54 protein-coding genes and 2 tRNA genes (1 of these 56 running past the window's edge) are annotated in these 57,671 nt (G+C 33.9%); 34 read left to right on the top strand and 22 right to left on the bottom strand.

Going from position 1 to position 57,671, the window contains the following annotated elements:
- The 3 genes from ACN0QX_RS08885 to dusB all read left to right on the top strand — a co-directional run.
- The coding region (locus tag ACN0QX_RS08885; RefSeq protein ID WP_417196433.1) for a PDZ domain-containing protein at positions 1-195 on the top strand (195 nt) is incomplete at its 5' end.
- Positions 196-203: 8 nt separating this feature from the next.
- A complete protein-coding gene (locus tag ACN0QX_RS08890) occupies positions 204-620 on the top strand; it encodes a DUF4345 domain-containing protein (protein ID WP_248396939.1) in 417 nt (138 codons plus the stop codon).
- Positions 621-642: 22 nt separating this feature from the next.
- Positions 643-1,638: a tRNA dihydrouridine synthase DusB gene (gene dusB, locus ACN0QX_RS08895; protein ID WP_417196435.1), complete on the top strand. Its 996-nt coding sequence runs from the start codon at positions 643-645 to the stop codon at positions 1,636-1,638.
- A gap of 360 nt (positions 1,639-1,998) precedes the next feature.
- On the opposite strand, the gene ACN0QX_RS08900 is transcribed toward dusB, so the two are convergent.
- Together ACN0QX_RS08900 and rbfA are read right to left on the bottom strand one after the other, a co-directional pair.
- Complete coding sequence (locus tag ACN0QX_RS08900) at positions 1,999-3,204, bottom strand: ABC transporter permease (protein WP_417196437.1); 1,206 nt, start codon at positions 3,202-3,204, stop codon at positions 1,999-2,001.
- Between the two features lie 67 nt (positions 3,205-3,271).
- Positions 3,272-3,667, bottom strand: coding sequence for a 30S ribosome-binding factor RbfA (rbfA, locus tag ACN0QX_RS08905; protein WP_417196439.1), 396 nt, complete (start codon positions 3,665-3,667; stop codon positions 3,272-3,274).
- A 95-nt stretch (positions 3,668-3,762) separates the two neighbouring features.
- Here rbfA and mce point away from each other — a divergent pair, with 95 nt between their 5' ends.
- The 4 genes from mce (at position 3,763) to ACN0QX_RS08925 (ending at position 5,672) form a co-directional block, all read left to right on the top strand.
- Positions 3,763-4,167, top strand: a complete 405-nt coding sequence (gene mce, locus ACN0QX_RS08910) for a methylmalonyl-CoA epimerase (protein ID WP_417196441.1) — start codon at positions 3,763-3,765, stop codon at positions 4,165-4,167.
- A gap of 84 nt (positions 4,168-4,251) precedes the next feature.
- Positions 4,252-4,328, top strand: a tRNA-Ile gene (locus ACN0QX_RS08915).
- Between the two features lie 170 nt (positions 4,329-4,498).
- Entirely contained in the window at positions 4,499-4,834 is a 336-nt protein-coding gene (locus ACN0QX_RS08920; protein ID WP_417196443.1) for a DUF6150 family protein, read from the top strand.
- A 61-nt stretch (positions 4,835-4,895) separates the two neighbouring features.
- On the top strand, positions 4,896-5,672 hold the full coding sequence (locus ACN0QX_RS08925; protein WP_248396990.1) for a patatin-like phospholipase family protein: 777 nt from the start codon (positions 4,896-4,898) through the stop codon (positions 5,670-5,672).
- 31 nt (positions 5,673-5,703) lie between these two features.
- Here the strand turns inward: ACN0QX_RS08925 and ACN0QX_RS08930 are convergent, their stop codons facing one another.
- The gene (locus ACN0QX_RS08930) at positions 5,704-5,850 is read right to left on the bottom strand and encodes a hypothetical protein (protein WP_417196446.1); all 147 of its coding nucleotides are present in this window, start codon (positions 5,848-5,850) and stop codon (positions 5,704-5,706) included.
- A gap of 193 nt (positions 5,851-6,043) precedes the next feature.
- On the opposite strand from ACN0QX_RS08930, the gene ACN0QX_RS08935 reads away from it, so the two are divergent.
- The 3 genes from ACN0QX_RS08935 (at position 6,044) to ACN0QX_RS08945 (ending at position 14,039) form a co-directional block, all read left to right on the top strand.
- Positions 6,044-11,158, top strand: coding sequence for a translocation/assembly module TamB domain-containing protein (locus ACN0QX_RS08935; protein WP_417196448.1), 5,115 nt, complete (start codon positions 6,044-6,046; stop codon positions 11,156-11,158).
- A 59-nt stretch (positions 11,159-11,217) separates the two neighbouring features.
- Positions 11,218-13,467, top strand: coding sequence for a BamA/TamA family outer membrane protein (locus tag ACN0QX_RS08940; protein ID WP_417196451.1), 2,250 nt, complete (start codon positions 11,218-11,220; stop codon positions 13,465-13,467).
- A gap of 380 nt (positions 13,468-13,847) precedes the next feature.
- The gene (locus tag ACN0QX_RS08945) at positions 13,848-14,039 is read left to right on the top strand and encodes a PID-CTERM protein-sorting domain-containing protein (RefSeq protein WP_248396998.1); all 192 of its coding nucleotides are present in this window, start codon (positions 13,848-13,850) and stop codon (positions 14,037-14,039) included.
- A gap of 5 nt (positions 14,040-14,044) precedes the next feature.
- Here the strand turns inward: ACN0QX_RS08945 and ACN0QX_RS08950 are convergent, their stop codons facing one another.
- Entirely contained in the window at positions 14,045-14,635 is a 591-nt protein-coding gene (locus ACN0QX_RS08950; RefSeq protein ID WP_417196455.1) for a riboflavin synthase, read from the bottom strand.
- Positions 14,636-14,695: 60 nt separating this feature from the next.
- Between ACN0QX_RS08950 and pdxA the strand changes: the two genes are divergently transcribed.
- From pdxA to ACN0QX_RS09000, 10 genes are all read left to right on the top strand, one after another.
- Complete coding sequence (gene pdxA, locus ACN0QX_RS08955; RefSeq protein WP_417196458.1) at positions 14,696-15,742, top strand: 4-hydroxythreonine-4-phosphate dehydrogenase PdxA; 1,047 nt, start codon at positions 14,696-14,698, stop codon at positions 15,740-15,742.
- Between the two features lie 72 nt (positions 15,743-15,814).
- Complete coding sequence (locus ACN0QX_RS08960) at positions 15,815-16,354, top strand: YceD family protein (protein WP_248397004.1); 540 nt, start codon at positions 15,815-15,817, stop codon at positions 16,352-16,354.
- A gap of 8 nt (positions 16,355-16,362) precedes the next feature.
- Positions 16,363-16,566, top strand: a complete 204-nt coding sequence (gene rpmF / locus ACN0QX_RS08965; protein ID WP_248397006.1) for a 50S ribosomal protein L32 — start codon at positions 16,363-16,365, stop codon at positions 16,564-16,566.
- A gap of 176 nt (positions 16,567-16,742) precedes the next feature.
- Positions 16,743-17,738 carry a beta-ketoacyl-ACP synthase III gene (locus ACN0QX_RS08970; RefSeq protein ID WP_248397008.1) on the top strand — a complete coding sequence of 332 codons (996 nt, stop codon included), beginning with the start codon at positions 16,743-16,745 and terminating at the stop codon, positions 17,736-17,738.
- Between the two features lie 41 nt (positions 17,739-17,779).
- Positions 17,780-18,262, top strand: coding sequence for an acetyl-CoA carboxylase biotin carboxyl carrier protein (gene accB / locus ACN0QX_RS08975; protein ID WP_248397010.1), 483 nt, complete (start codon positions 17,780-17,782; stop codon positions 18,260-18,262).
- A 91-nt stretch (positions 18,263-18,353) separates the two neighbouring features.
- Positions 18,354-19,706 carry an acetyl-CoA carboxylase biotin carboxylase subunit gene (gene accC, locus ACN0QX_RS08980; RefSeq protein ID WP_417196464.1) on the top strand — a complete coding sequence of 451 codons (1,353 nt, stop codon included), beginning with the start codon at positions 18,354-18,356 and terminating at the stop codon, positions 19,704-19,706.
- A gap of 500 nt (positions 19,707-20,206) precedes the next feature.
- Entirely contained in the window at positions 20,207-22,885 is a 2,679-nt protein-coding gene (locus ACN0QX_RS08985) for a reprolysin-like metallopeptidase (protein WP_417196467.1), read from the top strand.
- Positions 22,886-23,155: 270 nt separating this feature from the next.
- Entirely contained in the window at positions 23,156-24,271 is a 1,116-nt protein-coding gene (locus ACN0QX_RS08990) for an NAD(P)/FAD-dependent oxidoreductase (RefSeq protein ID WP_417196469.1), read from the top strand.
- Between the two features lies 1 nt (position 24,272).
- On the top strand, positions 24,273-24,974 hold the full coding sequence (mtgA, locus tag ACN0QX_RS08995) for a monofunctional biosynthetic peptidoglycan transglycosylase (RefSeq protein WP_417196471.1): 702 nt from the start codon (positions 24,273-24,275) through the stop codon (positions 24,972-24,974).
- Positions 24,961-25,422, top strand: a complete 462-nt coding sequence (locus ACN0QX_RS09000; protein ID WP_248397019.1) for a 3-oxoacyl-ACP synthase — start codon at positions 24,961-24,963, stop codon at positions 25,420-25,422. The genes mtgA and ACN0QX_RS09000 overlap by 14 nt, the downstream gene beginning before the upstream one ends.
- Here the strand turns inward: ACN0QX_RS09000 and ACN0QX_RS09005 are convergent.
- From ACN0QX_RS09005 to ACN0QX_RS09035, 7 genes are all read right to left on the bottom strand, one after another.
- Positions 25,415-26,326: an ABC transporter ATP-binding protein gene (locus ACN0QX_RS09005; protein WP_417196473.1), complete on the bottom strand. Its 912-nt coding sequence runs from the start codon at positions 26,324-26,326 to the stop codon at positions 25,415-25,417. The two genes, ACN0QX_RS09000 and ACN0QX_RS09005, sit on opposite strands and share 8 nt — an antisense overlap.
- A gap of 73 nt (positions 26,327-26,399) precedes the next feature.
- Positions 26,400-28,457 carry an FG-GAP-like repeat-containing protein gene (locus tag ACN0QX_RS09010; RefSeq protein ID WP_417196475.1) on the bottom strand — a complete coding sequence of 686 codons (2,058 nt, stop codon included), beginning with the start codon at positions 28,455-28,457 and terminating at the stop codon, positions 26,400-26,402.
- A 77-nt stretch (positions 28,458-28,534) separates the two neighbouring features.
- Positions 28,535-29,896 carry an Ig-like domain-containing protein gene (locus ACN0QX_RS09015; RefSeq protein WP_417196477.1) on the bottom strand — a complete coding sequence of 454 codons (1,362 nt, stop codon included), beginning with the start codon at positions 29,894-29,896 and terminating at the stop codon, positions 28,535-28,537.
- 91 nt (positions 29,897-29,987) lie between these two features.
- Positions 29,988-30,977 carry an aspartate-semialdehyde dehydrogenase gene (locus tag ACN0QX_RS09020; RefSeq protein WP_417196479.1) on the bottom strand — a complete coding sequence of 330 codons (990 nt, stop codon included), beginning with the start codon at positions 30,975-30,977 and terminating at the stop codon, positions 29,988-29,990.
- A gap of 125 nt (positions 30,978-31,102) precedes the next feature.
- Complete coding sequence (mscL, locus tag ACN0QX_RS09025; RefSeq protein ID WP_248397031.1) at positions 31,103-31,510, bottom strand: large conductance mechanosensitive channel protein MscL; 408 nt, start codon at positions 31,508-31,510, stop codon at positions 31,103-31,105.
- A gap of 74 nt (positions 31,511-31,584) precedes the next feature.
- On the bottom strand, positions 31,585-32,691 hold the full coding sequence (gene alr / locus ACN0QX_RS09030) for an alanine racemase (protein ID WP_248400679.1): 1,107 nt from the start codon (positions 32,689-32,691) through the stop codon (positions 31,585-31,587).
- On the bottom strand, positions 32,675-33,331 hold the full coding sequence (locus ACN0QX_RS09035; protein WP_376858401.1) for a thymidine kinase: 657 nt from the start codon (positions 33,329-33,331) through the stop codon (positions 32,675-32,677). Before ACN0QX_RS09035 ends, alr begins: the two co-directional genes overlap by 17 nt.
- Before the next feature lie 104 nt (positions 33,332-33,435).
- On the opposite strand from ACN0QX_RS09035, the gene ACN0QX_RS09040 reads away from it, so the two are divergent.
- From ACN0QX_RS09040 to ACN0QX_RS09060, 5 genes are all read left to right on the top strand, one after another.
- Positions 33,436-34,167 (top strand): hypothetical protein, encoded by a 732-nt coding sequence (locus ACN0QX_RS09040; RefSeq protein ID WP_248397035.1) that lies wholly within the window; start codon positions 33,436-33,438, stop codon positions 34,165-34,167.
- Positions 34,168-34,261: 94 nt separating this feature from the next.
- Entirely contained in the window at positions 34,262-34,930 is a 669-nt protein-coding gene (gene rsmI / locus ACN0QX_RS09045) for a 16S rRNA (cytidine(1402)-2'-O)-methyltransferase (RefSeq protein WP_417196482.1), read from the top strand.
- Between the two features lie 124 nt (positions 34,931-35,054).
- Positions 35,055-36,413: a dihydrolipoyl dehydrogenase family protein gene (locus ACN0QX_RS09050; RefSeq protein WP_417196484.1), complete on the top strand. Its 1,359-nt coding sequence runs from the start codon at positions 35,055-35,057 to the stop codon at positions 36,411-36,413.
- Positions 36,414-36,476: 63 nt separating this feature from the next.
- Positions 36,477-37,049 carry a uracil-DNA glycosylase family protein gene (locus tag ACN0QX_RS09055; protein WP_417196546.1) on the top strand — a complete coding sequence of 191 codons (573 nt, stop codon included), beginning with the start codon at positions 36,477-36,479 and terminating at the stop codon, positions 37,047-37,049.
- A 39-nt stretch (positions 37,050-37,088) separates the two neighbouring features.
- Positions 37,089-38,816, top strand: a complete 1,728-nt coding sequence (locus ACN0QX_RS09060; protein ID WP_417196486.1) for a M28 family peptidase — start codon at positions 37,089-37,091, stop codon at positions 38,814-38,816.
- 70 nt (positions 38,817-38,886) lie between these two features.
- Here ACN0QX_RS09060 and ACN0QX_RS09065 read toward each other — a convergent pair whose 3' ends face one another.
- Positions 38,887-39,477, bottom strand: coding sequence for a carboxymuconolactone decarboxylase family protein (locus tag ACN0QX_RS09065; RefSeq protein ID WP_248397044.1), 591 nt, complete (start codon positions 39,475-39,477; stop codon positions 38,887-38,889).
- A 121-nt stretch (positions 39,478-39,598) separates the two neighbouring features.
- Here ACN0QX_RS09065 and ACN0QX_RS09070 point away from each other — a divergent pair, with 121 nt between their 5' ends.
- The 4 genes from ACN0QX_RS09070 to ACN0QX_RS09085 all read left to right on the top strand — a co-directional run bounded on the left by ACN0QX_RS09070 (position 39,599) and on the right by ACN0QX_RS09085 (position 43,350).
- Positions 39,599-40,027, top strand: a complete 429-nt coding sequence (locus tag ACN0QX_RS09070) for an OsmC family protein (RefSeq protein ID WP_376858407.1) — start codon at positions 39,599-39,601, stop codon at positions 40,025-40,027.
- Between the two features lie 97 nt (positions 40,028-40,124).
- Entirely contained in the window at positions 40,125-41,816 is a 1,692-nt protein-coding gene (recJ, locus tag ACN0QX_RS09075; RefSeq protein ID WP_417196488.1) for a single-stranded-DNA-specific exonuclease RecJ, read from the top strand.
- Positions 41,817-41,837: 21 nt separating this feature from the next.
- Positions 41,838-42,932, top strand: coding sequence for an OmpA family protein (locus ACN0QX_RS09080; RefSeq protein ID WP_417196490.1), 1,095 nt, complete (start codon positions 41,838-41,840; stop codon positions 42,930-42,932).
- 58 nt (positions 42,933-42,990) lie between these two features.
- Positions 42,991-43,350, top strand: a complete 360-nt coding sequence (locus tag ACN0QX_RS09085) for a DUF6686 family protein (protein ID WP_417196492.1) — start codon at positions 42,991-42,993, stop codon at positions 43,348-43,350.
- 153 nt (positions 43,351-43,503) lie between these two features.
- Here ACN0QX_RS09085 and ACN0QX_RS09090 read toward each other — a convergent pair whose 3' ends face one another.
- Positions 43,504-44,115 carry a hypothetical protein gene (locus ACN0QX_RS09090; protein ID WP_417196494.1) on the bottom strand — a complete coding sequence of 204 codons (612 nt, stop codon included), beginning with the start codon at positions 44,113-44,115 and terminating at the stop codon, positions 43,504-43,506.
- A gap of 414 nt (positions 44,116-44,529) precedes the next feature.
- Between ACN0QX_RS09090 and ACN0QX_RS09095 the strand changes: the two genes are divergently transcribed.
- Positions 44,530-45,798, top strand: a complete 1,269-nt coding sequence (locus ACN0QX_RS09095; protein WP_417196497.1) for an MFS transporter — start codon at positions 44,530-44,532, stop codon at positions 45,796-45,798.
- Between the two features lie 7 nt (positions 45,799-45,805).
- Here the strand turns inward: ACN0QX_RS09095 and ACN0QX_RS09100 are convergent, their stop codons facing one another.
- The 3 genes from ACN0QX_RS09100 to ACN0QX_RS09110 form a co-directional block, all read right to left on the bottom strand.
- Complete coding sequence (locus ACN0QX_RS09100; protein WP_417196499.1) at positions 45,806-46,558, bottom strand: UDP-2,3-diacylglucosamine diphosphatase; 753 nt, start codon at positions 46,556-46,558, stop codon at positions 45,806-45,808.
- Positions 46,559-46,574: 16 nt separating this feature from the next.
- Positions 46,575-46,817, bottom strand: coding sequence for a hypothetical protein (locus tag ACN0QX_RS09105; protein ID WP_417196501.1), 243 nt, complete (start codon positions 46,815-46,817; stop codon positions 46,575-46,577).
- 62 nt (positions 46,818-46,879) lie between these two features.
- On the bottom strand, positions 46,880-47,329 hold the full coding sequence (locus tag ACN0QX_RS09110) for a 6-pyruvoyl trahydropterin synthase family protein (RefSeq protein ID WP_417196504.1): 450 nt from the start codon (positions 47,327-47,329) through the stop codon (positions 46,880-46,882).
- Between the two features lie 89 nt (positions 47,330-47,418).
- Between ACN0QX_RS09110 and ACN0QX_RS09115 the strand changes: the two genes are divergently transcribed.
- Positions 47,419-48,060 (top strand): 2OG-Fe(II) oxygenase, encoded by a 642-nt coding sequence (locus ACN0QX_RS09115; protein WP_417196506.1) that lies wholly within the window; start codon positions 47,419-47,421, stop codon positions 48,058-48,060.
- Positions 48,061-48,142: 82 nt separating this feature from the next.
- On the opposite strand, the gene ACN0QX_RS09120 is transcribed toward ACN0QX_RS09115, so the two are convergent.
- From ACN0QX_RS09120 to ACN0QX_RS09130, 3 genes are read right to left on the bottom strand one after another with little or no spacing between them, the layout of a single operon-like run.
- Positions 48,143-48,319 (bottom strand): hypothetical protein, encoded by a 177-nt coding sequence (locus ACN0QX_RS09120; protein WP_417196508.1) that lies wholly within the window; start codon positions 48,317-48,319, stop codon positions 48,143-48,145.
- Positions 48,320-48,344: 25 nt separating this feature from the next.
- Complete coding sequence (locus tag ACN0QX_RS09125; RefSeq protein ID WP_248397066.1) at positions 48,345-49,679, bottom strand: MATE family efflux transporter; 1,335 nt, start codon at positions 49,677-49,679, stop codon at positions 48,345-48,347.
- Entirely contained in the window at positions 49,676-50,176 is a 501-nt protein-coding gene (locus ACN0QX_RS09130) for a GNAT family N-acetyltransferase (protein WP_248397068.1), read from the bottom strand. The genes ACN0QX_RS09125 and ACN0QX_RS09130 overlap by 4 nt, the downstream gene beginning before the upstream one ends.
- A 56-nt stretch (positions 50,177-50,232) precedes the next feature.
- Between ACN0QX_RS09130 and ACN0QX_RS09135 the strand changes: the two genes are divergently transcribed.
- The 3 genes from ACN0QX_RS09135 to ACN0QX_RS09145 all read left to right on the top strand — a co-directional run bounded on the left by ACN0QX_RS09135 (position 50,233) and on the right by ACN0QX_RS09145 (position 53,726).
- Entirely contained in the window at positions 50,233-51,030 is a 798-nt protein-coding gene (locus tag ACN0QX_RS09135; RefSeq protein WP_376858416.1) for a universal stress protein, read from the top strand.
- Between the two features lie 88 nt (positions 51,031-51,118).
- A tRNA-Ala gene (locus ACN0QX_RS09140) sits at positions 51,119-51,192 on the top strand.
- Positions 51,193-51,368: 176 nt separating this feature from the next.
- Positions 51,369-53,726 carry a 7TM diverse intracellular signaling domain-containing protein gene (locus ACN0QX_RS09145; RefSeq protein ID WP_417196511.1) on the top strand — a complete coding sequence of 786 codons (2,358 nt, stop codon included), beginning with the start codon at positions 51,369-51,371 and terminating at the stop codon, positions 53,724-53,726.
- On the opposite strand, the gene ACN0QX_RS09150 is transcribed toward ACN0QX_RS09145, so the two are convergent.
- The 3 genes from ACN0QX_RS09150 to ACN0QX_RS09160 all read right to left on the bottom strand — a co-directional run.
- Positions 53,723-54,259: a hypothetical protein gene (locus tag ACN0QX_RS09150; RefSeq protein ID WP_417196513.1), complete on the bottom strand. Its 537-nt coding sequence runs from the start codon at positions 54,257-54,259 to the stop codon at positions 53,723-53,725. The two genes, ACN0QX_RS09145 and ACN0QX_RS09150, sit on opposite strands and share 4 nt — an antisense overlap.
- 97 nt (positions 54,260-54,356) lie before the next feature.
- Positions 54,357-55,211, bottom strand: coding sequence for an alpha/beta hydrolase family protein (locus ACN0QX_RS09155; protein ID WP_417196515.1), 855 nt, complete (start codon positions 55,209-55,211; stop codon positions 54,357-54,359).
- Positions 55,208-57,671: the 3' portion of a PD-(D/E)XK nuclease family protein gene (locus tag ACN0QX_RS09160; RefSeq protein WP_417196517.1), read on the bottom strand. The gene runs 296 nt beyond the window's last position; only the last 2,464 of its 2,760 coding nucleotides appear in the window; its start codon lies beyond the right edge, outside the window; its stop codon occupies positions 55,208-55,210. The genes ACN0QX_RS09155 and ACN0QX_RS09160 overlap by 4 nt, the downstream gene beginning before the upstream one ends.

The following is a 57,671-nucleotide window of genomic DNA, read 5'->3' on the forward strand; positions in this document are numbered from 1 at the left end:
GATGGTGTAAGCGAAGATAAACCAGCGCAAAAAGCCGGTTTACAAAAAGGGGATGTGGTCATTAAATTAGGCGATAGTACGGTAACAAACATGATGAGTTATATGCGTGCTTTATCAGTTTTTGATTCTGGCGATAGCACAAAAGTAACCGTAAAAAGAGATGGAAAACCATTAGAAGTGAATTTAAACTTTTAAGCTACTAGATGCAATTCAACAAACAGGAATTTATAGCAAAAATACACCTACTTATATCCGTGTCTATTGTTGTTCCTGTATCCATTATTTATGGATTTAACCCAGAATTGCAGTTTGATATTCATTTAAATACCATTGACGAGCATAATTTTTTTAAAGCCATTATGGGACTTTATTTAGGGTTTTCGGCCTTGTGGATTTTAGGCGTTTTTAAATCGGAGTATTTAAAAATAGCACTTGTTTCCAATTGTATTTTTATGTTGGGTTTAGGCTTTGGTCGTTTAATGAGTTATTTTTTAGATGGTATGCCAACATTTGGCTATCAATTTGGAACCATTGCCGAATTATTCCTCGGATGTTATGGCTTATGGGTTTTGAGAAATCATAACTGCAACAATTATATTGATAATTATAAAAAGGCGTAATTTTGCCTAAAATTATAAACACTTGGTAAAAATAGGTAACATAGAACTTCCAGACTTCCCACTGCTTTTAGCACCAATGGAAGATGTCAGCGATCCACCATTTCGCGCTTTATGCAAAGAGCAAGGTGCTGATGTGGTGTATACGGAATTTATTTCTAGTGAAGGCTTAATTCGTGATGCTGCAAAAAGTATCATGAAATTAGATATTTACGAAAAGGAACGTCCTGTTGGGATTCAAATATTTGGAGCCAATTTGGAAAGTATGTTGCAGACCATTGATATTGTTGAAAAATCCAATCCCGATATCATTGATATTAATTTTGGGTGTCCCGTGAAAAAAGTGGTGAGTAAAGGAGCAGGCGCTGGTATTTTAAAAGATGTTTGCCTCATGGAACAACTCACTGCCGAAATGGTGAAACGCACCAATTTACCTGTTACTGTAAAAACCCGTTTGGGTTGGGATCATGATTCCATTCGTATTTTAGAAGTTGCAGAACGCTTGCAAGATGTGGGTTGTGCTGCCATATCTATTCATGGCCGGACACGTGCACAAATGTATAAAGGTCATGCCGATTGGACGCCAATTGCTGCCGTGAAAAATAATCCGCGTATGCACATTCCTGTTTTTGGAAATGGTGATGTAGATACACCAGAACGTGCCATGGAAATGCGTGATGTTTATGGTTTAGATGGTTGTATGATAGGTCGTGCAACCATAGGAAACCCTTGGTTTTTTAAGCAGGTGAAGCACTTTTTTAATACAGGCGAACATTTGGCACCAATTTCATTGGAAGAACGTGTAGATGCCGCCAGACGTCATTTACAAATGGCTATTGACTGGAAAGGCGAAAAATTAGGTGTTTTTGAAACCAGACGTCATTATACCAACTATTTTAAAGGCATTCCAAATTTTAAAGAATACCGTATGAAAATGGTTACCAGTGATGATGCTCTGGATGTTTTCGCTGCTTTTGATGCCGTTTTAGATACGTTTTCAGGCTACGAATTTGCTCAATAACACAGTATTCTAAAGGTTCTGTTTAATAGTATTCTCATTCAGGATTCAAATGGTTAAAAATATATGAATTGTTTTAAGCTTCCTAAACATGGCCTATCGAAGGTTTATCGTAAAATTTGAATATGAAGGTGGCGTGAAATTTTAGGCTGTTTGAGCTAGCCTAATTTTTAAATTAATCAAGATTTTTCAAGCGAGTTCCTAAAATTTAGGCATCGAATGAAAAATTTAGATAAAGGTTCGTAAGCCTAGATTTTTTTGGTTCGTTTTTTCATCAATGGAAAAAATGAATATGTTAATTATTTAGTCCAAGATTGATTTGTAAAAACAATGCGAATCATGCCTTAATTCTTTTTAATAAAATCAATAACTAATCAAATTTTTAGTAATCCGAACGGAAGCGACTTTAGAAGCCAGAATACCCAAAACCGAAATAGTAATAAACACAATCAGAAAATTTTCCCATTTTAATCCCATAGGATAGGGTAGTGATGGTGTAATTTTAACCAAACCAAAACTGATTTGTGCTTGGACAATTAAATAGCCAACCAACAAACCAATTAAACCGCCTAGAACCGTCATTAAGGAACCTTGTAGAAAGAAAATTCGTCGAATATCCTTTACGGTTGCTCCCATATGATAAAGCGTGTGTAGCGTTTTCTTTTTGTCCAGAATCATCATGATAATGGTTCCTACCACATTAAATAAAGCAATAATTAGAATAAGTGTGAAGATGAGGTAAACAGCCAAATACTCTGTGTTTAGCATCTTATAAAGTGCATCATTTAACTGTTCGGTATTTTTTAAAATTACTTTCTCGCCTAAAGTAGTTGAAATAGCCTCGCGAGCATTGGCTTCGCTGACGCCTTCACGTATTTTAAATTCTAAAGCAGTAACTTGATTATCGTCAAAATTCAATAAATAACGTGCCATATCTATAGGCGCATAAATGTATTTATCATTGGTTGTTTCGTTAATATCAAAAATACCAACATTAATGGCTTTTACGGATGTGAAAGCTTGTTTGACATCGGTTACTTGGCCTTTACCTGGTTTTGGAATGTATAATTCAACCGATTTCCCATAATCCATAACACCAATATTAAGTCTATTGGCAATTCCCCAACCGGTTACTATTTGGTTTGATTTTTCAGAAAACCAACTCCCAAGTGGTACCACAGAATCGATTGCATTAACCGATTCAAAATTTTCATCAACGCCTTTTATATAAGCATTTGGGTAGTTCCGGTCTTCAAATGTGATAAAAACACGTTCTTCAACAATTTGAGAAAAGGATACAATATCCGGATGGTTTTGAAGTGTACTTAATTCTTCCGAAGAAATTTTAAAGGATTTTCCAACAGCCGCTTCTGCTTTTAAATCGGGATCTATTAAGGAGGTAAATTGGAGCGTAAAATCTTTAAGTCCGGCAAAGCCAGAAAGGACAATAAATAAAGATAACGCACCTAAAATGACACTGATTGCGGCAATTCCTGTTATAAAATTAATGGCATTGTTGCTGCTTTTAGAAAGCAAATACCGTTTCGCTATGTAGAGTGAAAAATTCATATATTACAGGATCTACAGGCGTTTTTCAATATAAGCTGGCTGTTTTTTGAAACTGATTTTAAACCGATTATGATTTTTTACGATTATCTAAAAGGTCCGGATTCTTAATAGGATTTTCTGTTCTTTTTAATGATTTTTCAATCCCATCAATATATTCTAATGAATCGTCTACAAAAAATTCTAATTGTGGCATGCGTCGTAATTGATGTCTAGTGCGTTGGGCTAATTCATGCTTTATAAGTGGTGCGTTAGAACGGATTCCAACTAATAATTCTTTAGCTTTAGCATTCGGGAAAATACTTAAATATACTTTAGCAACTGATAAATCTACAGTTACTTTAACCTTCGAAACCGAGATTAATACACCTCGCATACCACCTTCACTAGCAGCCTTTTGAAGGATTTCAACTAGGTCGCGCTGTAAAACCGATCCTATCTTTTTTTGTCTTTGACTTTCTTCCATAGTGCAAAAATACGCATATTTAAAGATTATTGTATTTTTGAAGATACTAAAATAGTTTTAATTAAAAGAGATTTCCGTTTTCGGGGAGAATTAATATGAATAAAATTGAACATATAGGTATTGCCGTTAAAAGTTTAGAAACATCAAATGACTTATTCGCTAAACTTTTTAATGCGCCTCATTATAAAATAGAAGAAGTAGCTAGCGAAGGTGTTAACACCTCATTTTTTCAAGTAGGTACTAATAAAATTGAACTTTTGGAAGCTACAAATCCAGATAGTCCAATAGCCAAATTTATTGAAAAACGTGGCGAAGGCATTCACCATATTGCATTTGATGTGGATGATATTGAAGCGGAAATTAAGCGACTGGAGGCAGAAGGTTTTACGGTATTAAACAGAACACCAAAAAAAGGAGCCGATAATAAATGGGTTGCTTTTTTACATCCAAAATCTACAAATGGCGTTTTGATTGAGTTGTGCCAAGATATAAAGGAATAAAAATACTTTGAGAGTATTAAAATATGTAGTAATATTGCACTCTCTTTGAAAAAAGAGAAACCAGAAGTTAGCCTTGCGCTAATGGGTCCTATAACTCAGCTGGTTAGAGTATCTGACTCATAATCAGAAAGTCCCTGGTTCGAGCCCAGGTGGGACCACCAATAAAATTAAGCCTTTCAAGGAATTGAGAGGCTTTTTTTGTTTTAAGATTCTTATATTTTCCAAATTTGAAATCTTCATTTTTATCAAATCTTTCTTCCACTTTTAATTAAGCAGTATAAAATGTCAACCAAATTTTCGTAAATTAAACCTGACTAAATTTAAGCACTTTATGAAAAACCTTATTTCTATACTACTCATTAGTTGCTTTGGATTCACGTGTGCTGCGCAAAAAATATTTTCGGTTCAATATGCCAATCAAGCAGATGTTAAAGTGTATGTTGTTGATTACGAAAATCAAGCGGATTTAAACGTTTATAAAGTAGAATATGCCAATCAAGCAGGGAAAAATGATGGTAAATGGTTTTTTACGGAATATGGAAATCAGGCAAAAAAGAAAGTATACTATGTAGATTATCAAAACCAAGCTGATCTCAAAATCTACTTTGTTGAATATGAAAATCAAGCTGGTTGGCGCAATAAAGCCAAACAGCATTTACTGTATTAATGGGCTGTTTTTATTTAGGATTATGTATTTTCGTTTAATTATTAATTCTCATTTGTAAGTAATGAAAAGAAAAAATACAATAGGACTTGTATTGTCTGGAGGTGGTTACAGAGGTATTGCGCATATTGGCGTATTGAAAGCCATGAAGGAATTAGGTATTAAACCCGATTACATTTCTGGAACAAGTGCTGGTGCCATTGTTGGATCCTTATATGCTGCTGGTCATTCTAGCGATAAAATTTTTGATTTTTTCTCCAATACAGAATTGTTTACATATCATAATTACACTTTAAAAAAACCTGGGTTAATTGATGGCTCTAAAATTGAAAACATTTTAAAAACCTATTTTAAAGAAGATAGTTTTGAAGCTTTAAAAACACCCATGTATATTGCTACAACTGATTTAGTTCACGCTAAAACACGCTACTTTAATTCAGGCCCAATTATAAAACCCATTATAGCATCATCTTCTGTTCCTGGTGTTTTTTCACCAGTGGTTTTTAATGATTTTCTTTTGTGCGATGGTGGTGTTACCAATAACTTTCCCGTGGAACCTTTATTAATTACATGTGATAAAATTATTGGTGTATTTTTAAATTCGCTTCTAGAAACTTCAAAAGATAAGCTAACTTCTACCAAGTCTGTTTTAGAAAGAGCGTACAAAATTACACGTGTTAATGCTTCTGAAAATAAATTTAAATCCTGTGATGTTTTCATTGCACCTAAAGAGTTAGGTAAGCATGAAATTTTCTCGAAAACACATGCCAAAGAAATTTTTGAAATGGGCTACCAAGAAGCAAAATTGCAGTTAACTGCATTTTATAAGAATTCTAAATAGTCTAGTTTTCTCTGATTTAAAAGATGTTTAATTAGGCTTCCTTCGATTTTGCCATTATAGCTTTCAAGCGTTCTTTGCGCAAGGCTTTTTCGGCTTTTTTCTTATCAATTTTTCTGTTGAGAAGTTTGGTGTGCTTGGCCTTATTTTTCGTGTTTTTCTGACCCTTCGGTTTTGGCATAATAGTGATTTTATAGATCGTGTGAAATTAAATAAATAGCCTACTAAATTTCACCAATGATAGATAAAATAGTGCTAAAAAGTATAATTTTAGTTAAATTTCCTTTAAACCGGATGTTTTACAGCTATTAATAATTGTTTTAAAGTACATTCACAAGTATTAAAATAATAAATTTGTAATTCAGATAAATTGCTTGAAGGAAACGGAAAATAAAGACATACAACAGCCTACACCTAAAAAAAAGAAAGGGTTTAGATTCTTAAAAATAATCGGACGGATTATTTTAGGGATTCTCTTGCTGTTATTTTTACTCATTCTGTTTATTCGGAGTCCTTGGGGACAAGATATTATTGTTACCAAAGCCGTTTCTTTTCTGTCTAGTAAAACTAAAACCAAAGTAGCCGTTGAAAAACTGTTTATCACCTTTGATGGCGATATACAATTAGACGGACTGTATCTGGAAGACACCAAAGGCGACACATTAATTTATTCAAAATCCTTGGAGGCTAATGTTCCATTATGGGCTTTAATTCAAGGCAATGGCATTGGTGTGGACGGTTTGGAATGGGAAGGTGTTCGCGCTAACATCACCCGAAAAGACACCATTCAAGGGTTTAATTTTCAGTTTATAATTGATGCTTTTGCAAGTGAAGAACCTACACCCGTTGAAGCAGACACGACCTCGGCACCATTAAATATTATTTTAGGAAATTTGAATTTCAAAAATTTTGATGTGGTTTATTACGATGCCGTTACAGGAATTGACAGTCGTTTTAAAATAGGAAAACTGGTGGCAGATATGGATAAAACCGATTTGGAAACCATGACGTTTAATGCTTCGGAATTAGACCTCGCCGATAGCAATATTAAATTTTACCAATTACCTGTTCCTCCAACGCCAGATACCGAACCAACCACATTACCGTTAATTACCGTTGATGAAATAACGCTGACTAATGTGTTTGCGGATTACCAAAGCAAAGCCGATAACCTGGCGTTAACCGCATCCATTAATGAGTTTTATGCTGAAGTGCCCAATATAGATTTAACTAATCAGCTTTTTGAAGTTGATGAGTTTCGACTAAAAAACTCAACCATCACGCTTAAAACAGAAACGGAAAATAATGTTGTTACGGAAAAAGTAGAAGAAGTTTCTAAAGAAATTGAAAACGAAATAATGGCATTTGAGTGGCCAGAATTACAACTCAAAATTGGAGAAATAGATTTAGAAAATAATAATTTCAGCTACTTTGTGAACAATGAAAAAGGCAAAAAAGGTGTTTTTAATTCCAATGCTATTGTATTAACGGAAATCAATTTTCAAGCAAACACAATTCTGCTAAAAGATAAAATGGCAGAATTAGATTTAGAAGAAGCATCTTTTAAAGAAATTTCAGGAATCGATTTAAAAAACGTGCAATTCAATCTCAATGCTTCGGATAAGAAACTAAATGTATCAGATTTAAAGATAGCTTTAAATAAAAATGACATACAAGGAAATTTACAGTTGGACTATCCATCTTTAGCCAATTTAATAAAAGTTCCAGAGCTGTCTAAAGTTGCTTTAAATTTGCCGGCATTTAAAATAGCACTTCAAGATGTATTTTTAATTCAACCCGACTTAAAATCCAATGAATATTTAAAAACCTTGAGCAAAAACCAAATTACTGGAACTATAAAAGCCAATGGTTATTTGTCCGACATTAACTTATCAAAAATGATAATTAATTGGAGTAATACAAAAATTTCAGCCAATGGAAGTATTCAAAACGTAACCAATCCTGATGCGCTAGCGTTTAATATTCCAGCTTTTTCCGCGGTTACAAAACGGTCTGATATTATAAAATTCGTAGAAGAAGATAGTTTAGGAATTAGTCTTCCAAAGGATGTGAAATTTGCAGGAAACGCCACCGGAAACCTCAATGATATTACTGCCGAGGCAAAATTAACTACCACACAAGGGATTGCTACCATTGAAGGTATGTATAAAAATGCTGAAACTTTGGAGTTCCATGCAGATTTGGCCGTGGAGGATTATAAGCTGAATGAATTACTTAAAAACGACCAATTGGGTGCTTTAAATTTAAAAATTGTAGCTCAAGGAAAAGGTGATAATATTAATAATCTAGATGCTAGTTTAGAAGCTACCGTTTCCAGTTTTAAATACAATAATTATGATGTAAACGATTTAAAATTAGTTGGCGACATTAAAAATGGTACTGGAAATATTACCTCTAATTATAAAGACAAAAACCTAAATGCTAATGTGTATGCTACCGTTGTTTTAGATTCCGTAGCACCAGAAGTCACAGCTGAAATAGATATTATTGGGGCCGATTTACAAGCCTTGGGTCTTATGGAACGAAACGTGAAAACAGGTATGAAAATTTATGCCGATTTTAAAGGGAATAGCAGCAGTTTTGATTTAGCAACCATTGTAGATAGAGGTGTTTTTGTATATGATGAAAAGAGTTATTTGTTAGGCGATTTGAATATGTTAGCCCACGTAAGAAAGGATACAACTTCAGTTTCTGTAAAGAATAAAATGGTCGATTTACTATTGGAATCCAATACCGATCCAGAAACCTGGACTAAATCTTTAAGGCATCATGTATTAAGTTATTTTTATCGTGATGAAGTTGTTTCGGATAGTATTGAAAATCCCGTGAATTTAAAACTTCGTGGAAAAATTAGCCAATCGCCTATTTTAAACGATGTATTTGTTGTAAACATTCAAGATTTGGATACCATTCATATTGCTGTAGATTTTAAAGAAGCTCAACGGAAACTTAAAGCAAATATATCCGCACCACATATTAATTATAGTGGCTATGAATTGGATAGTTTGGCGTTTTCTATGGATACAGATTTGGAGAAATTTAAGTTCAATTTGGGCTTTAATGAAATAGTTGCAGGTCCTTTAAATATTCAAAAAACGATCATTTCAGGAAATCAAACTAATAATGAACTATCCCTAGAGTTTACGGCCTTTCATGACGAGGAAATCATGGCACAAATTTTTAGTCAAATAACAGGAGACAGTGATGAACTTCGATTCCATGTCGAGCCAAATACGTTAATCTTAAATAAAATACCTTGGAATATTCCGGAAGCAAATGAAGTGCTTATTTACGATAAGAAATTAGTATTTAATGAATTTCGAGTTAGTAAAAACAACCAGTCCATAGAAATTACAGATAAGTTACCTAATAAATCTAAAGATCATATTGCTATAGATTTTAAGAATTTTAAATTAAGTGAATTTTTAAGCTATTTTAATCCAGATGATAAGATTGCTTCTGGCGACTTAAATGGTGATTTTATTTTAGAAGAACCTTTTGGAAACACTGGAATTGTTGCGGACTTAGATATCTCAAAATTACAATTTATGGATGTTAATTTAGGGACTTTTACCGTAGATGCACAATCCTTGAATAATGATAGTTATGATTTTAATGCCAAAATGAAAGGAGGCGAAATTGATTTAGACTTAAAAGGCGATTATATAGCGAGTCAATCGGGTGCGGAATTAAATCTTAATTTAGATATTAACCAGTTTAATATGGCGGCTTTAAATGGTTTCTCTCAAGGTGAAATAACCGAAACCGATGGGTATTTTTCTGGTAATTTTAAATTAAGTGGTACAACTAGAGAACCAAAATACACTGGGCAATTAGAATTTAACGATGCAGATTTTAAAGTAGCCATGTTCAATTCGGCTTTCACACTACAAAATGAAACCTTGAATATTGATAATTCTGGATTAACCATGACTAATTTTACCATTCAGGATGAAAACCAAAACACTTTTGAAATGTCTGGAAAAATTGGCACCGAAAATTTCATTAATCCAACTTTCGACTTGCAAGTCACGGCCAATGATTTTCAAGTTCTTAATGCTACAAAAGAAGACAATGATTTTCTATATGGAAATGCCAGTTTTGCTGGGAGTGCTAAAATAACTGGCGATTTACAAGTGCCCAAAATAGATATGGACATGACCATAAGTTCAGATACGGATGTTACTTATATTTTACCGTCAGCTACGGTAAATGTGGAAGAGCGTGATGGTGTTGTTGTGTTTGTAAATCGGGAAAATCCAGATGCTATTTTAACTAGAACAACAGAAAAAACAGCAACTATAAAAGGTTTGGATATTGCAGCACTTTTAAAAATAGGAAAAGAAGCAACCGTAACGATTATTTTGGATGAGCAAACAGGCGATAATTTTAAAGTATCTGGTGAAGGTGATTTTAATATGACCATGAACCCAAATGGGAATGTTAGACTTTCAGGTGTTTACGAAGTTTTATCTGGTCATTATGAATTAAATTTATATAAAATAGTAAACCGAAAATTCAATTTGGTTCCAGGTAGTCGTGTTACATGGTCTGGGGATCCTTTTGATGCAAAACTAGATGTTAAAGCAGTTTATCAAGTAGAAGCATCGGCTTCACCATTAATGGCTCCTGTTTATTCAGGAAGTGACCCGGCCGTTAAAGGGAAATTCAGACAAGTGTTGCCTTATTATGTGTTTTTAAATATTTCAGGACAGCTTATGGAACCTGAAATTGCCTTCAATTTGGATATGCCAGAGGAAGAACAAGGTGCAATTGGTGGACAGGTATATGGTAGAATTCAGCAATTAAATAATCAGGAGGATGAATTAAATCGTCAAGTTTTTTCACTTTTGGTGTTGAATCGTTTTTATCCAGATCCTGGTAGCGATGGCAGTTCTGGAGGCGTGGCTTCCATAGCACGAGATAATTTAAACGATGCCGTAGCAGATCAGCTTAATATGTTTTCCGATAAATTATTAGGAAATTCTGGTTTCGAACTCGATTTTGGACTAAATAGTTTTACGGACTACCAAGGCACATCACCGCAACAACGTACGCAATTAGATATTGCAGCACAGCAAAAACTATTTGATGATCGTTTAATTGTACGGGTTGGTAGCGAAGTAGATATTGAAGGAAGCAGTTCTACTGGCGAAGAAACACCAATAATTGGTAATGTAAGTATCGAGTATTTGCTAACTGAAAGTGGTCGTTATCGTTTAAAAGGTTTTAGTAGAAATGAATTTGAAAACGTAATTGATGGGCAAACCGTAGTGAGTGGAATAGCCTTAATTTTCACACAGGAATTTAATAAGTATAATGAACTTTGGGATGCCTTGTTTAAATCTGAAACAGAAAAAGAAAAGGCTGAAAAAGCGAAAAAAGAAGCTGAAAAGCAAGCTGCTAAAGAAAAAAGGAAGAAAAAAGAAGAAGCTACTAATAATAGCATTGAAGAAAAAAAGAACTAAAAGCGCGATAAATAAAATAGTATAAATTGAAACCGTACCAAACATTTAAACACATTTGTATGCTTATTTGGATAGGGAGTTTTTACTCTTGTAGCATAACTAAGCAGATTCCAGAAGATGAACGTTTGTACACAGGCGCTACGCTTACCATTGAGTCTGATAGTACTATTGTAAACGAATCAGGTTTGAAATCTGAATTAGAATCGGTTTTACGTCCGGAACCAAATTCCACCTTTTTGGGTATGCATCTTGGCTTGTATTACTATTATAAAAATCAGAAAGAAAAACCTGGATTTATTAATCGTTGGCTCTACAAACAGTTTGGTGAAGAACCCGTTTATCAATCGGATGTGGAAACCTATGAAATTGAAGACTTACTATTAAACCGATTAGAAAACAGAGGGTTTTTCTATAGTCGTGCAGCTTCAGCTTTTGAAGAAACTGAAAATAAAGCCTCATTAAATTATACGGTTACTGTTCCAAAACCATATAGAATGGCTAGCTACACAATGGATTCCATGCCTGTTAGCATTCATGAAACTATGGAGAAATTGGTGTCGGAATCGCAGTTTGAAAATGGTATGCGTTTCGATTTGAATAACATGAAATTAGAACGTCAGCGTATTGATAAGGCTCTTAAAAGCAAAGGCTATTTTAATTTTAATGATAATTTTTTAATTTTTGAAGCAGACACAAATCAATATTCTAATAAAAACTTCGACTTATTCTTAAAATTAAAAAACGAAGTGCCTAAAAAAAGTTTGATTCCATATAAAATTTCAAAAGTTAATGTGTATCCTAATTATGAAGTTTCAGATTCGGCTTCCATAACACCAACACGCTTTAATGAGAAAAATTTTATACAAAAGGAAAGGTTCTTTAAACCTAAATATTTAGATCCTTTTATAGTGTTAGATGAAGGGGAGTATTATAATCCTGACGATTCTCGTAACACCGCCAGAAGGCTTTCCACCATTGGTGCCTATAAATACGTAAATATTCAATATAAAGAATTGGATACTTTGGCCGATGATAATTTAGGACTTTTAGAGGCTAATATTTACTTATCGCCATTAAATAAGCGTGCACTTCGTGCAGAGCTTCAGGTTGTAACTAAATCTAATAGTTTTGCTGGTCCTGCCTTAACACTAACTTTAAGTAATAGAAATTTATTTGGAGGTGGTGAAACCTATAATATTACACCTAAAATAGGGTACGAAAAACAATTAGGAGGTGGTCAAGATTCTGGTAATAGTAGTTTAGAGTTAGGGTTGCACAACGAGCTTATTTTTCCCCGAGTCCTTTTTCCTATTAAAATTGATGATGATTTTTTTGAATATTCCATTCCTAAAACAAAAACCTCTTTAAGTATTGATTATTTAGATAGAAGCGATTTATATACCTTACTATCAGGAACAGCTTTATTTGGTTATTCATGGGATGCTAATAGGTATGTAACTCATGAAATTAATCCAATATCATTAAGTTATACAGAACTTTTAAATACCACCCCAGAATTTGAAGATATACTAGAAAATGATCCTTTTTTAAGACGCAGTTTTGAACAGCAGTTTATAGCTGGATTAACTTATAGTTTTACGTTTAATGAAATGCTTAACTCCCAATTAAAACATCAATTTTATTTTAATTTCACCTTTGATATTGCTGGAAATACTATTAGTTTATTTGGTAAAGATCAAGGAACGGAAAGCCCAAAAACATTTCTAGGCTTTGAATATGCACAATATGCTAAAGCAGATGTTGATTTTCATTATCATTTTAATTTAGGAAAAGAACGGGTAATTGCAGCTAGACTTTTTGGAGGTTATGGTTTTGCTTATGGAAATTCAGATGTCATTCCTTTTGTAAAACAGTATTATTCTGGTGGTCCATATAGTGTTCGTGCCTTTAATATTAGATCTTTAGGTCCAGGAACCTATAACCCAAATTTAGATACAACTGATGGCGATATTGTTTTCGATAAAACAGGAAATATAAGACTCGAAGCCAATGTAGAATACCGCTTTCCTATTGTATCATTTTTAAAAGGAGCCGTTTTTGCCGATGCTGGAAACATCTGGAACTCTAAAGAAAACCCTATTTATAATGGGAAAGATAAATTTGGAAGTGGATTTATTAGTGAGCTTGGAATGGGAGCAGGAATCGGACTGCGCGTGGATATACAAAGTTTTGTAATTCGTTTTGATTTGGCTGCACCTTTTCATGATCCAGCATTACCGAAAGGAGAACGTTTTAATTTTGATGTTGGTTCTCCTATATTAAATTTTGCTATTGGATATCCGTTTTAGAGATATTATAAATCTTACTATTGGGATATCGTACCATCAAACGATTATTGGTTTGTGTTAACTTACGAGGAATTTGGGCAAATCAAACAATTTAATTCTCATTTTTCATTAAAGCGCTAATTCTTTTCAAATAAAATAGTATATTCATTCGTTTATAATGACGTTCATGTTTTAATAACTAACGTGATAACAATTATTTAAAGGTTGTTGTCGATAAATTATTGAATTTATTTTTAAAAAAACATATATTTGATTTTTGTAGGGTAATTTAGAGATTGACTCCACAAGAATACACTTTATCGAAGTTTTTTGCACTTAATAGATGTTTTTTTAATCTATAAATTTTGTTAAGCCAGTTTTTTTTATACATTTACCGCTGAATGAAGTCACAAAACACAAAAATAGTTGCCTCAATCTTATTTTTATTAATAAGTTTTGTTTGTTTTTCACAAACGGTGCCACCACCGCCGCAACCACCAGTGCCACCAGGTTTACCTATTGATGGCGGTATTGTTATGGGGTTAATTTCAGGTTTATTCTATGGCGTATACAGACTTTTTAAAGCTAAATAGTTTCGTTATTTGTTCAATTCAAAAAGCTTTGAAACATACTTTCCAATAACGTCAAATTCTAAATTTACTACCGTTCCAACTTTAAAAGTGTTAAAGTTTGTAAATTCATAGGTGTAAGGAATAATAGCCACACTAAAACTATTTTTTGCCGAATTTACTACGGTTAAACTCACCCCATTAATTGTAATTGAGCCTTTTTCAATTGTAATATTATTTAGTGTTTCATCATATTCAAACGTAAAAATCCAACTTCCAGCCGCTTCTTCAACTGCTGTACAAATTGCTGTTTGATCTACATGTCCTTGAACCATATGGCCATCTAAACGCGCTCCTAATTTCATTGCACGCTCTAAATTAACCGAATCCCCAACTTGTAAGTCTGAAATGTTTGTTTTTTTTATGGTTTCATTAATAGCTGTTACTGTATAGTTTTTACCATCAATTTTAACAACTGTTAAACAGATACCGTTGTGCGCCACACTCTGATCTATTTTTAATTCAGAAGTTATATCAGAGCTAACCGTAATATGCAGATTTTGGTCTTCTTTTTCTATTTGTTGGATGGTGCCAATATCTTCTATGATGCCAGTGAACATAAGTATGGATTATTTAGTTAAATTTGCAAAACAAAATTACAAACAAAAGTTAGTTAATTAATGAGGAAAGCAGAAAATGTTATCGTAGGGATTTCTATTGGAGATTTAAATGGTATTGGAGGAGAGATTGTTTTAAAGACTTTGGCAGATGTAAGAATGCTTGAATTTTTTACACCTGTAATTTTTGCTTCTGCGAAAACCATTACATTTTTAAAAAACCATTTCGATATAGATATTAACTTTAATGGGATTACTAATTTAGATCAAGTTATAACAGGTAAAATTAATGTGTTTAATGCCTGGAATGATCGTACCGATATTAATTTTGGTAAAGAAGATCCAATAATTGGTGAGTTTGCTATAAAATCACTTTTTACAGCAACCAAAGCTTTAAAAGAAAACGCTATTGATGTTTTGGTTACAGCACCTATAAATAAACATACCATTCAGTCAGAACAATTTAATTTTCCAGGTCATACTGATTATCTAGCTCAAGAATTAGGTGGTGAGAGTTTAATGTTTATGATTTCTAATGATTTGCGCATTGGTTTATTAACGGATCATGTTCCAATAAAAGATATAGCAAGTCATATTACACCAGACCTTATAGAAAGCAAAGTAAATACGGTATATAAGAGTTTACAAAACGATTTTAATATCAGACGACCAAAAATTGCAGTCTTGGGCATCAACCCACATACAGGGGATAATGGTGTTATTGGTAAAGAGGATGATGAGGTTATGCGTCCAACACTAAAAGCGCTTAATGAAAAAGGAAAATTAGTTTATGGACCCTATGCAGCTGATAGCTTTTTTGGTTCTAGTAATTACAAAAATTTTGATGCTATTATTGCATCCTATCACGATCAAGGCTTAATTCCATTTAAAACGCTATCATTCGGTAATGGTGTAAATTACACAGCTGGTTTATCCAAAATTAGAACCTCACCAGACCATGGAACGGCATTTGAAATTGCAGGAAAAGGGGAAGCGAATGAAAATTCATTTAAAGAAGCCGTCTTTTTAGCCCTTAAATTATATCATAATAGAATGGAGAATGCTGAATTAGCTAAAAATCCATTAGTTACACCGCAAAAAAAGATATAAACAAAAAAATGTTTATAAGTGTTATAAGCTAAATAATTTTTATATATTTGCAGGCTCAAAATAGATGTGATAATGAGGGAATTGAAAACGTTTACAATACCATTTGTAGGGTTAAAATTAGGGAAACATCAATTTGAGTACAAAATAGATAAGACGTTCTTTGATTTTTTTGAATATCAAGATTTTAATGATGCTGATATTGTTGTGGACTTGGAGTTAAACAAGAAAACAACCTTATTAGAATTACATTTTGAAATATCAGGAACTGTAAATGTGAATTGCGATTTAACAAATGAGCCTTATAATCAGGAAATTAGTAATAATTTTGATTTGGTGGTTAAATTTGGTGAAGACTACAATGATGAAGAAATTGATCTATTAGTTTTACCACACGGAGAATATGAAGTGAATGTACAACAATATATATATGAGATAATTATATTGACAGTGCCTTCAAAATTAATTCATCCAGGCGTAGAAGATGGCACCTTACAGTCTGATATACTTGAAAAATTAGAAGAATTAAGCCCTAAAGAAAAACAAGAAAAAGAAGATAACGAGGACATTGATCCGCGTTGGAATACATTAAAGAAACTATTAACGGATAAATAATAATAACAATGGCACATCCTAAAAGAAAAATCTCTAAAACAAGAAGAGATAAAAGAAGAACCCATTATAAAGCAGTAGCTCCACAAATTGCAACTTGCCCAACTACTGGTGAAGCGCACTTATATCACAGAGCTCATTGGTTTGAAGGAAAACTATATTACAGAGGTCAAGTATTAATTGACAACTCGGTAGCAGAAGAAAACGCAGCATAACTACTATGCGTGCATACAAGAAAACGCTCGTTACTGAGCGTTTTTTTTATGATAAATTTTTATAGAAGCCAAAAACGACTTAATTTGCACTAAATTAAACCGAATATCGGTGCGTTTTGACGAAATTTCATCAAAAACGTCTCGTTTTAATGGTTTTAGCGAAATAATTTATACGTATGAGTAAAATCTCAGCAGCCATTACAGCTGTAGGTGCCTATGTGCCAGACTATGTGTTGACTAACCAAATTCTTGAAACGTTGGTCGATACTAATGATGAATGGATCACCTCCAGAACAGGCATTAAAGAGCGTAGAATATTAAAGGAAGAAGGCAAAGGCACTTCGTTTCTTGCTATTAACGCAGCAAAAGACCTAATCAAAAAAACAGGTCTCAATCCCAAAGAAATAGATTTAGTAATTGTTGCAACCGCAACACCAGATATGAAAGCAGCTTCAACAGCAGCTTTTACAGCTACCGAAATAGGCGCTACTAATGCGTTTTCATTCGATCTGGAAGCCGCATGTTCTAGTTTTTTATTCGGAATGTCCACCGCTTCTAGTTATATTGAATCGGGTCGCTACAAAAAAATACTATTAATAGGTGCGGATAAAAATTCATCATTTATAGATTATAAAGATCGCGCAACATGTATTATTTTTGGTGATGGTGCAGGTGCCGTTTTATTTGAACCCAATACTGAAAATTTGGGTTTACAAGATGAATACTTAAGAAGTGATGGTGCTGGACGCGAGTTTTTACAAGCAACTTACGGTGGCTCATCGTATCCATCAACACCAGAAGCCGTTGCAGAAGGCAAACATTTTGTATTTCAAGATGGCAAAACCGTATTTAAAAACGCCGTTTTTAATATGGCAGACGTGGTTGTTAAAATACTTGAGCGCAATAATTTAAGCAAAGATGATGTTTCATGGTTGGCTGCACATCAGGCCAACAAACGTATTATTGATGCCACAGCAAATAGAATAGATCTTGACGAAAATAAAGTCATGATGAATATTCAAAAATATGGTAATACCACTTCGGCTACCTTACCATTATTATTGAACGATTACGAATCTCAATTAAAAAAAGGCGATAAAATTATTTTTGCAGCCTTTGGAGGTGGATTTACCTGGGGCTCTATTTATTTAAAATGGGCTTATAACTCTTAACTAACTAAAAAATTAAAATCAAAACTAAAATCTAAATAATTATGGATTTAAAAGATATTCAAAACTTAATTAAGTTTGTAGCAAAATCAGGTGCTAGTGAAGTAAAATTAGAAACTGATGACGTTAAAATTACCATTAAAACAGGTAGTGATGAAAAAGCTGAAACAACAACTTATGTTCAGCAAATTCCAGTAGGTGCACCTGTTGGACACGCCCCTGCAGCTCCAGCACCAGCACCAGTGGCCGCTGCTGCTGCTCCAGAAGCAACAACGGAAGATTCTAAATATATCACTATCAAGTCGCCAATTATTGGAACACTTTATAGAAAACCATCTCCAGACAAACCAGTTTTTGTTGAAGTAGGCCAAACTATAAAAGAAGGTGATGTACTTTGTATTATTGAAGCTATGAAATTATTCAATGAAATTGAATCTGAAGTTTCAGGTAAAATAGTAAAAGTATTAGTTGATGATTCTTCTCCAGTGGAATTTGATCAACCACTATTTTTAGTCGATCCATCATAATCTAAAGTTTAAAGTTTAAAATTTAAAGTTCCAGTTTTTTAGCTTGAACAATAAACGTACAAAACCATAAACTTATAAACTCAATAGAATTATGTTTAAAAAAATATTAGTTGCCAATAGAGGGGAAATAGCCTTACGTGTTATTAGAACCTGTAAAGAAATGGGCATTAAAACGGTAGCTGTGTATTCAACGGCAGATGCTGAAAGTCTGCACGTAAAGTTTGCAGATGAAGCGGTTTGTATAGGACCTCCTCCAAGTAGTGAATCCTATTTAAAAATGTCGAATATTATTGCTGCAGCCGAAATTACCAATGCAGATGCTATTCATCCAGGATATGGCTTTTTATCTGAAAATGCCAAATTTTCAAAAATTTGTGAAGAACATGACATCAAATTTATTGGAGCCTCTGCAGACATGATTAATCGTATGGGTGACAAAGCCAATGCGAAAGCAACCATGATTGAAGCAGGTGTACCTTGTGTTCCTGGTAGTGAAGGAATTATTAATGATTACAAACACTGCGAAAAATTAGCCGAAGAAGTTGGATATCCTGTCATGCTTAAAGCATCTGCAGGTGGTGGCGGAAAAGGTATGCGTGCTGTTTGGAAAAAAGAAAACCTAAAAGACGCTTGGGAATCCGCTAGACAGGAATCTAAAGCCGCGTTTGGGAACGACGATATGTACATGGAAAAACTCATTGAAGAGCCAAGACATATTGAAATCCAAATTGTGGGCGATTCTACAGGAAAAGCATGTCATTTATCAGAACGTGACTGTTCAATTCAACGTCGTCATCAAAAATTAACAGAAGAAGTTCCTTCGCCATTTATGACGAAAGCCCTTCGTAATAAAATGGGCGATGCTGCCGTAAAAGCTGCCGAATATATTAAGTATGAAGGTGCAGGAACGGTTGAGTTTTTAGTGGATAAACACCGTAATTTCTATTTTATGGAAATGAATACACGTATCCAAGTAGAACACCCAATAACAGAGCAAGTAATTGATTTCGATTTAATTCGTGAACAAATTTTAGTGGCATATGGTGTGCCAATTTCTGGTAAAAATTATACACCAAAATTACATTCAATAGAATGCCGAATTAATGCGGAAGATCCATTTAATGACTTTAGACCTTCACCAGGTAGAATATCCACACTTCATGCACCAGGTGGACATGGTGTCCGTTTAGATACGCATGTTTATGCTGGTTATGTTATTCCGCCGTATTATGACTCTATGATTGCGAAATTAATTACCACAGCGCAAACACGTGAAGAGGCTATTAATAAAATGAAACGAGCTCTTGATGAATTTGTTATTGAAGGTATTAAAACAACCATTCCTTTCCATAGACAACTCATGGAGGATCCAGATTATTTAGCCGGAAACTACACCACTAAATTTATGGAAGATTTTGTGATAGAAAAGCCAAGTGATAATTAATAAAAAAAAGCTCCGAAAATATTTTCGGAGCTTTTTTTTATTAAAAATTATTTTATTATAGTACGCGTAACATCCGTATTAGAATAGATTTCCAATTCTATATTGCTTGTAATTTATACCTTATTTAAACATTTTTAAAGTTTAGTATTAGGTTATTTAATGTCTAAATGTAAAAATTACCACTATACTCAAATATGTTTGGATTGAGTTCTAAATTCAAACGTATTGTGTAAAACTAATACTGTAGTTATCTATTCCTGTTTTACTAAATTATGTCTGGTGTTAAACGCATAGCTCCCTCTGTTTTATAACCGCTCCGTGCAATTAATATTTCAGGATTTATGCGCTTAAACTTGCATTAAAAGGGGGTGAATTATTTATACGTCTTTATTTTCTCAAAACAACTATTTCCTTTCTACTTAAAAGATGTGTATATAACTTGAATTCAATGCGGAAAATAGTTACTTTAGTGGCAAAATAATTTATTTATACAAGAAAACATGAAAAAAAAATTACACAAAGTTTTACCATTCGTAATTCTTATGTTTTGTTTGTCAGCTTTTAGCCAAGATCAACACTTTAAAAAAGTGACTACAGGACAAGAAAACACTATGATGATTAATACCACGTATTCAATGGATATTAATCATTTAATGAGCGATTTGAGTAAAGCACAGCAGCGAGGAGACTCGCGAGAACAACTTAATAATCTTGTAATTGAAGTACCTAACCTTGATGGGGATTTAGAAAAGTACTTAATTCAAGAAGCATCTGTTATGTCGCCAGGCCTACAAGCGCAATATCCAGAAATCAGATCGTATGTTGGATATGGAATTGACACGCCTAGTTCATATTTACGTTTTAGTGTTTCTCCTTACAAAGGAATGTCAGGTATTGTTTTATCTGGTGTAGAAGGAAAGGGTCTAGTTATAGAGCCTGTAAAAAATAATGTATCTCAAATTATTGTTCGTGAGAAACAAAATTCAAATTCAGAAATTCAAAGTTTTGAATGTTCAACACCTGAAGCCTTAAATCAAGAAATCGGAGAAATTGTAAATACCAACCGTACAGGTGCTAATGGTACCTTACATACTTTTGATTTAGCAATGTCTGTAACAGCAGAATATTCTATTTTTCACGGCGGAACCTTGCCACAAGTTAATGCCGCTATCGTGAATACCATGACCGTTGTCAATGCTATTTTTGAAAATGAGTTTAATGTGAACATGGTATTAATTCCAAATAATGATGCTGTTGTTTATTTAACTACGGCAACTTCGCCATATAGTAGTACTACTGATTCGGGGTACAATGGTGTTTTACAATCAACTTTAAATTCAGTTATAGGTAATGCTAATTATGATATTGGTCATTTAATGGGTGGTATTGGTAATAATGGTAATGCTGGTTGTATTGGTTGTGTGTGTGTTGCTAATCAAAAAGGAAGTGGTTATACAACAAGTACAAACCCAATAGGTGTAAATTTTGATGTAGATTATGTTGCGCACGAAATGGGACACCAATTTGGCGCAAACCATACATTCACATTTCGATCTGAAGGTGGAATAGCTCAAATGGAACCAGGTAGTGGTAGTACAATAATGAGTTACGCAGGTATTACAGGTACTTCTGATGTACAACCTTTTGTAGATCCTTATTTTCATGCTATATCTATTCAGCAAGTCAATACACATGTGAGTTCTAGAACATGTGATGTTGAAACAGATACAGGAAATAATATCCCAACGGCAAATGCTGGCGCTAATATTACGTTACCTAAAGGAACTCCTTTTAGATTAACAGGTATAGGATCGGATGCGGATGCCAATGATGTAATTACTTATTGTTGGGAGCAATTTGACGAGAATAATGGTGTAACTGAATTTCCAGACCCAACATCAACCAATAGTAATGAACCGCAATTCAGATCGTATTTACCAACTACAAACCCAACAAGAACATTTCCTAAAATGGAGGATTTAGTAAGCTTTGGTGTTAATGGTTCGTTATACGAACAGATTCCTACTGTAGGAAGAAATGCAGATTTCAGATTAACCGTTAGAGATAATAGACCAGGAGGTGCAGCTAATGCTTTCGATGATATGCGTGTTACGTGGAGCAATACGGCAGGACCTTTTGTGGTAACATCACAAGGAACAGATCAAATTGTATGGACGCCAGGTGAAACTGAAACCATAACTTGGAATGTGGCTGGTACAACAGCAAACGGCATCAATGCTGCTAACGTAAATATTTTATTATCAACATCATTAACACCAGACACTGATTTTACAACAGTTTTAGCGACAAATGTTCCTAATAATGGTTCTTACCAAGTTGTAGTTCCTAGTGTGACTTCTGCCTATTCTAGAATTCTAGTAGAAGCGGCAGATGGGTCATTTTTTAATATAAATGATAATTATTTCGCGATAGGGGACTATATTTATGTGCCGGGTGATAGCTGTGAAGAGTATTTCTTCAATGCTGGTGTCCTATTAGATGAAAATTCTACACAATTTAGTGGCTTTAACTTACCTATTTCTGATTCTAAAACTATTTCAGATCTTAAAATAAGCATAGATGCTACGACGGCAAATAGTGGTCAAATTCGTGCAGCTATCAGACCACCATCTCAAGCATCAGGTTTTAATCAAGTGTATTGGGGATCATGTGCGGGTTCTACAGATCTTATTTTAACGTTTGATGATGCTGGAAACCCTATTAACTGTGCAGATACAGCTAATAACGATGTGGTATTACCAGCGCAACCTTTAAGTTTTGCTGACGGTCTTAATTCTTTAGGTAATTGGGTTTTCTTTATTGGGGATGTTGAGGTAGATGGCGTGAGAGTAACATGGAATTCTGCAACACTGACAATTTGTGAGTCTGGTATTTTTGTTCCAGAATTAAGTGTGGATGAATTTGGATTAGATGCTTCATTTGCGGTATTCCCAAATCCAAATAACGGTGATTTCTCAATTAAATTTAAGCCTTCCACAAACGAATCCATTAGTGTAGAAGTGTTTGATATAAGAGGTCGAAATGTCTATAATAAAACGTATAACAGTACAGGTGATTTTAACGAGTCTATCTCGTTAAGTAATGCCCAAGCTGGTATGTACTTATTAAATGTGACTCAAGGAAGCCAGAAAATTACTAAAAAGTTAATTGTTAACTAACAAGTAATATCATAATTTTAATTTCATTCATAAGAACTCCGAAAGCAATTTCGGAGTTTTTTTTGCTTTCTTTTCATGTATTGAAACAAAAGTAAAGATTTACAGTAGGCTAATGAATTTTGTAATATTAGCGAGTCCATTACTTAATAATAATTAGGAATACCTTGACCAACTTTAAAATTAGCATCGCACTTTTTGAAATCTATATTTTTATGTATAACACCATTTTTAATGGCACTATAGCATGTAAAAAATCAGTAAATTAGCCCTATGAATCTATCGTATTGGGAACATAAAACCTGGTTAAGTCACGTAAATTATACTATTGTTGGTAGTGGTATTGTTGGTTTAAATTGTGCATTACAACTAAAACTACAGTTTCCAAAAGCCAAAATTTTAATTCTTGAGCGAGGCATATTACCGCAAGGTGCTAGCACTAAAAATGCAGGTTTTGCTTGCTTTGGAAGTTTAAGCGAAATTCTAGACGATTTAAAAACCCATTCAGAAGATGAGGTTATTAAACTCGTTCAAAAACGGATTGACGGATTACATTTATTACGTCAAAATCTTTCAGATCAAGCTATAAATTATCAGCAATTGGGAGGCTATGAATTGTTCAACAAAGATAATCAAGTATTATATGATACCTGTTTATCGGAAAGAGCATCGATTAATAAATTGCTGTTTCCAGTTTTAAAAGCATCCATATTTTCACTTAAAACCAATGTTTTCGGATTTAAAAAAATTCGCGAGAAACTCATTTTTAATCCATTTGAAGGACAAATTGATACAGGCGAAATGATGGAGGCTTTATTATTAAAAGTGCAATCAGCAGGTATCAAAATACTCAATAACGTAACCGTTGAAGCGTACACAGAATTAAACGGCCAGGTTGATGTAAAAACCAGCCACTTTCAATTTATAACCGATAAATTATTAATAGCAACCAATGGCTTTGCATCCCAATTAATAAATGAAGATGTAAAACCGGCTAGAGCTCAAGTACTCATAACAAAAGCAATACCTAATTTACCTTTTACCGGAACTTTTCATTTAGATAAAGGTTATTATTACTTCCGAAATATTAATAATAGAATCCTGTTGGGTGGTGGTAGAAATTTAGATTTTAAAGGTGAAGAAACGACAGTAATGAACGAAACTGCTCTTATTCAAAATCATTTGGAACAGGTAATGAAAACAACAATTTTACCCAATATCCCTTTTGAAATTGATTATTGCTGGAGTGGCATAATGGGTGTTGGAAACCAGAAAAAACCAATTGTTAAGCAACTATCCAATCATGTATATTGTGGTGTGCGGTTAGGCGGAATGGGTGTCGCTATTGGTAGTATAATAGGAAAAGAACTTGCCCAATTATTAAAGTAATATGATAAAAAAACTATTCAAATTTATTTTTAAATGTATTCTATGGCTTATAGTGTTATCTGTAGCTATGGTTGTATTATTTAAATGGGTTCCCGTGCCTATTACCCCATTAATGGTTATCCGTGGTGTTGAAGAATACCAAAAAGGTAATAAAATGACTTGGGAACATGATTGGGTTTCAATTGATGATATATCAAAAAATTTACAACTAGCCGTAATTTGTAGTGAAGATCAGAATTTTTTAAAGCACAATGGGTTTGATATAAAAGCTATTGAAAAAGCTATTGAAAATAATAAAAAAGGTAAGCGCATAAAAGGTGCTAGTACCATAAGCCAACAAACGGCTAAAAATGTTTTTTTATGGCCAAATAGGAGTTGGTTACGAAAAGGTTTGGAAACCTATTTTACCTTCTTAATAGAGTTAACTTGGAGCAAGGAACGCATTATGGAAGTGTATTTAAATAGTATAGAAATGGGTAAAGGTATTTATGGTGCTGAAGCCGCAGCGCGTTATTGGCATAATAAATCAGCCGCAAAACTATCGGCCATGGAAGCGGCTTCAATAGCTGCTATTTTACCAAATCCGTTAAAATATAGAGCCCAACCAGCTAGTAATTATATTGCCGGAAGAAAGTCTTGGATAGTAAGGCAAATGGGATATTTTGGAAGATTAGATTACAACCAAACCAATGAAAAAAAATAATGCCATAAAAAGTGAATTATACAATTTGTGCTTACTGTCTTTAAACCATCGGTTGGAGGCCGTTCAGACAAAAATTGCTGAAATTCAAGAATCTTTAACCAGTGAAACCAAAAGTAGTGCAGGCGATAAGCATGAAACAGGGCGTGCCATGTTACAACTAGAGCGTGAAAAAGCAGGTGTGCAGCTTTCTGAAATACAAAAGCAACAGAACACGCTTACTAAAGTGAAGGTTTTAAATACCTCCAAAACCATCTGTTTAGGAAGTGTGGTGTATACGTCCAAGTCCAATTATTTTGTTGCTATTAGTGCCGGCGCGTTTTCAATTGCTGGTGAATTGTTTTATGCCATTTCACCACAAACGCCTATTGGAAAATTATTATTAGGGAAAACCGTACTGAACGAGATTGCATTTAATAATCAGACGATTAAAATTGAAGCTATTATTTAAAAATTTCTAAATAAACCATATCACCTTTTTGCAATTCTAAAGGATGTTCAAATAAAATAGAGGATTCTTCAAATTTCGCCTCTATCAAAAAATAAGAGCCTTTAAAATACGCTTTTTTAACGACTACTTTTATATCCGATTTTTCAACCACTTTCAGTTGGTGTGCATAAATAAACTGACCTTTAATACGATTAAATTCGCCGAAAAAAGCAGCAATTAAAGCACTTTCAGGTTTGTTATAAAGATCTTGTGGCTTTCCTTGAGCAGCAATAGTTTGGTTGTTTAATACAATAATCTGATCCGCAAAGCCTAAAACATCTTCTTGGTCGTGAGTGGCCACCAAACAGGCAATATTTTTCTTTTTCAGATAGTTAAAAACACGACGCCTTAATGCCTGTTTTTGGTAATTATCAATATGACTAAAGGGTTCATCTAATAATAAAATTTCTGGTTCTTGAGCTAAGGCGCGAGCTAGAGCTACACGCTGTTTTTGACCACCACTTAAAAGGGTGACTTTGGTTTTTGAAAATTCGGTGAGTGCAACTACGTCAAGAAGTTCAGCTGTGCGTTCTTTCTTTTCTTTCGGAAAAAAATTAGATAAGTGCTTTCCTATATTTTCTTCCACGGTTATAAACGGCATCAAATCAAATTCTTGAGCTACATATTTCATGAAATCATAGCCAACCACTAAATTGTGTTTAGGCCCGAGAATCTCTGTGTCTTTCCAAAAAATATGACCGGAATCTAAATCATACTCACCATAAAGGAGTTTTAATAGGGTGCTTTTTCCCGAACCGCTTTCGCCAATTATAGTTGTATTTTCACCTGGTTGTATACGCAAGTTTACAGCCTGTAAAACAGGTGTTTTTTTATAGGCAAAATTGAGGTTTTTTACGTTTAGCATCTAGCAAAAATACGGCAAAAAAAATTCGCTTCTAAAAGAATAGAAGCGAATTTACTATGTTGATAAATCTATGTTATTGCTTAATAAATTTTCTGTTTATAACGCGACCTTCAGATTCTAATCGTAAAATGTAAAACCCCGTTTGTAATTTTGAAACATCTAAAGTGTTTGTTTGTAATTTAGAGTTTAGTACTTTTTTACCATTTATGTCAAAAACGGTTGCAATTTTACCATCTAAAGAAACAGGTGCCGAAATATTAAGGGTGTTTTCTACTGGGTTCGGGTAAATTGTTAATGCTGCTAGCTCATAATCTTGAACTGTTAACGCCTCGCCTTCTGTAACACAAAGTCTTTGGTTAATTGTTGGGTTTGGAATATTATCTACAACACCTGATGGCCAGTATATGATTAAATTATCAATGGTTGATTCTGTTCCTAGTCCAAAATGTGTATTTAATGTGCTCATAAATCTAAAACCTTCACCGCTTCTAACATCGCGAATTTGAATGCCTGATGGTGTGTGAATTTCTACACGTGCTCCAATTCCGTTTATATTACTATAACCTTCTGTTCCAACCGTACAGATACTAATCCAATTATTAGCATTCCCACTGTTCATATAAATATTTCCATTACTGAAAGAATCTATAAATCCATCATTATTTAAATCGCCAAAGGAACCATTACTTCCTGATATTAAATTTTCATGAAGTGAAAATGTTAAGTCGCCATTTCCAAATAGGATATTTCCATTGGATGCTATATCTAAATTGCCATCATTATCAAAGTCATAGGTTACATTCTCTATACCTGTTTCAGATAACAGTTGAACACCTGAAGCGGTTGTAACATTTGTAAACATTACTGTTGTATTTCCTTGATTATCGGTTACCAAATCATTTCGCATCATTTTGTGTGGTCCAGAACTGGCACCAACAAAAACATCCATATCACCATCATTATCAAAATCACCCCAGGCAGATGACCATGTTTGCATAGGATCGGCTAAATTTAAAGCTGCTGAAATTTCAGAAAATGTACCATCGCCATTATTTTTATGTAATTGATCCATACGTCTAGCTTCTTCACCACCGCACTTGGCTATAAATAAATCTTGGTTTCTATCATTATCATAATCAATCCAAACGGAACCATAATTTCCTCCGGACTCATAAAGACCCAATCCGCTTGGTACACCTTGAACATTTTCACCTTGATAATAGGTTAAGTTACCTTGCCCATCGTTTATAAAGTAAACGTTTGGTGCTACATCATGACATACAAAAGCATCTAAATGGCCATCGTTATTAATGTCCACAAAATTGGAGCGTTGCGAAAACACATAAGGGTCATGAGAATCTTCGGTAAAAGTACCATCACCATTAGACCTCATGAATGTTACACCATTTCCACCTCCATATAAAAGATCAGTAAAGCCATCCGCATTATAATCAGCTGCAGCTAAACTCCAACCAGGCGTGTTGTCTGCATATGATGTGGTAATATCCATGCCTTGAAATCCGCCAGATGGTAATTGTTCCTGAATATTAATATTGGTATTGGAGACCGAAACAATATCATCTAAATGATCACCATTCATATCGACAACGGCTCTATTGGTTCCTGTTGTAGAAAGACTACTAACTGTAAAAGTTACTGCAGGAGGTGTTGGAGGATCGCTTTCTGCAATTTCAAAATCAAACCCATTTGCGTCCCAACGGTTATCAAATGCAATATAATAAGTTTGGCCTGCTAAAACATTTAAAGTGGCAATGGACAAATATACACTGCCGCTGTCATCATCACCACCTTCGCAAATTAGTGCGCCACATGTTCCACTAAAAATGTGTACACGTGTATCACGACCAGCATTTTGTGTTAAATCGGTTGAAACGGTTAGATACGTATCCGATTCTGGTACATATTTAAACCACTCGCCTAGACTCGCTGAATTTGAGCTAGTATTACAATTAGGGCTAGGAACTTCGCTACCGTTTATTAAAGATACACTATAAATGCCTGGTTGCGTAATGGGCGTTGCAGCATCTGCTTCAGTACACGTATTGGAACTTGTTTGGGCATGTGTAGCGGCAAGCGTTAAAAGTGCGAGTAAAAGTAATTTTGTTTTCATGACTTAAGTAATTGATTTATAGCTTGATATTTCACTAATATAAGTGTTTTTTTATTCTTTATTTTAAGGTCTTAGGTTTATTCACATCTATCGGTTAAAGAATTCACCCATTCGGTAATTAAAGCAACACCTTCTGTATGTTGTAATGTGCGTCCTAATAAAGGCATACGATATTGTTCTTCTACAGAAGTCATTCTAAAAACAGCTACCGAAGCATCGGCATTGGCGGGATTCATAATTAATGGATATTCGTCTCCAATATTGGTGTCGGGTTCTACGCAAATACCCATATTGCTTGCCAATTCATTTTCATTAAATGCAAAACGCATAGGTCTGTATTCGCAATAGCTTTCTTCTGAATGACAATGGGCACAATTAATATCTAAATAAGAGCGTGCACGCATGGTTAGGGATTCTGACGTATCATCCCAAGCTACCATAGTGTCAATATTTCCAGGATAATCAGCGTTTAAATAACCGAGGTCTACCCATTTCTGTAATTGATTGCTTGTACCATCTTGGTACACATAGTTTTTATTTAAATTCTGCGGTTTTGGACCTATTGGAACAGGTGTTCCAAACTTATTATGGCACGTAAAACATTCGGCTCTTGATGGAACACGGTAATTGACGTTTTTAACTGTACCTGCTTCGTTCCAGTCTAAATTTACAAAGCTACCAGTGGTTGTAAAGCTTGCCTCGGTTTGTTCTTCATTCCAAACATATTCGGCAAATTCCCATCCGCTATCTGTAAAATACATGATGCGTGTTTCAATAATTCTGGTATTACCTGCTGGCAACACGTTATCGTAATAAAAATTCTTTATTAGAAAAGCACCAACGGGAAAATTAAAGGGTGTGTAATCGGTATCATAATTGGCTTTACTGCCATTTGGCATCCATACAAATCGTTTTTTGTGTGCATAATCACTAAATAATGCTGAATTTAAATCGTAGGGAATAACACCTGAAACAGGCTCTAAATTTTTTAAATCGCCTTCAAAAAAATTATAATCTGATAAGTTGGGATATGGCAAGTCATCTGGATTATAAACAACTGGTGAAGTTGGTAAAATAGTAACCGTTACGGTTCCTGTTGCGCAATTATTATTTGAAGAACAAATTGTATATACAAAACTATCAGTGCCTATGTAATTGCCAGTTGGTGTATAACGTATCTTATCATCACTTGGATTGTTCGGGGTATTATTATCAAGAATGGAAATCGTGGCATAGGTTGTAGTTGTAACCGTTAATACACCTGTTTCCGGAATATTTCTATCATTGGCAAGCACATCAATTTCAACAAAGCTATTTTGAAATACTTGTGCAGTATCCGCTTGTGTTTGAATTTGCAAGGCTATATAATCATCATCTTCTGATTTACAAGCAAGCAATGTGAGACCAAAAAGTAATAAAATGAGGTAGTTTTTTTCCATAATCGACTTAAAAGACGACTACGAATTTAGGAAAAAAAATGCCAATATCTTGATTAAAGCGTGATATTTATATGTTTAGAATGAACAAACGTTAAACCAAACCATTTTTTAGTAAATATTCTGCAATTTGAACAGTGTTTGTTGCGGCCCCTTTTCTTAAATTATCGGCTACAATCCACATGTTTATAGTGTTTGGCTGCGATTCGTCTCTACGGATTCTGCCAACAAATACGTCATCTTTTCCGTTAGCATAAATAGGCATTGGGTACGTGTTTACATCTATATTGTCTTGTAAAATAACGCCTTCCGTTTCGTTTAGAAGTTTACGAACGTCACTTAACACGAAATCCGTTTCAAATTCAATATTTACCGCCTCACTATGACCTCCAGCGGTTGGGATTCTTACGGCTGTTGCCGTTACTGCTATAGATTTATTATCTAGAATTTTTTGCGTTTCACGAACCAACTTCATTTCTTCCTTGGTATATCCATTAGCTTCAAACACATCACAATGTGGTAAGGCATTTTGGTGAATTGGATAGGGATATGCCATTTCGCCATTAATACCAGCCATTTCATTTTCTAATTGTTTTACAGCTTTTAATCCAGTTCCTGTGATTGATTGATAGGTAGAAACAACAATACGTTTGATGTTATACTTTTTATGAAGTGGCGCTAAAACAAGCACCATTTGAATGGTAGAGCAATTAGGATTGGCAATAATTTTATCAGCTTTAGTTAATGTAGATGCATTAATTTCTGGTACAATTAATTTGGTGTTGACGTCCATACGCCAAGCAGACGAGTTGTCAATTACCGTAGTTCCAGCAGCTGCAAATTTTGGAGCCCATTGTAATGATGTTTCACCACCGGCCGAAAATAAAGCTATTTCGGGTTTTAGTGAAAGTGCTGTTTCAAGATTAACAACGGTATATGTTTTATCCTTGAAATCAACTTTTTTACCAACAGATTTCTCTGAGGCTACAGGTATTAATTCGGTAACCGGAAATTGACGCTCTTCTAAAACTTTCAACATCACTTCTCCTACCATGCCTGTGGCACCAACTACAGCTACTTTCATCTTTATTATTTTAATTACAAAACTAAATAATTATTAAGGTAATTGTTTAAAATATAACATAAAAAAACCACTTCTATTACGAAGTGGTTTAGGGTTAGAATATGCAATGTAGCGGTTACTACGTCTTATTTTTTTAAAAGATCACGTATTTCCATTAATAATTCGTTATCCGATGGTCCTTTAGGAGCTTCTGGAGCTGCCTCAACAGGTTTTTTAGTTTTGTTATACGCTTTCACAATCATAAATAATACAAAACCAACTATAATTAAATTGATAATAGTATTAATCCATTCGCCATACATAATAGCATTTTCTGGTGTTGCTATTGTTCCATCTGCTGCCAAAACAGCATCGTCTAGAATGATTTTCATATCAGAAAAATCAATTCCACCCGAGAAATGACCAATTATTGGCATCATGATATAGGTTACAAACCCTTTAACAACTAAACTAACTGCGCCAGCCAGTATAACGGCAACAGCAAGGTCTATGACGTTCCCTGTCATGATAAATTTTTTGAATTCTTTAAGCATAATAAATTATTTTAGTTAGTGATTTATGTTTTAAATTTAAATAAAAGTTTGAATGTAAACGAATTGACAAGAAATTATTTTAAAAAAATCCGTTTTACACGTTGTGAAACAGCGGTTATAATCTCATAAGAAATACTTTTTGCTGTATTAGCGAATGCGTTTGCTGTGGGTGTTTTTCCGAAGATAATAACTTCATCGCCTTCCTGACAGTCAATATCCGTAATGTCCACCATAATCATATCCATACACACATTTCCCAAAATATAAGCTTGTTTGTTATTGATGGTAACGAACCCCTTACCGTTTCCGTATTGCCTACCAATACCATCTGCATGGCCAATAGGAATGGTAGCTGTTTTTGTTTTTTTTGTGGCAATAAATGCACGATTATAACCAACACTATCTCCTTTTTCTATGCTATGTATTTGCGAAACAATTGACTTTAAGGATGCAATAGGTGTGAAATTTTTATCTTCTAATTCCGAATTACCAAAACCATATAATCCAATTCCTGAACGTACCATATCATAATGAGCTTCAGGATAATTTAAAATTCCAGACGTATTGCAAATATGTAACATGGGTTTGTAGCCAATAGCATGTATGAAAGAATCTGAAATCTGTGTAAATAATTCAATTTGTTTTTTAGTGAAGGCTTTTTCATTAAAATCTTCGCTAGCTGCTAAATGTGAAAAAATAGATTTTACCTGAATACTATGTGTCTTGGTTAATGTGGATACTATTTTAGGAACATCGGTTTCCTCAAAACCTAACCGATTTAAACCGGTATTAAATTTAATATGAACGGGAAAGTTGCTTTGTTTTTCGGCTTCTGCAACTTTTATAAATTCATTTAAAACAAAAGGGCTGTATAAACTAGGCTCTAAACAACGTTCTATAAGCGTTTTGAAATTTGCCGATTGTGGGTGAAGCACTAAAATCGGTGTTCGAATTCCAGCATCACGCAACGCGACACCTTCATTTGTGTAGGCTACCGCCAAATAATCAATATGTAAAGTTTCTAGGTGTTTAGCAATTTCTGAAGCATCACTGCCATAGGCATACGCTTTAACAACGGCTAATATTTTGGTTTGTGAATTTGTTCTAGACTTTAAGTACTGAAAATTTTTCGTTAAGGCATTTAAATCAATTTCAAGAACAGTTTCATGCACTTTTTCCATTGGAGTCTTTGGTATTGTTTTCAATTTCTTCTGCACCTTCAACTTTCATGCTACGTATTTTATCACGTTGCATAGATTTGTAATAAGCAGCACGACTTAAAGGTTCGTACTCATCTACTTCACCTAATAAAACGAGGTCATCACTTTTCGCTTTTCGATAGCTATATTGTGCTAAATTTCCTGTTTTGGTGCAGATGGCATGCACCTTGGTTACATACTCGGCCGTTGCCATTAAATTTGGCATAGGACCAAATGGGTTGCCTTTAAAATCCATATCCAAACCAGCAACAATAACGCGAATACCTTTGTTGGCTAAATCATTACAAACCCGAACAATTTCATCATCAAAAAATTGGGCCTCGTCAATACCAACCACATCACAGTCGTCTGCCAACATAGGGATATTAGCGGCCGCAGGAACTGCTGTGGAGCGGATTTTGTTGGCATCATGAGAAACCACCATTTCTTCATCATAGCGTATATCTACCGTAGGTTTAAAAATTTCAACCTTCTGTTTGGCAAATTGTGCACGCTTGAGTCTACGAATTAATTCTTCCGTTTTACCGGAAAACATAGAACCGCAAATAACTTCGATCCAGCCAAATTGTTCTTTATGATTTACTGTATTTTCGAGAAACATTTTGTAATTTTAACACTAAAACAAAGCGATATTTCGTTTTGTATAAAGGTGGCGTAAATTTATTAAAAATCAAAAGCATAAATAGGTTTTAAAGTTAAAAAGTTATGAAGAAGAAGTTAGAAGCTGAATTAATGAGTATTGCACATAGAATCTTAAAATTAAAAGGTAAAGATGATTTAAATAAAATGCATCTAGAAGTGGCTGCTTTATATGAAAAATTAACGGTATTAAAATTTGCCAAAGAAAATTTTGAGGATGATATTCCTACTATTGGTAACGATTCGTCATTTTTTGATATGTTAGATGTAGCTTTTAATAATAAAGTGAGCGACAATATTGAATTTGAAGATAAGACCTACATAAATCTTGATGAGTCTGAACACGAAGAAATTATGGAACCTGCCATTGAAAAAATAAAAGATATGGTAGCCCAAATGCCTCATGAAGCGCAAATGGTGGATTCACTTTTTGAAAAGGCAACCCCAAAAACCCAAGTTCATAAAATTGATTTGGATGATATAACAGCTGGTTTTGATAACCAACCTATCTTTGATCCCGTTAAAAAAACGGATGCTAATTTAAAGAAATCCCTTAACGATAAACTTAAAAAAGGTTTGGTAATTGGGCTTAATGATAAAATAGCTTTTATTAAACATTTATTTAATGGTGAAGGCGATGATTACAACCGTGTGATTTCGCAAATAAACACCTTGAATTCAGTGGAGGAGGTTCAGAACTTAGTTTTAAACATTGTAAAACCTGATTATAATAATTGGGAAGGTAAAGAGGTTTATGAAACGCGTTTTATGGAACTTGTTGAAAGCAAATTCGATTAACTAGAATATTTCTCAACCTATCTTTTATTACGCATGATTTTGAATGTTGAAACACATCAGAAGATTGAAATCTAAATAGAAATCAGTTCGCTTTATGAAACTTTACATTGTTCCAACACCTATTGGTAATCTGCAAGACATGACTTTTAGAGCCATAGATGTTTTAAAATCAGTGGATTTAATTCTTGCTGAAGACACCCGAACTTCTGGAAAACTATTAAAGCATTTTGATGTAGATACACCATCACAATCGCACCACATGCATAACGAGCATAAAACAGTTGATGGTTTAATTAATAAATTAAAAAGTGGTGTTACCATGGCTTTAATTAGCGATGCTGGGACACCTGCTATTTCCGACCCTGGATTTTTATTAACCAGAGCTTGTATTGAAAATAATATTGAAGTGGATTGCTTACCAGGCGCAACTGCTTTTGTGCCAGCTTTAGTAAATAGCGGCATGCCAAATGATAAGTTTGTTTTTGAAGGCTTTTTACCCGTAAAAAAAGGACGTCAAACACGTTTATTGCTTCTTGCGGAAGAAACTAGAACCATCATTTTTTACGAAAGTCCGCATAAACTAATTAAAACACTCACTCATTTTTGTGAATATTTTGGAGAAGACAGACCTGTTTCTGTTTCCCGAGAACTCTCTAAACTCTATGAAGAAACCATTCGTGGCAATGCCAAGGACGTTTTAGAACATTACACCAACAAACCTCCAAAAGGTGAAATTGTGGTAGTTGTAGGTGGTAAAAAGTAAATTTTGTTTAAAAAACAATTATGGAAATCTTTTTTGTAGTACGAAGCTCCAGTTGCAAACTTTAAATTTTCCCTAACAGTATCTGTCTAAAATTTCAGTATCTTAATCACTACAAATTAAGATTATGAAAAATAAGCATTACAACGTATTCGTTATAGGAAGTGGTATTGCCGGACAAACCGCGGCAAAAATATGCCGAGAAAATAATTTAAGCGTCGCTATTTCCGATATTAGAGAATTTGGTGGAACTTGTGCCAATAGGGGTTGCGATTCCAAAAAAATATTGTTGCATTTTTCGCAATTAGTATATAAAAGTAACAATTTAAAAGGACGAGGCGTTAAAAAAAATCCGAAGTTAAATTGGAAGCAAGTTCAAAAATTCAGACGTTCTTTTTCAAACCCCATTCCTCCAAAAACAGAACAAAACTTAAAAGATTTAGGTATGTCATTGTACCACCAATCGCCAAAATTTATCAGTAAAAATGAAGTTGAGGTCGAAGGCAAAGTCGTATCTGCCGATTATTTTATAATTGCCACCGGAAATATTCCAAGACCGTTAGATATTGAGGGAAACGAATTTTTAAAAGTGAGTGAAGACGTATTGGATTTAAAGAAAATTCCAAAATCTATTACCTTCATTGGATCGGGATATATTGCCATGGAATTTGCTTGTATGCTTGCCACGCTAGGAAGTCAGGTTACCATTTTAGAACAAGGGAATACAGCTCTAGCTAATTTTGATCCATTTTTAGTAAAAAAATTAATTACTAAACTTGAAAGTTTAGGTGTGAAATTTATTTTTAATGCGGATGTAACAGGTGTTCAAAAATTAAAAAAGAATTTAAAAGTTACTTTTTCTATTGATGGCGAAGTTACCACGCACAAATCGCGATTAGTTATTAATTCGGCAGGCAGAGTTCCTGCCATTGCGGCTTTAGATCTTGAAAAAGCCGTTGTTGAAGCAGATCATAATGGCATTGTGGTCAATGATTACTTGCAAAGTAAATCGCATCCAAAAGTATATGCTTGTGGTGATGTTTCCAATAAATCGTTAGCATTAACGCCACTATCTGGACTTCAAGGTTATATAGCTGGACATAATATAATTAAAGAAAAATCTAAAACATTTGATGTTCCATGCATACCGTCGACTGTGTTTACAACACCCAATTTATCATCGGTGGGATATGGTGAAGAAGACGCCAAAGCGCGTTATAAAAATGTAAAAGTGTATCAAGGTGAAGTTAGTAATTGGTTTAATGCTAAAAAAGAAAATGAAGACACCTATGCCTACACCATTCTAGTTAATGAACGTACTGACGAAATTGTAGGTGCTCATATTTTAAGCTCAGAAGCCAATGAAAGTATCAACGTTTTTGCAACGGCTATTTATAATAAAATGACGGTAAAAGAATTTAAGCGTATGGTTTTCACCTATCCATCTTATGTTATAGATATGAAAACGATGATGGAAAATGAATAGATATTGAAAGCAAAAAGAGAATCAATATATTACCAAATTGCTTTAAATATTGAAATGAAAAACATGCAAGAATTACTTCATAGCATTAGTCAATGTACCATCTGTAAAGATCATTTGCCGTTAGGTCCAAGACCTGTAGTAACTGCTCATAAAAATTCTAAAATTATCATTATAGGTCAAGCACCAGGGACTAAAGTTCATGCTTCCGGAATTCCATGGGATGATGCTAGCGGAAAGCAATTACGGAATTGGCTAGATGTTAGCAAAGAACAATTTTATAACCCCGAAAATTTTGCCATTATGCCTATGGGATTCTGTTATCCAGGAAAAGGGAAATCGGGGGATTTACCGCCAAGGCCAGAATGTGCACCACAGTGGCATCAACAATTATTAAAGCAAATGCAGCATGTGGAATTAATTCTACTCATTGGTATGTATGCACAGCGCTATTATTTAAAAAGTAGTGCTAAAAAAACACTTACAGAAACCGTTGATAATTTTCAAGCCTATTTGCCCATGTATTTACCCTTGCCACACCCATCGCCTAGAAATCGGTTTTGGTTAACTAAAAACCCTTGGTTTCAAACCGAAGTTTTACCTATATTAAAAACAAAAGTCCATAGCCTAATCAAATAAAAAATCTATCTTTATTTTTTCGGTTAAAACCCAATTATCATGATTAAAAAAATACTATTTCTTGGCCTTTTCAGTGTAACTTTTTCAAGCTTAACCCAAGCACAAGCCATAAAAAAACAAAGCACAAAAGAAAGTTTAGAGCAAACCGTTATAACTAGTTTTTCAGGCGATTTAGCATACGAAACCACAGCATTTGTTGAAAAATACTGGCGTGTGGTTGGAAATAAAGGATTTAATGAAAGTATTCATTTCATCGCTCAAAATTTAGAAAGTGCTGGTTTCATTTTAGAAGAAAAAGCAAAACCAAACAACCGACTTACCTACCGAATTGAAAAGCGTCCATTAAAAAATCCTACGTGGGAAATGGTAGATGCCCTCGTAACCTTTAACAGCAAAGAAGCACCGCTTTTAGCACATAAAACCAACCGAAATATGGTGGCTTTAAATTCCTACAGCACGCCAAAGGAAGGAGTTACTGCTGAAGTGGTTTATGTGGAAGATGTTCAGAAACTAAAAAAAATGGATGTGAAAGGAAAAATTGTTTTCGCTGAAACCAGTCCATCACGCATTTATAATGATGCCATTGTTAAAGGTGGCGCTATTGGCTTAATGACCTATGATAACCCATCCTATTTACAACCAGAAAAAAATACAACCTCTATTCAATTTCGTTCCATTCCTTTAAATTCTAAATTAAAGCCTTGGGCAATTGCCTTGTCTTATCAAGCTAAAGAGCGTTTAAAAGAATCACTTTCTAATGGGCCAATTACTTTAAATGTTCAAATAGAAACTAAAATATACGAATCGGAAGAACTAACAATTGTTGCTGATATTAAAGGAAATAAACTACCCAATGAGCGCTTGGTTTTTAGCGCGCATGTTCAGGAACCGGGTGCCAACGATAATGCTACAGGCGTTGGTGTTGCATTGGAAATGGCAATGCTTTCAGCGAAATTATTAAAAAATAATACATGGAATCCTACCAGAACATTAACCTTTCTTTGGGGAGACGAAATTGTATCCACAGGTCGTTATGTCCAAGAGGATAAAATGCGTGCTCAAGATATAAAATGGGGAATTAGCTTGGACATGGTAGGCGAAAATACAGACATCACAGGTGGTTCTTTTTTAATAGAAAAAATGCCAGATCCTAGTGCTATTTGGACTCGTGGTAATGATAAACATTCAGAATGGGGCGGAAGTAAAATGAGCTTAGACCAAATGAAACCCCATTATTTAAACGATTTTGTAATTGGTGAATTTGAAGCTCAAGGCAAACGTGCCAATTGGGAAGTTAATACTAATCCGTTTGAAGGAGGAAGCGATCACATGCCTTTTTTACGAAGTAATATTCCAAGTGTCTTGTTTTGGCATTTTACTGATCAGTTTTATCATACGGATAACGACAGATTGGATAAAGTATCTAAAGAAACGCTTAAAAATGTAGGGACAGCGTCATTGCTATCTGCGTATACTTTGTTGAATTCTGATGCAACAACTGCTAAAACAATAATTACCCATATTGAAACCGCAGCTATTTCCAGATTGCATGAAGAATTAAAACAAGGAAAAATAGCCATTAAGAAAGGTGATAAGCTTGCGGAACAAATTGAAATTATTAAAGCTTGGGAAGATTGGTATGTAAAAGCCATAGCCACAACAAGTGATATGTCGCCAGAAGCAACGTCTTTAAAAGAAGCTATCGATAAAGCACAAGCTTCGGTTCGGGCAACTTCAGAAGCTGCGCTTTTGGAGTTGAGTAAATAAAAACCTCACTATTTCTAGTAAGGTTTTGTCAAATCTCTAAAAGCAAAGCGGTCTAAAATCTAGGTTCTAATCACACGTGTTTCCCAACCTCAAAACCATGTTTTCCTAAAAATTGATTTCCACTTTCTATGGCGTCATGTTCTAAAGTTGTTCCCATGCTGTCATTCCATCTATTTAAATAGCCAAACAGTGAAATAACGCCCAACATTTCTACAATTTCGCCTTCATTCCAATATTGGTGTAAGCGCTTTTGAATGGTTTCATCCACCGCATTTGGCACTTGACTTGCGGCTAAACTAAAATCGAGAGCAGCTCGTTCGGCTTCCGAAAAAGCTGGATGTGTTCTATAGTCCCAAATATTATCTAACTGTTCCTGTTCTGCACCATAGCGTTCCGCAGCACGAATGGCATGAGCTTGACAATACCTGCAACCTGTTGCGTTGCTTGAAACCCAGGCAATCATGCGTTTTAAAGCAGATGTTACACGACCTTCATTGGCCATAACCGCTTTGTTGAGGTTTATAAACGCCTTGGAAATTGCCGGTCTGCGTTGCATGGTTAATACAGAGTTTGGGCAAAAACCTAGTGTTTCATTAAAAAATTCGGCTAACTCTTTAGTTTCTAAATCGTGGTCTGCGGATAATGGTGTTACAAGTGGCATAGTCTATTTTTTTATTGGTATTTTTGAATAAACAAGCATTATTGAACTGAAAACAGTTTTAATTTATGCCTATTTCAGAATTAAGTTATAATCCTAACAAGTAACAAAAAAATCAACATACATGGCAAATACAAATAAAGTAATCACACATTGGAAAGGGAATCTACAATTTGAATCGGATAACCCAAATGGGAAAACGGTTTTAATGGACACCAGTCCAGAACATGGTGGTCATAGTTCAGGCTTATCACCAAAAGCCATGATGCTTTCGGCTTTAGCAGGTTGTTCAGGATTGGATGTGGTGTCTGTTTTAGATAAAATGAAAGTACAAGTTTCCGATTTCCGAATGGATACCTATGGCGAACTAACCGATGAGCATCCTAAATATTACCATAGTGTTTCTGTCGAATATCATTTTTATGGTGACAATCTAGATGAAAATAAAATTAAAAAGGCAGTCGATTTATCTGTTGAAAAATACTGTGGGGTTATGGAAATGTTTCGAAAATTCGCTACTGTAAAAACAAGTATTCACTATCATAATAAATAATTTTCACTTTGTCATTTAGAGCAAAATGCAGAATCTTTTTTGATAATGTTTTTTTTAAGATGATAATCTAATCGGCAAAACTATAAAAAACAAAGCCATGCGCTGGACCATTAAACCAAAACCGGAATCTAAAAATGTGGATGCTTTGCAAAAAGCACTCAACGTGGAACCCATTGTTGCTAGCTTACTATTGCAACGTGGTATTGAAACCTATGATGCTGCCAAAACATTTTTCAGGCCAAGTTTAAAAGATCTACACGATCCATTCTTAATGAAAGACATGGATATTGCGGTTTCACGAATTGAAAAAGCACTAGAAACTGGCGAAAACATTATGGTTTATGGCGATTATGATGTGGATGGCACGACATCTGTAGCCTTAATGAGTTCTTATTTAAAAACCCGAACTGAAAATGTAGCAACCTATATTCCTGATAGATATGATGAAGGATATGGTGTGTCTTTTAAAGGTATTGATTTTGCAGAAGATAATGGATTCTCGCTCATTATTGCTTTAGATTGTGGCGTAAAAGCTATTGATAAAGTGGCTTATGCCAACGAAAAAGGCATTGATTTTATTATTTGTGATCACCACAGACCAGGAGCAGAATTACCAAAAGCTATTGCTATTTTAGACCCTAAACGAGACGATTGCTCGTATCCATATAAGGAATTATGTGGGTGTGGTGTTGGGTTTAAACTCATTCAAGCTTTAGCTGCTAAACAGGGGCAAACAACTGCCGATTTAACCGAATATCTCGATTTAGTAGCAACGGCTATTGGCGCTGATATTGTACCTATTACAGGTGAAAATCGCGCACTGGCTTCACTAGGTTTGGATGTTATTAATAGCAATCCCAGACCAGGCATTCAAGCTATTATTGCTGAAGTAAAAAAGGAGCATTTAACCATTACCGATGTGGTTTTTATTGTTGCGCCGCGAATTAATGCCGCTGGACGTATGAAACACGGTAATTATGCGGTGACTTTATTAACGGCAACCAATCCTGAATTAGCAAAAAGTTATGCGGAGGAAATTGAATTTTTCAATACAGATAGAAAAGAAACCGATAAACAAATCACCCTTGAAGCGCTACAGCAAATAGAAACCAATAATGAGCAGGACGGTTTTACAACCGTTGTATATCACGAAGCCTGGCACAAAGGTGTTATTGGTATTGTAGCGTCTCGATTAATAGAAACCTACTACAGGCCAACTTTGGTGTTTACCAAAAGTGGTGATAGGTTAGCAGCATCAGCACGTTCCGTAAGTGGTTTTGATGTGTACAATGCCTTGGAAGCCTGTGCAGATCATATTGAACAATTTGGAGGTCATAAATACGCAGCTGGATTAACCTTGAAATCCGAAAATTACGAAGCTTTTAAACAAGCTTTTGAAGATGTGGTTTCAGAAACTATTGACAGATCCTTATTAACACCAGAAATTAAAATTGATGCTCAAATTGAATTAACTGATATAACGCCGAAATTCTATCGCATTTTAAAACAGTTTGCGCCATTTGGACCAGGCAATATGTCACCAGTTTTTATGACAGATAACCTGCATGATACCGGGTATGGCAAATGTGTTGGTGAAGATAAAAGTCACCTTCGGATTACAGCTACCAATCCAGAACGCACCAATACATTAGTCTGCATAGGTTTTGGGTTAGGTGATAAGCTGGATATAATTACAGATAAAAAACCTTTTTCTGCCGTATATTCTATTGATGAAAATCATTGGAATAATCAAGTGTCCTTGCAATTGAAATTACGGGATATTAAGTAAAAGTGCATAAACTATTGTATCATGAAAAGTTCATTAACACTTGTTATTGGTTTCATTTTCCAGTTTGCGATATCTCAAAATTTAGTACACAACCCAAGTTTTGAAGACTATAAGCGTTGCCCATCATTGCTTGGAAATTTTAATCATTTGGTTACACATTGGTCTACGCCAAATTGGGGTTCAACAGATTATTTTCATGCTTGTAGTAAAACGGTTGGGTTTATAAATTTTTTTGGAAGTCAAAAGGCTAGAACGGGTAAAGCTTATAGTGGAGTGTATGTTTTAGCACCAGAAAATTATCGGGAGTATATTCAAGGTGAATTGTTAGAAACTTTGACTGCTCAAGAAAAATATACCATGACTTTTTATGTGAGTCTTGCGGAAAACTCCAGTCATGCCATTAAAGATTTAGGGATATTATTTTTAGGTAAACCCTTTAAAATGCAATCGGAAGCGGTTATTAATATCAATAAGGTTTTAAGTAACGAAAAGAATAGTCATTTTATAAGTATAAGCAGTCAACAATTTTATACTGAAAAAGATGCGTGGGAAAAAGTAACTTTTGAATACACAGCGAAAGGATTCGAACGGTTTTTTATTATTGGAAATTTTGATAAAAATGCCAAAATAGCGAAACATGAAGTTCAAAAATCTAAAAATCCAGATGCAGCGTATTATTATCTGGACGATATCCGTTTGGAAGCTTTTAAACCTGCCGACCCTGTTGATATTAAAGTGAAAACCATAGAGGCTGACCAAACGTTAGAAACCGATAAGGTTTACGCTTTAAGAAAAGTGTTTTTCAATTTTAATCAGCATAAACTTTTAGGGTCATCTGTACAAGAACTAGATCAATTATACAATTATTTAGACAACCATAAGCGTTTACAGATTGAAATTTATGGTCATACGGATAATGTAGGAACACAGGAACGTAATGATGAATTATCCTTACTTCGCGCTAAAGAAGTAGCCTTGTATTTAATTTCGAAAGGTTTACGGCCTGAACGTATTAAAGCTCGTGGTTTTGGCAATCGCTTTCCCCAAACTACTAATGCTACCCAGGCTGGGCGCGCCTTAAATAGACGTGTAGAATTTAAGCTTATAAAACTATGATTATTATTTAGATTTATTCTAAATAAACTTATATTTGCATAGTTTAAAACCTGCAAGCATGGAAAATGACATTCATAAAATATATCATAATAGCTTTGGAATTGCTTTTCAATGGAAATTCCCCGAACAAAAAAAGAAGCCAAAAAAAGTACAATTAGTATTCCGAGATATGGGATTCTACTTATCTTTAGTTGAAATTAAAGAATTTTATAATTGTATTTACGCAACCAAACAATTGGAAACCGATGTTTGTTGTCGTGAAGACTGTGATAAACGCCGTATTATGATAAAATCTCCTAGTGATAAAGTAAGTTTAGCAGTAAACGAAACCGAATTATTACAATTAGAAGACTTATTAAAAGGCACCTTGTTTCAATTGGAGTTAAACGACTATTTAAATCATTTGTGTAAAAACTAATAGTGTAAAAATTTCGGCTTACTATAAAATTAGTTGCCTATTGTACTAATATAACCTGAACCTACTTGTGGTTGGAATATTATAACAAGCAGTAAAGATTTTCGCGATTTATTTTGTGTTAATAGACCAATTTATATCCTATTATAAAATGTTCTATTCAACTTTAAAATAATATTCTTTGTCAGATTCATTTAAATATCTCCAAGAAACATCTCCACAACTATTGAATCCAATTTGATTCGGGAAATTTTCTATAGGATAGTTTTCTATTATAAATTCATTTCTATTGGAGTTTTGAAGCATTCCATTACGCCAACTAATTACATAGTCACCATTAAATTTGGGTTTTAAACCTATTCTATAACTATAAAACTCCCGATTATTCTCAAGTTCAGGAAAGGCTATTATAGTTCCATTTTCGCAGTAATTTGAAAATGTAAGCTGTCCATTAGTCCTAACTAACTCAAACGAATCAATTGCATCTTGGCAGTTTGAAACATTCGTGGGTTCAATAAATTTATAAATTGAAAAATGGTCTGATTGTGGAATTTCCATAAATATCGAATCGTTAATAGACGCATTAAATAGATTACTAGAAATTTTTCCACGTACCCAAATTGTATCATTAATGGAGTAACTATAATCAGTGGATACATTTGCTTTATAAACATTATAAACCAATTTGTCCGCTTCAAGGTCGTCCTCGCAGGTAGTTGCTACTAGAAAAGGTGCAATTATTATAACCTTCAATAAATTTTTAAACATATTTCCTTTTTTATAGTTAGATGCACAATACGTTTAAAGGTTGCGTTGCTTGTTTTATACTTTGATTTCATTTGAAACTGAATTTTAAAAATATATATCCGTTTTTGTCAGAATGAGTGCCGTCCAAAACTTTTATGACTTGTAAATTTAGTTTCAACAGCTCGCAACTTAAAATTCCCAATTTATTGGACCATTAAAACTAATTTCGTCTTAAAAGGTTTTATTAGAAAGGCTTCGTGTTGTACTTTTGTGCTTTCTTTTTTTCTCTTGGATTGGAATCGGTTTTATAAACGTGTTTTACTTCATTTGAAATGATAATATTTTAATAGAATAAAAATCAATAATTATCTGCAACGTTTTAAATAAACTTGTAGTTTTAAAATAAAAAGGTCCCTGCTTTTGTAGGAAACAAGTATGTCTAAAAAAGATCCATACGCAGCCTTGCGTATCAAAGAATTCAATATTTTTTTAGTACTTCGTTTTGCATTAGTATTTGCATGGTCTATGCAATTTATTATTATTGAATGGCAAGTGTATAGTATTACAAAAGATCCGTTATCGCTTGGTATTATTGGCTTGATGGAAATTATTCCAGCTTTAACCATGGCTTTATTTGCTGGACATATTGTGGATCAACGTGAAAAACGCAATTTATTGGCTGTTTGCATGGCATTATTTTCGTTAATAAGTTTGGGCTTATTTCTTTTAACTTGGCCAAAAATTGTAGCAGATTGGTCTTCCAATACCATTTTATATTCTATTTATGCGCTCGTTTTTTTTGGTGGATTTTTACGTTCCTTTTTCGGGCCAACTATTTTTTCATTGGTTGCTTTAATTGTTCCCAAGAAAATATATCCAAATGCCGCTACTTGGAGTAGTTCTACATGGCAAATGGCATCGGTTTTAGGACCTGCAACAGCTGGGGTTTTAATAAGTGTTATTGGTGTGCATTGGTCGCTTTGTTTTGTTTTCGGACTTGTTGTTTTTGCATTAATAACACTTACGCAAATAAAAAAGAAACCGATTTTAAACCCAAAAATAGGCGAACCTGTGATGCAAAGTTTAAAAGAAGGTTTGAATTTTGTATTTAAAACTAAAGCTATTTTAGGTGCTTTAACCTTGGATATGGTTGCCGTTTTATTTGGTGGCGCCATTGCCTTATTGCCCATTTTTGCACAAGATATTCTTCATGTCGGGTCCGAAGGATTTGGTGTACTACGAGCGGCTCCCGCCGTTGGTGCTTTTTTAACCATGTTAATTACAGCCTATATTCCCATTAGTAAAAATGCGGGAATGAAGTTATTAGCGGCTGTGTTTGGTTTTGGTATGTGTATAATTGTTTTTGGACTGTCCTCTATATTCTGGATTTCGGTAGTTGCGCTATTTTTTAGTGGTGTAACCGATGGTGTTTCTATGGTAATTAGACAAACCATATTGCAAATTAAAACACCCGACAATATGCGTGGTCGCGTGGCATCAGTAAACTCCATGTTTGTGGGCTCATCCAACGAGCTTGGTGCTTTTGAAAGTGGCGTTACCGCAAAATTAATGGGAACTGTAACAGCCGTTGTTTTTGGCGGAACCATGACCTTAATTACAGCAGTTACCACTGGAATTGTTTCGCCTTCGTTTAGAAAGTTAGATTTAACAGCCGATTTGGAAGCGCATGAGAATGCGGAATGATAAATTTTTAGAATTTCTTTAACTCTAAATTTTCACCATCAAAAACACCATAGGTATAATATTGAATCCAATCCCCTAGATTCACATATTTTGAATTTTCGTTGAGGTCTATTTCTAACGGTAAATGTCTGTGGCCAAAAATAAAATAGTCGCTGTGTTTGGTTTCTAATTTACGTTTGCAATATTGCACTAACCATTCATTGTCTTCGCCTAAAAATTTGGCGTCATCATCACCGGAAATTAGTTTATTTTTTACACTTAAATATTGGGCAATTCTAACCCCAATATCAGGATGCAACCAGCGAAATAGCCATTTGCCAAAACGACTAGTAAATATTTTTTTCATCCGTTTATAACCGGTATCACTAGGGCCTAATCCATCACCATGACCAATTAAAAACGTTTTATTGTTAAACGTATATTCTTGGGGCTTATGGTAGACAGAAATTCCCAATTCTTCTTCAAAATAGCCATCCATCCATAAATCGTGATTGCCAACAAAAAAATAAATAGGAATACCAGCGTCCGTTATCTCGGCAAGCTTACCCAACGTTCTTGTAAAACCTTTTGGAACCACGGTTTTATATTCAAACCAAAAATCGAATAAATCACCCATCAAGAAAATAGCAGCAGCATCGTGCTTAATTTCCTCTAACCACGCTACAAATTTTTGTTCGCGAGGTCGTGAGGCTTCTGCCGTTGGTGCACCCAAATGATTATCGGATGCGAAGTATATTTTTTTTCCTTTTGGAATGTTCATGTAATTTTAAAGGTTTTTAATCAAAAATATATTTTAATAAAGGGACAAGAATAAAAACGAGAGTTAAAATTCCGATAAAAACATTATTAATGGTATGTCCCATTTCATCATAATAATTTGGATTATTTGGTCCGTACAAGTATTCTTTAAAGGTAAACTTCTTTTTATTTAAAAAGGTTCTCCATATAGTTCCATAAATCCATCTCATGACGGCACCAATGAAGTTGAAAATTACTCGACCATAATAATTATCTCCCAAATTTTAATTCCTTTACTAAAAAATATAGGTGTAAATATAATTAATTCTTTGCAAGCAGAATTCTAATTATCACTAGCATACCATTCCGCAAAACTGGTATCTGTTTCCTGAAGTTTTAAAGAATGTAATGCAATATGGCTCGGTAAAAAGGATTTTATTTTATTGGCAAAATCAATCACCATCATTTCACTAGTTGGCTGATAATCCACCAAAAGTACATTATGACCACGGTCTTGAAGTTCCTTCGCTAATTCTACATGTGGTGTGTTTTTGTTAAAAACAGTGGCATGATCAAACACATCAACAATTTCTGTTTTCACAATTTTTTTTAAATCTCCAAAATCAATCACCATTCCAAACTTAACATTACCCGAATCTGAAATTGGTTTTCCAATAACGGTTACCGATAATTTATAGCTATGGCCATGTACATTTTTACATTTCCCATCATAGCCATAAAGGGCATGTCCTGTCTCGAATGAGAACTGTTTTGTAATTCGAATATTTCCCATACTATTAATTTTCCATGCAAAGATAATCGTTTTGTAAAAGGAAACGGTTTTTAGAGTACATTTGCCCACCTTTTATTTTGCATATACTTATGAATCAGTTATTTGAAGAAATTGCTTTTGTTGAAAATTTACAATATGAGCGTATTATTGATGATATTTTAACAAAGAAATACAGTTTGGTTGAAAATTTTTTCACCGATCTCGAGGTTTTGGAATTAAGAAAATCATTATTAGAAAAACATGAAGCTGATGTTTTTAAAAAAGCGGCTATTGGCAATAGGGTAAATGAAGTCATTGAAAAATCCATTCGTGGTGATGTAATTTTATGGATAGATGAAAACCGGGCAGATCCGTTAGAAGTCGCTTTCTTCAACAAAATAAATAACCTAATAGATTACTTAAATAAAACGTGTTTCTTGGGAATTTTACATAAGGAGTTTCACTATGCATTATATCCAGAAGGCACATTTTACAAACGGCATTTGGATACGTTTCAGAATGACGACAGACGAAAATTATCCTTTGTATGTTATTTAAATGAAGATGGTTGGCTACCTGAAAACGGTGGCGAATTGGTGTTGTATGTACATGAAAATGGTGAAGAAACCGAAAAGGTAATTTATCCATTTCCTGGACGTGTGGTTATTTTTGAAAGTCAATTATTAGAACACGAAGTCAAACCCGTTAAAACCGAACGATTGAGTATTACTGGTTGGCTTAAAACGCGCTAATTATCTGCGTTTATTGCGGTTATAAACATAAATAATTATCAATACAATTGCCAATACTAAAAAAAGCATATTTCCGCCCATACTAATCTATATTTGAGTTGTTTTTATTATATCTGTAAAGCGCATAAGCAATTATTACAAGTACTAAAAATGGTAGAAATGAGCCTATAAATACGCCTATTTCATAATCGCTATTAGGTGCGTTTTTTACTTTCTCTTCAATATTTATTTCTTGCAAAATTGAAATAAGTGACATCATTTTACTAAATAATTAGAAGTCAAAGTTACTGTTTTTCCGAAAGCGGTAAAAATTCTTGTCTAAATTTTATAATTAGTGGCAATCCTCTAGCAATAATCCAAAATGTAAAAGCTATAAAAATGCCATAAAGCTTGTAATCCAAGCTGTCCAATAAAAATAAGAGCGGAACAAAAACGAGAAAGGTTGCCATCAATAATACATTGCGAAGAACTTTCATTTTACCAAGCCCTTTAAACATACCATCAAAAATAAAGGCAATAGCGCATAGTGGTTGCATGGCTAAAACAATCCAGAACACATTATAAAATTCGGTTAAAACGGACTCTTCTTTTGTAAAAACAAAACCAATAAACTGATAGAAAATAGCACCAAAGGCGGCCATAACCATCCCTAAAATAACACCATATGTTATTAGTTTATTACTTAAGGTAATTAATTTACCATATTCCTTTCCTCCTAATAATTTTCCTGATAAAATGTTTCCTGCACTGGCATAACCATCAATTATAAAAGCACCTAAAAACCATAAATTTATAGCAATGGTGTATGCGGCAATGTATTGTTTACCATAACTGGTAGAAAATGAACTCGCAAAGTAAAGGGTAACGTTCAAAGCAAGCGTTCTAACAAACAAATTGAGAATCATTATTGCAAACCGATTAATTTCTTTGTTAAACGGAAAACTAAAACGCAATGGAATAGCTGTTTTGGTCAATAAATAATAAGCCGAAATAATAGCCATTAATATTTGAGCAATAACACTTGCATAAGCTGCACCTTTAATATTCAGGGCAGGAACATAACCTTCTATACCATAAACCAAAACGATGTCTAGAACAATATTAACACTGGCGCCAACAATGGCAATAATCATTGGGTAAAAGGTGTTTTGAAGCCCTCTAAAGGTGCCAAAAATGGCAATGGTAAATAGGGTAAATGGAAAACCAAAAACGCGAATTTGGTAATACTCTACACTATAATTCAGAATTAAATCAGAGGCATTGTAGAGTTTAAAAATGCTTTCGGCAAACGGATAGGTTCCTAGAATGATAAAAATACTTAGTGATGTAATTATAAAAATAGCTTGAGCTGGCAGGTTTTTCACCTTATCTAAATTATTTGCACCAACATATTGCGAAACAATAGATGAAATAGCACTACGTGTTTGCCCTAAAACCCAAATTAGCATGGAAATAAAGGTGCCAACAATACCTACGGCTGCTAATGATTCTGTGGCGTTTTCAGAAATATTTCCTACAATAGCCGTATCAGTAATAGACAAAATAGGTTCTGCCACTCCAGCAATTAATGCAGGAATGGCTAATTTATTAATATGTTTTAAACTAATGTTGGTGCTCACAATACAAATTCATAACAGTAAAAGGGATGTTCGCTTTGTTTTGGAAAATAAATAGACCCTAATTTTTTATAACCGCGAAGTTCGTAAAACTTTTGGTTTCTAGCGTTCTTTGAAAAGGTATCTAATCTGATAGAGGTAAATTCATTTTTGTTTGCCATATTTTCAGCAAAATTCATCAGTTTTCTAGCCCATCCTTTACCTTGGTAATCCGGGTGTATAGCTACCCTATGAACATATAAGTTATTGGAGTTTGGTGTTAGCCAGTCTATAGTTTCGTATTCGGCATCCATTTTAGTAGAAAGCACTAAACAGCCTATAATTTTTTTAGCTTCCTCTAGAACGTATAATTCGTTTCTAGCCACATCATTTTCAAAGGCACTTCGGTTAGGGTATTTAGAATTCCATTGTTGTATGTTTTTAGAAATCATATCAATAGCACAGGCTTTGGTAATTTCTAAAATTGTATCAATATCTTCATTGGTTCCTTTCCGAATCATAATAAAAGCGTATTTTTGCGTAAATTTTCACCTAAATTAGTTATAACTTTTTCAATATGAAGAATATTTTAGTGCCAGTAGGATCGTCTAAAAATGCGGTTAGTCATTTGCAGTATGCTGTGGATTTTGCCAAAGCATTTGGTGCAAAAATTTATGTGGTTCAAATTTATAATATCTATTCCAAAGCTGGAACCATGATAAAAGTGGATCATATTTTAGAGCGTGAAAGTTATGAATTTTTAAAGTCGCACGTGGCGCAAGTGGACACTAAAGGTGTTGAGATTGTTGTAAAATCATTTAAAGGAAAATTGGTGGATACGCTTGAGTTAGTTTGTCACTCTTTAGATATTGATTTAATTATGATAGAACCACGGACCAACTCTTTACGAGAAGAAGTATATCTTGGAAAAACGTCTGGAAAAATTATTAAACAAACCAATATTCCCGCATTAATTGTCCCTGAAGGCGTCAGTTTTAAACCTATTGTTTATATTTTAGTGGCTTTAAAGTCTGCTATAATTAAAAAGGAATCTGCCTTAAAGCCGTTAATTGCTATTAAAGATCAGTTCCGATCTATTGTAAATTTATTACTCGTACAAACACCATTCTATAATGAAGGTGATTTTGAAATAAATCCAGATTTGGCCAAATTAATAACCAATATTACTAAAACGGAAAATGCCACAACATTTCAAGGCGTATTAGAACATTATAAGGATAATGATCCGGATATGTTGTGCGTGGTAAGGCGTAAGCGTGGATTTTTCTCTAAACTATGGGAGAAAAATACTATTTTGAAAAAAGATTTTCAGAGCAACACACTTCCAGTTTTAGTATTAAGTGGTGTGAAATAAATATTTCTTCAGCAGAAGGATAAAACCTAAATAAAAATAGTTTATTTTCGTTGCTCAAAAAACGAATTTCTAGTCTAAAGTTTATTTTGGGGGATTAGCTCAGCTGGCTAGAGCGCTACGCTGGCAGCGTAGAGGTCATCGGTTCGACTCCGATATTCTCCACTTAAAAAGCAATGTGAAAGCATTGCTTTTTTATGCCTAAATTTCATAATAGTTTTTTGCAATTTCAGAAACAATTTGTAATTCAAAGATTTTTTTGAGGGTTTTGTCGAATATTGGAAGCTTTTTAAAACCTCATAAATGAGTACTGCGTAGATATGGTCCCAACCTAACTTACTATGAAATTTGTTTTATTAATTGCCCTTTTTTGTAGCTATTCTATAAACGCTCAAAGCCAAGAATTTAATCCAGAAACTAATGATGTTCCACTATATCAACTGGCAAGTTATACCAATGTTGGCGATGCGGCCTACAGTATTGAAGATATTCAATTAAACAACGATTTAATTTATAAACCGTTGCAATCAGAAAACCACAGTGTGGGTTTTACGTCTGATAATTTTTGGATTCAGTTTAAACTAACCAACTCGCAAGCAACGGAACATGTTTATTATTTAGAAACAGCTAGACCTATTACAGATGTTGCCAATTTATATCAAATAGCAGCAGCTGGCACTGAACGTTTTAAAAGTGGCGACCAAATAGCATTTAGTGAGCGCCAGGTTAACCACAGAGCAACTGTTTTTAAAATTAAACTGCCACCTAATTCAACCCAACATTTTTATGTGCATTTAAAAAGTGATGGTGAAACCATAAACATACCTTTAAATTTATATAATGAGTCTGAATTTTTACAAAACACCTACCACCAACAATTATTTCTTGGTTTGTTTTACGGTGTTTTATTGCTTGCAGGTATAATTTATTTGTTTTTCTACATCAGTTTAAAAGAACGTTCATTTTTATATTACGGCCTTTATGTGTTTTCAATAGCTCTGCTTCAAGCGGCATTAGATGGATTATTATTTGAATTTGTTTGGCCCGAAAGTGGTTATTTAAATAGTAGGATGGTATTAATTACCGCATTATTATCCAATTTATTCTTGTTGAAGTATTGCGAACATTTTTTAGATATAAAAAGCCATTTTAAAAACATAGTTAAGTACTATCAAGTTATTTATGTCGTGATAATTAGCCTATTTACATGTATTTTTATTAATGAATTTACTTTAAAAATAACGTATCCTATTAGTAATGTTAATGGTTTAATTAGTTTGCTATTAATCTTGTTTACAGTATTTGTTATGCGTTATAGAAAGATTGCTTTAGATGCTTTTTTCTCTATAGGCATTTTGTTTTTAGTGATTGGTTTACTAGGTTTTGTCATGAACAACTTGAGCTTGTTGCCAAATAATTTTTACACTGAAAATAGTGCCAAATTTGGATCGGGTCTTGAGGTGATATTCTTATCCTTATCCATGACGAACCTAATTAGAAAGTTACGTGAAGAAAAGGAAGTTTCTCAAGCTTTAGCTTTAAAAAAATCAGAAGAAATTAGTGAGGTAAAAACCTATTTCATGTCTAATATGAGTCATGAATTACGAACGCCTCTCAATGCTATTTTAGGCGCCACGCAAGAACAATTGGAACAGCAAAACGGAGCAGTAGATAGTTCCTGTTTAGAAATTATTAAAAATGCCTCCTATAGCTTACTCAGTAATATAAATGATATTTTAGATTTTGAAAAAATAGAGAAAAACGAATTAATTTTAAAGCATGATGTATTCAAACCGTTAGAGTTACTACAGCAGATTAGCGAAAATTGGAAACTGCAAGCCGAAAATAAAGGTTTACACTATACGTTTCAAATTAAAGGCACAGTACCAAAAAGTGTTCTTGGCGATAGCGATCGGTTTATACAAATTATTAATAATGTTCTTGGAAACGCGGTAAAGTTCACGAAGTCTGGCACCGTTTCTTTTGAAATGCAATGCGTTGCTATTTCCAATACTACAAGTCGGTTTTCTTTTCATTTTTCCGATACTGGTGTAGGCATACCATTAAATTTACGAGAAGATGTTTTTGATAGTTTTAGTCAAATGCGATATGATAACAAACGCCAATTTGGTGGATTGGGATTAGGGTTAACTATTGTAAATCATTTAGTAAAACGTTTTGAAGGCAACATAACTATTGATAGTGAAGAAGGCGTAGGAACAGATGTTTATATTGATATTCCATTAGAAATTAATCGGGAAAAACAGCAAAAACCACTAAATCCCCTAAATAACGATTCAAATGCTGAAAAGCATATTTTAATTGTAGAGGATAATGTAATGAATCAAATGATTATGAAAAAGCTGCTACAAATGAACTCGAAATTTACATTTGAAGTAGCCGAAAATGGCTTAAAAGCTATAAATATGCTAAAAGAAACCTGCTTTGATGTTGTTTTAATGGATTTGCAAATGCCAATTATGGATGGATATGAAGCCACTGAAATAATTAGAAGTGGACAGTTGGGTTTAAAGAATAAAAATATTCCAATTATTGCAGTTACTGCTGATGCAATGCAGGAAACACAACAGAAAGTTATTGATATGGGTATGACCGACTACATGACCAAGCCAGTAAATAAAGCGCTCCTATTTGATAAAATTGGTAATTGTACTGCTTTTTTTGCTAAACCAGCTTAAAAGTTAAGTTGCTGTTTTAAATCTGGAATGTCAACAACATCATTTAAATGGCAATTATCAATTTCAAATAAATCAGCAAAGGTTGTAAATGTTGTATTATTGGTTCGGGTACGAATGGTTCCTTTAGGGAAAAATCGTCTTTTTTCTATGAAACTAACTTTATCAATCCATCCACAAACGGTCAACTCCCGTTTGGTTTTATGATAACTACAAAAAATATAAATTTCTGTTTTAAAATAGTCTTGAAGTTTTAAAAAATTGTTGGTGTAATTTTTCCTAACATCTGATGTTCTCCCCATTGTTTTTACATCAATAGTTTTGTTGTTCACAATTAAATCAACACCATCATCACACCCACCAGAACCATCTACTAGATCTAAATTAAAAAAAGACATCACCACAGACTGACCAATAATACCCGTTAGTTGTTGTTTTTTGGTACCATTAGCCGTGAAACGCTTTCCGAAATTGTACGTTTTAACAATAGTTTCGCAATGGGCAATCAGGGTGTTTTCAACTTTTACAGTAAACATATCGGTGGTATTTCATCGATTACTTACTGTAAGATACTAAAAATGTGTTGAGTAGCTTTTTGAGAAAATGAAAAATATAGGTTAGAGAATATTAAAATTAGGATTTTTTTGGCGTCATTATAAAAGAAATACTTGATGAAACAACAGTTTCAAGTGCTGTGGGCAAAACCAAATTATTCCAAGGGTGTTGACCATTAAAAACGTGATTAGAATTTTCTATTCCAATTAACTGACTATTTATATTCCATTTATGCAATGCTTCTGCCTCCTTAAAGTTTACGGAGGAATCATCAATACCGTGTATTATTAGCTGTGGAATTTTAATTTTTTTAGTTGCTGCTTCAATATTGAGTTGTTTTTCATGAGTTTTAAAATCTTCATAAAATTGATAATTATGAGGCATTTGCTGTTGGGTTCTACTGTTTAAAACATACTTAACGCCTTCTTCTTTCCATGCTTTTAAATTGCCTATTGTTGCCGTTCTATCGGAAAAATTAGAAACACTTGCCCAAGTAATGAGTTTTTTTATTCTAGTGTCTTCGGACGCTTTTAATATTGAAATTCCACCACCACGTGAATGCCCAATGAGCGTCACATTATTGGGATTAATTTCTTTTAATAATTCATTTTTTTCAGACATTAAAAAATTTAGAAAGTCCCCCAAATCATTCAGCTCTTTACTGTAATTATTTTCTGCAAAGGCTTCTAAATCCGGAAAATCAATTGGGTTTTCAGCGGTACCGCCATTATGTGAAAAATTGAATTTAACAAAAAACAAATTAGCTTTTGAAAACTGTTCAGCTACCAAATTCCATGGTCCCCAATCTTTAAAACCTTTATAGCCATGACAGAACACAACTAATGGTTTTTGTTCGCCATTTTTATTAAAAAAAGCATCCCAAACAATTGGTTTCTGATGCTTTCTATGTAAAATTAAATTTTTGTGTATCACGAAATCTTTTTTTCAATAAAATCTACTTTTTGGTTGCAAATTTCTAAAATAAGCTGTTTTAATTGAACTTCATAATCTGCTAATATCTCATTGGAAATAAGCGCTTCCTTATCGCGACTTCCCGATTGTTTTTTTTGAAATTTTAAAAACCCGGCGCTTAAATTCTTAAATGAAATAATTCCCGCTTCTACAGGTTCTGTAAAAGGCTTTTCAGCATGCATTAGGTACGCATATGTTAAAACCTGGAATGATTTACTGTACTTGTCATAATCCGTTGTTAAATCCTCCCAATTGGTTATTTGTACTTTAGCAGGATCTACCCGACCCGACTTATAATCTATAATTCGTGTTATACCATTTCGTTTGTCAACACGATCGACTTTACCCGTAATTCTAACCGGAAAATCCAGTTCAGGAATTTGTATTTCTGCAGTATTATTAAGTTCAATAGCTATAATTTCAAGAATGTTGCCGTCTTTTAAGTCGGCTACTTCTAAATCTAAAAAATTAGAGATGTAGCGCTTGGCAATTTCAAAGACAATTAAATTTTTGCCTTTGGTAATATCACCTTCTTTATATAAATCTTTAAAATGTTTGGTAACGGTTGCATTTATTTTGAGTTTCATTTCTGCAACCTGTTCCCAGGTTATTTGTTGGCCTTCAAAAGGTTTGTAAAAATCTTCTAGAGTATTATGGATAACCGTTCCTAATGTGTTGGCAGCAACCGTTTCTTCTACATCATCATGTTCTTTTATTTTCAATACCTTCTGAAAATAGAAATCGATAGGATTCCGAATATAACTGGTTAAAGCAGATGGTGAAAACCCTCTGGCTGCATAGGTTTTAATCTGATTTAGAACATCGTCATTTTTAGCTATTACAATTTCGTTCAAATTCGCATCCATAGCAATATCGGGAACAGCAATGGTATGCTTAATTTTATGGATGTTTTCTAGATTCAATTGGGTTATAAAACGACTTTTCTCACCACCTTTTAACGCATCAATTTCAGTGTTATAAATTATGAATACACGTTTAGCACGTTGTAATAATCGGTAAAAGTGATAGGTATAAACAGCATCTTTTTCTTTGTAGGTTGGGAGTTTATTTTCCAGTTTTACATCAAAAGGAATAAACGAATTATTACTTTTTCCCGATGGTAAAATGCCCTCATTAACGGATGATATGATTACGGTTTCAAAATCTAAAACACGGGATTCTAACATACCCATAATTTGTAAGCCTTCTAATGGTTCGCCTTTAAAATCTAATGTTTCGGAACCTAATAGCTCTTTGTATACGCTAAATAGACTGGTAATATCTTTTAGATGTTTATACTGATTATCCAGAAGCGTAAGCTCATTAAAAAGCGTATTGAATTTGAACAGATGTTCTAAGGCTAATATATTTTCTTTTTTGTGCTGTTCTAAATGTGTTTTTATTTTTAAAATTAACGCTTGGCAACTCGTTAAAGCGATGGATGGGTTGTTATTCCAATTTCCAAATAAAAGCAGAAATAAGCCTTCGTGTTGAGGTGCTAAAGCCGTTAATCGTGTTAAAGATATGTAGATTAAATTATTCGATTCTATTATCTGAACCACCTTTTGCAAGTCGTTTGAAGTACCAGATTGGAGTAGTGGACTTATAAATTGATGTGATAATAATTTAATAACGTCTTTAAAATAAAAATCATTTGTTTCCTTTTTGTGGATAAAGAATAACTGTTCAAAAAGGGTTGCTAATGGAATGGATTTTAAGGGCAATCCCATGGTGATATTCAATGCATTTATAGATTCTGGTATAGAATTCAATACAGGAAGAAGCAGGGATTCTTCGCCTAATACAACTGCTGTATTATTGAGCGTATTATTTTCATTATGGAGCTTTTTAAGGATGTTACCAATACATTTAGCCTGCCCTACATTTTTAGGCACACCAATAACCGAAATGTCTTTTGGTTTTGTGTAGTTGTCCGCTATCCAATTCATAGAATTGGTTTCAAAATAAGTCCAGTTTTTTTTATGTTGTCTGATAAATAGACTGGCATCATGATTTTTGTTTTCAAAAAAAGCGTCATCAATATCCCAATAAATATCAGCATGACTATTTTCTAATAGTTCTTGGATGATGGTTTCTTCAGCTTTATTTAGCGCATTGAAACCTAAAAAGACGTGATGTTTTTCAGGGTTTACTTCAATATAGTTCTGAATGCTTTCAACAGCTTCCCTATAAATTAATCCTTGATAGCCTTTCTTTTTATTAACGAGATTTTCGGTAAGTTGGTTGTAGTATATTTTAAGTCTTTTCCAAAATACGAGATAATTTTTTATAAAATCGGTTTGGTTGGTATCTACGGACCAGTGGTTTATTTCTTTTATAGCACTTAAATAGTCGAATATCTTTTCTTGAGGAATAAGGTATCTGTCAATTTCATTAAAATCTTGAAGTAGTATTTGTGCC

Source organism: Bizionia sp., from assembly GCF_048259285.1.
Taxonomy (GTDB): Bacteria; Bacteroidota; Bacteroidia; order Flavobacteriales; family Flavobacteriaceae; genus Algorimicrobium; species Algorimicrobium hallyeonense.

Excerpts from the sequence above, each read along its gene's own strand:
- accC (WP_417196464.1), top strand. The coding sequence starts at position 18,354 with ATGTTTAAAAAAATATTAGTTGCCAATAGAGGGGAAATAGCCTTACGT.
- ACN0QX_RS08925 (WP_248396990.1), top strand. The coding sequence starts at position 4,896 with ATGAAAAGAAAAAATACAATAGGACTTGTATTGTCTGGAGGTGGTTAC.
- rbfA (WP_417196439.1), bottom strand. The coding sequence starts at position 3,667 with ATGGAAGAAAGTCAAAGACAAAAAAAGATAGGATCGGTTTTACAGCGC.
- ACN0QX_RS08960 (WP_248397004.1), top strand. The coding sequence starts at position 15,815 with ATGAGGGAATTGAAAACGTTTACAATACCATTTGTAGGGTTAAAATTA.
- recJ (WP_417196488.1), top strand. The coding sequence starts at position 40,125 with ATGCGCTGGACCATTAAACCAAAACCGGAATCTAAAAATGTGGATGCT.
- ACN0QX_RS08930 (WP_417196446.1), bottom strand. The coding sequence starts at position 5,850 with ATGCCAAAACCGAAGGGTCAGAAAAACACGAAAAATAAGGCCAAGCAC.
- rsmI (WP_417196482.1), top strand. The coding sequence starts at position 34,262 with ATGAAACTTTACATTGTTCCAACACCTATTGGTAATCTGCAAGACATG.
- mce (WP_417196441.1), top strand. The coding sequence starts at position 3,763 with ATGAATAAAATTGAACATATAGGTATTGCCGTTAAAAGTTTAGAAACA.
- ACN0QX_RS08970 (WP_248397008.1), top strand. The coding sequence starts at position 16,743 with ATGAGTAAAATCTCAGCAGCCATTACAGCTGTAGGTGCCTATGTGCCA.
- ACN0QX_RS09135 (WP_376858416.1), top strand. The coding sequence starts at position 50,233 with ATGAAGAATATTTTAGTGCCAGTAGGATCGTCTAAAAATGCGGTTAGT.
- ACN0QX_RS09110 (WP_417196504.1), bottom strand. The coding sequence starts at position 47,329 with ATGGGAAATATTCGAATTACAAAACAGTTCTCATTCGAGACAGGACAT.
- ACN0QX_RS08950 (WP_417196455.1), bottom strand. The coding sequence starts at position 14,635 with ATGTTCACTGGCATCATAGAAGATATTGGCACCATCCAACAAATAGAA.
- ACN0QX_RS08900 (WP_417196437.1), bottom strand. The coding sequence starts at position 3,204 with ATGAATTTTTCACTCTACATAGCGAAACGGTATTTGCTTTCTAAAAGC.
- mscL (WP_248397031.1), bottom strand. The coding sequence starts at position 31,510 with ATGCTTAAAGAATTCAAAAAATTTATCATGACAGGGAACGTCATAGAC.
- rpmF (WP_248397006.1), top strand. The coding sequence starts at position 16,363 with ATGGCACATCCTAAAAGAAAAATCTCTAAAACAAGAAGAGATAAAAGA.
- ACN0QX_RS09040 (WP_248397035.1), top strand. The coding sequence starts at position 33,436 with ATGAAGAAGAAGTTAGAAGCTGAATTAATGAGTATTGCACATAGAATC.
- ACN0QX_RS09120 (WP_417196508.1), bottom strand. The coding sequence starts at position 48,319 with ATGATGTCACTTATTTCAATTTTGCAAGAAATAAATATTGAAGAGAAA.
- ACN0QX_RS09085 (WP_417196492.1), top strand. The coding sequence starts at position 42,991 with ATGGAAAATGACATTCATAAAATATATCATAATAGCTTTGGAATTGCT.
- accB (WP_248397010.1), top strand. The coding sequence starts at position 17,780 with ATGGATTTAAAAGATATTCAAAACTTAATTAAGTTTGTAGCAAAATCA.
- ACN0QX_RS09095 (WP_417196497.1), top strand. The coding sequence starts at position 44,530 with ATGTCTAAAAAAGATCCATACGCAGCCTTGCGTATCAAAGAATTCAAT.
- ACN0QX_RS09000 (WP_248397019.1), top strand. The coding sequence starts at position 24,961 with ATGAAAAAAAATAATGCCATAAAAAGTGAATTATACAATTTGTGCTTA.
- ACN0QX_RS09035 (WP_376858401.1), bottom strand. The coding sequence starts at position 33,331 with ATGTTTCTCGAAAATACAGTAAATCATAAAGAACAATTTGGCTGGATC.
- ACN0QX_RS09090 (WP_417196494.1), bottom strand. The coding sequence starts at position 44,115 with ATGTTTAAAAATTTATTGAAGGTTATAATAATTGCACCTTTTCTAGTA.
- ACN0QX_RS09065 (WP_248397044.1), bottom strand. The coding sequence starts at position 39,477 with ATGCCACTTGTAACACCATTATCCGCAGACCACGATTTAGAAACTAAA.
- ACN0QX_RS09150 (WP_417196513.1), bottom strand. The coding sequence starts at position 54,259 with ATGTTTACTGTAAAAGTTGAAAACACCCTGATTGCCCATTGCGAAACT.
- ACN0QX_RS08940 (WP_417196451.1), top strand. The coding sequence starts at position 11,218 with ATGCTTATTTGGATAGGGAGTTTTTACTCTTGTAGCATAACTAAGCAG.
- ACN0QX_RS09050 (WP_417196484.1), top strand. The coding sequence starts at position 35,055 with ATGAAAAATAAGCATTACAACGTATTCGTTATAGGAAGTGGTATTGCC.
- ACN0QX_RS09100 (WP_417196499.1), bottom strand. The coding sequence starts at position 46,558 with ATGAACATTCCAAAAGGAAAAAAAATATACTTCGCATCCGATAATCAT.
- ACN0QX_RS08990 (WP_417196469.1), top strand. The coding sequence starts at position 23,156 with ATGAATCTATCGTATTGGGAACATAAAACCTGGTTAAGTCACGTAAAT.
- ACN0QX_RS09015 (WP_417196477.1), bottom strand. The coding sequence starts at position 29,896 with ATGGAAAAAAACTACCTCATTTTATTACTTTTTGGTCTCACATTGCTT.
- ACN0QX_RS09055 (WP_417196546.1), top strand. The coding sequence starts at position 36,477 with ATGCAAGAATTACTTCATAGCATTAGTCAATGTACCATCTGTAAAGAT.
- ACN0QX_RS09020 (WP_417196479.1), bottom strand. The coding sequence starts at position 30,977 with ATGAAAGTAGCTGTAGTTGGTGCCACAGGCATGGTAGGAGAAGTGATG.
- ACN0QX_RS08920 (WP_417196443.1), top strand. The coding sequence starts at position 4,499 with ATGAAAAACCTTATTTCTATACTACTCATTAGTTGCTTTGGATTCACG.
- ACN0QX_RS08945 (WP_248396998.1), top strand. The coding sequence starts at position 13,848 with ATGAAGTCACAAAACACAAAAATAGTTGCCTCAATCTTATTTTTATTA.
- ACN0QX_RS09005 (WP_417196473.1), bottom strand. The coding sequence starts at position 26,326 with ATGCTAAACGTAAAAAACCTCAATTTTGCCTATAAAAAAACACCTGTT.
- ACN0QX_RS08890 (WP_248396939.1), top strand. The coding sequence starts at position 204 with ATGCAATTCAACAAACAGGAATTTATAGCAAAAATACACCTACTTATA.
- ACN0QX_RS09080 (WP_417196490.1), top strand. The coding sequence starts at position 41,838 with ATGAAAAGTTCATTAACACTTGTTATTGGTTTCATTTTCCAGTTTGCG.
- alr (WP_248400679.1), bottom strand. The coding sequence starts at position 32,691 with ATGGAAAAAGTGCATGAAACTGTTCTTGAAATTGATTTAAATGCCTTA.
- ACN0QX_RS09145 (WP_417196511.1), top strand. The coding sequence starts at position 51,369 with ATGAAATTTGTTTTATTAATTGCCCTTTTTTGTAGCTATTCTATAAAC.
- pdxA (WP_417196458.1), top strand. The coding sequence starts at position 14,696 with ATGAGGAAAGCAGAAAATGTTATCGTAGGGATTTCTATTGGAGATTTA.
- ACN0QX_RS09010 (WP_417196475.1), bottom strand. The coding sequence starts at position 28,457 with ATGAAAACAAAATTACTTTTACTCGCACTTTTAACGCTTGCCGCTACA.
- mtgA (WP_417196471.1), top strand. The coding sequence starts at position 24,273 with ATGATAAAAAAACTATTCAAATTTATTTTTAAATGTATTCTATGGCTT.
- ACN0QX_RS09060 (WP_417196486.1), top strand. The coding sequence starts at position 37,089 with ATGATTAAAAAAATACTATTTCTTGGCCTTTTCAGTGTAACTTTTTCA.
- ACN0QX_RS08985 (WP_417196467.1), top strand. The coding sequence starts at position 20,207 with ATGAAAAAAAAATTACACAAAGTTTTACCATTCGTAATTCTTATGTTT.
- ACN0QX_RS09130 (WP_248397068.1), bottom strand. The coding sequence starts at position 50,176 with ATGATTCGGAAAGGAACCAATGAAGATATTGATACAATTTTAGAAATT.
- ACN0QX_RS09070 (WP_376858407.1), top strand. The coding sequence starts at position 39,599 with ATGGCAAATACAAATAAAGTAATCACACATTGGAAAGGGAATCTACAA.
- ACN0QX_RS09115 (WP_417196506.1), top strand. The coding sequence starts at position 47,419 with ATGAATCAGTTATTTGAAGAAATTGCTTTTGTTGAAAATTTACAATAT.